General features: G+C 69.0%; 53 protein-coding genes, 1 pseudogene and 1 riboswitch (2 of these 55 only partly in view). Of the genes and pseudogenes, 26 read left to right on the top strand and 28 right to left on the bottom strand.

What is annotated here, in order from left to right:
* A protein-coding gene (locus tag M0G41_RS12205) for an ExeA family protein (RefSeq protein WP_248209617.1) crosses the window boundary here: on the bottom strand, nt 1-851 show its 5' portion. It extends 739 nt beyond the left edge of the window; the window shows 851 of its 1,590 coding nt (coding positions 1-851); the start codon lies at nt 849-851; its stop codon lies beyond the left edge, outside the window.
* Between the two features lie 110 nt (nt 852-961).
* Nucleotides 962-1,591 carry a thymidine kinase gene (locus tag M0G41_RS12200; RefSeq protein WP_248209614.1) on the bottom strand — a complete coding sequence of 210 codons (630 nt, stop codon included), beginning with the start codon at nt 1,589-1,591 and terminating at the stop codon, nt 962-964.
* 130 nt (nt 1,592-1,721) lie between these two features.
* On the opposite strand from M0G41_RS12200, the gene M0G41_RS12195 reads away from it, so the two are divergent.
* From M0G41_RS12195 to plsB, 5 genes and pseudogenes are all read left to right on the top strand, one after another.
* Nucleotides 1,722-3,701, top strand: a complete 1,980-nt coding sequence (locus M0G41_RS12195) for a UvrD-helicase domain-containing protein (RefSeq protein WP_248209663.1) — start codon at nt 1,722-1,724, stop codon at nt 3,699-3,701.
* A gap of 53 nt (nt 3,702-3,754) precedes the next feature.
* Nucleotides 3,755-4,615 carry a 5'-nucleotidase, lipoprotein e(P4) family gene (locus M0G41_RS12190; protein ID WP_248209611.1) on the top strand — a complete coding sequence of 287 codons (861 nt, stop codon included), beginning with the start codon at nt 3,755-3,757 and terminating at the stop codon, nt 4,613-4,615.
* Entirely contained in the window at nt 4,608-5,312 is a 705-nt protein-coding gene (gene pyrF, locus M0G41_RS12185) for an orotidine-5'-phosphate decarboxylase (protein WP_248209608.1), read from the top strand. Before M0G41_RS12190 ends, pyrF begins: the two co-directional genes overlap by 8 nt.
* 242 nt (nt 5,313-5,554) lie before the next feature.
* On the top strand, nt 5,555-6,490 hold the full coding sequence (locus M0G41_RS12180) for a hypothetical protein (RefSeq protein ID WP_248209605.1): 936 nt from the start codon (nt 5,555-5,557) through the stop codon (nt 6,488-6,490).
* 14 nt (nt 6,491-6,504) lie between these two features.
* Nucleotides 6,505-9,048: pseudogene (gene plsB, locus M0G41_RS12175) on the top strand (glycerol-3-phosphate 1-O-acyltransferase PlsB); the annotation flags it as partial.
* Nucleotides 9,049-9,055: 7 nt separating this feature from the next.
* On the opposite strand, the gene M0G41_RS12170 reads toward plsB, so the two are convergent.
* Nucleotides 9,056-9,262, bottom strand: a complete 207-nt coding sequence (locus M0G41_RS12170; protein ID WP_248209602.1) for a YdcH family protein — start codon at nt 9,260-9,262, stop codon at nt 9,056-9,058.
* A 99-nt stretch (nt 9,263-9,361) separates the two neighbouring features.
* Between M0G41_RS12170 and ttcA the strand changes: the two genes are divergently transcribed.
* The 4 genes from ttcA to M0G41_RS12150 all read left to right on the top strand — a co-directional run bounded on the left by ttcA (nt 9,362) and on the right by M0G41_RS12150 (nt 12,522).
* Nucleotides 9,362-10,228: a tRNA 2-thiocytidine(32) synthetase TtcA gene (gene ttcA, locus M0G41_RS12165; protein ID WP_248209600.1), complete on the top strand. Its 867-nt coding sequence runs from the start codon at nt 9,362-9,364 to the stop codon at nt 10,226-10,228.
* Between the two features lie 66 nt (nt 10,229-10,294).
* The gene (locus M0G41_RS12160) at nt 10,295-11,203 is read left to right on the top strand and encodes a recombination-associated protein RdgC (RefSeq protein ID WP_248209598.1); all 909 of its coding nucleotides are present in this window, start codon (nt 10,295-10,297) and stop codon (nt 11,201-11,203) included.
* Between the two features lie 78 nt (nt 11,204-11,281).
* Nucleotides 11,282-11,767 (top strand): nuclear transport factor 2 family protein, encoded by a 486-nt coding sequence (locus tag M0G41_RS12155; protein ID WP_248209595.1) that lies wholly within the window; start codon nt 11,282-11,284, stop codon nt 11,765-11,767.
* Nucleotides 11,764-12,522, top strand: coding sequence for a M48 family metallopeptidase (locus M0G41_RS12150; protein ID WP_248209593.1), 759 nt, complete (start codon nt 11,764-11,766; stop codon nt 12,520-12,522). The genes M0G41_RS12155 and M0G41_RS12150 overlap by 4 nt, the downstream gene beginning before the upstream one ends.
* Before the next feature lie 370 nt (nt 12,523-12,892).
* Here the strand turns inward: M0G41_RS12150 and M0G41_RS12145 are convergent, their stop codons facing one another.
* Complete coding sequence (locus tag M0G41_RS12145) at nt 12,893-13,741, bottom strand: alpha/beta fold hydrolase (RefSeq protein ID WP_248209590.1); 849 nt, start codon at nt 13,739-13,741, stop codon at nt 12,893-12,895.
* Nucleotides 13,738-14,832: a ferrochelatase gene (hemH, locus tag M0G41_RS12140; protein ID WP_248209587.1), complete on the bottom strand. Its 1,095-nt coding sequence runs from the start codon at nt 14,830-14,832 to the stop codon at nt 13,738-13,740. Before hemH ends, M0G41_RS12145 begins: the two co-directional genes overlap by 4 nt.
* A 134-nt stretch (nt 14,833-14,966) precedes the next feature.
* Here hemH and M0G41_RS12135 point away from each other — a divergent pair, with 134 nt between their 5' ends.
* From M0G41_RS12135 to tatC, 5 genes are all read left to right on the top strand, one after another.
* A complete protein-coding gene (locus tag M0G41_RS12135) occupies nt 14,967-15,881 on the top strand; it encodes a DUF4394 domain-containing protein (RefSeq protein ID WP_248209584.1) in 915 nt (304 codons plus the stop codon).
* 79 nt (nt 15,882-15,960) lie between these two features.
* Nucleotides 15,961-16,629, top strand: a complete 669-nt coding sequence (locus M0G41_RS12130) for a lipid-binding SYLF domain-containing protein (protein WP_248209581.1) — start codon at nt 15,961-15,963, stop codon at nt 16,627-16,629.
* A 68-nt stretch (nt 16,630-16,697) separates the two neighbouring features.
* Nucleotides 16,698-16,916, top strand: a complete 219-nt coding sequence (tatA, locus tag M0G41_RS12125; protein WP_248209573.1) for a Sec-independent protein translocase subunit TatA — start codon at nt 16,698-16,700, stop codon at nt 16,914-16,916.
* A 15-nt stretch (nt 16,917-16,931) separates the two neighbouring features.
* Complete coding sequence (tatB, locus tag M0G41_RS12120; protein WP_248209570.1) at nt 16,932-17,351, top strand: Sec-independent protein translocase protein TatB; 420 nt, start codon at nt 16,932-16,934, stop codon at nt 17,349-17,351.
* Nucleotides 17,348-18,094 carry a twin-arginine translocase subunit TatC gene (gene tatC, locus M0G41_RS12115; protein ID WP_248209568.1) on the top strand — a complete coding sequence of 249 codons (747 nt, stop codon included), beginning with the start codon at nt 17,348-17,350 and terminating at the stop codon, nt 18,092-18,094. Before tatB ends, tatC begins: the two co-directional genes overlap by 4 nt.
* Here the strand turns inward: tatC and M0G41_RS12110 are convergent.
* The 4 genes from M0G41_RS12110 to ahcY form a co-directional block, all read right to left on the bottom strand.
* Nucleotides 18,064-18,816, bottom strand: coding sequence for a hypothetical protein (locus M0G41_RS12110; protein WP_248209566.1), 753 nt, complete (start codon nt 18,814-18,816; stop codon nt 18,064-18,066). The genes tatC and M0G41_RS12110 overlap by 31 nt on opposite strands.
* A 70-nt stretch (nt 18,817-18,886) precedes the next feature.
* Nucleotides 18,887-19,534 (bottom strand): response regulator, encoded by a 648-nt coding sequence (locus M0G41_RS12105; RefSeq protein WP_248209563.1) that lies wholly within the window; start codon nt 19,532-19,534, stop codon nt 18,887-18,889.
* Nucleotides 19,535-19,648: 114 nt separating this feature from the next.
* Complete coding sequence (locus tag M0G41_RS12100) at nt 19,649-20,761, bottom strand: sensor histidine kinase (protein ID WP_248209559.1); 1,113 nt, start codon at nt 20,759-20,761, stop codon at nt 19,649-19,651.
* 90 nt (nt 20,762-20,851) lie between these two features.
* Complete coding sequence (ahcY, locus tag M0G41_RS12095; protein ID WP_248209557.1) at nt 20,852-22,282, bottom strand: adenosylhomocysteinase; 1,431 nt, start codon at nt 22,280-22,282, stop codon at nt 20,852-20,854.
* 57 nt (nt 22,283-22,339) lie between these two features.
* Nucleotides 22,340-22,420: riboswitch (S-adenosyl-L-homocysteine riboswitch) on the bottom strand.
* Nucleotides 22,421-22,554: 134 nt separating this feature from the next.
* Between ahcY and M0G41_RS12090 the strand changes: the two genes are divergently transcribed.
* The 3 genes from M0G41_RS12090 (at nt 22,555) to M0G41_RS12080 (ending at nt 24,393) form a co-directional block, all read left to right on the top strand.
* The gene (locus tag M0G41_RS12090) at nt 22,555-22,836 is read left to right on the top strand and encodes a MoaD/ThiS family protein (RefSeq protein ID WP_248209554.1); all 282 of its coding nucleotides are present in this window, start codon (nt 22,555-22,557) and stop codon (nt 22,834-22,836) included.
* A gap of 2 nt (nt 22,837-22,838) precedes the next feature.
* Nucleotides 22,839-23,942, top strand: coding sequence for a WD40/YVTN/BNR-like repeat-containing protein (locus M0G41_RS12085; protein WP_248209552.1), 1,104 nt, complete (start codon nt 22,839-22,841; stop codon nt 23,940-23,942).
* A 241-nt stretch (nt 23,943-24,183) separates the two neighbouring features.
* Nucleotides 24,184-24,393 carry a cold-shock protein gene (locus M0G41_RS12080; RefSeq protein WP_248209550.1) on the top strand — a complete coding sequence of 70 codons (210 nt, stop codon included), beginning with the start codon at nt 24,184-24,186 and terminating at the stop codon, nt 24,391-24,393.
* An 87-nt stretch (nt 24,394-24,480) separates the two neighbouring features.
* Here the strand turns inward: M0G41_RS12080 and M0G41_RS12075 are convergent, their stop codons facing one another.
* The 5 genes from M0G41_RS12075 to M0G41_RS12055 form a co-directional block, all read right to left on the bottom strand.
* Nucleotides 24,481-25,140: a response regulator gene (locus M0G41_RS12075; protein WP_248209547.1), complete on the bottom strand. Its 660-nt coding sequence runs from the start codon at nt 25,138-25,140 to the stop codon at nt 24,481-24,483.
* Between the two features lie 4 nt (nt 25,141-25,144).
* Complete coding sequence (locus M0G41_RS12070) at nt 25,145-25,897, bottom strand: sensor histidine kinase (RefSeq protein WP_248209544.1); 753 nt, start codon at nt 25,895-25,897, stop codon at nt 25,145-25,147.
* Nucleotides 25,894-29,112, bottom strand: coding sequence for a serine/threonine-protein kinase (locus M0G41_RS12065; protein ID WP_248209542.1), 3,219 nt, complete (start codon nt 29,110-29,112; stop codon nt 25,894-25,896). The genes M0G41_RS12070 and M0G41_RS12065 overlap by 4 nt, the downstream gene beginning before the upstream one ends.
* A complete protein-coding gene (locus M0G41_RS12060; protein WP_248209539.1) occupies nt 29,109-29,999 on the bottom strand; it encodes a GAF domain-containing protein in 891 nt (296 codons plus the stop codon). The genes M0G41_RS12065 and M0G41_RS12060 overlap by 4 nt, the downstream gene beginning before the upstream one ends.
* A 66-nt stretch (nt 30,000-30,065) precedes the next feature.
* A complete protein-coding gene (locus M0G41_RS12055) occupies nt 30,066-30,881 on the bottom strand; it encodes a DUF6689 family protein (RefSeq protein ID WP_248209537.1) in 816 nt (271 codons plus the stop codon).
* Nucleotides 30,882-31,083: 202 nt separating this feature from the next.
* Here M0G41_RS12055 and M0G41_RS12050 point away from each other — a divergent pair, with 202 nt between their 5' ends.
* The 4 genes from M0G41_RS12050 (at nt 31,084) to M0G41_RS12035 (ending at nt 36,987) form a co-directional block, all read left to right on the top strand.
* Nucleotides 31,084-33,573, top strand: coding sequence for a S8 family peptidase (locus tag M0G41_RS12050; protein WP_248209535.1), 2,490 nt, complete (start codon nt 31,084-31,086; stop codon nt 33,571-33,573).
* A gap of 134 nt (nt 33,574-33,707) precedes the next feature.
* Nucleotides 33,708-34,085: a zf-TFIIB domain-containing protein gene (locus M0G41_RS12045; RefSeq protein ID WP_248209534.1), complete on the top strand. Its 378-nt coding sequence runs from the start codon at nt 33,708-33,710 to the stop codon at nt 34,083-34,085.
* A 62-nt stretch (nt 34,086-34,147) separates the two neighbouring features.
* On the top strand, nt 34,148-35,686 hold the full coding sequence (locus tag M0G41_RS12040; RefSeq protein WP_248209532.1) for a nitrilase-related carbon-nitrogen hydrolase: 1,539 nt from the start codon (nt 34,148-34,150) through the stop codon (nt 35,684-35,686).
* 101 nt (nt 35,687-35,787) lie between these two features.
* On the top strand, nt 35,788-36,987 hold the full coding sequence (locus tag M0G41_RS12035; RefSeq protein ID WP_248209529.1) for a hypothetical protein: 1,200 nt from the start codon (nt 35,788-35,790) through the stop codon (nt 36,985-36,987).
* A gap of 40 nt (nt 36,988-37,027) precedes the next feature.
* Here M0G41_RS12035 and M0G41_RS12030 read toward each other — a convergent pair whose 3' ends face one another.
* On the bottom strand, nt 37,028-37,843 hold the full coding sequence (locus tag M0G41_RS12030; protein WP_248209526.1) for a fructosamine kinase family protein: 816 nt from the start codon (nt 37,841-37,843) through the stop codon (nt 37,028-37,030).
* Nucleotides 37,844-37,883: 40 nt separating this feature from the next.
* On the opposite strand from M0G41_RS12030, the gene M0G41_RS12025 reads away from it, so the two are divergent.
* Nucleotides 37,884-38,687 carry a DUF2189 domain-containing protein gene (locus M0G41_RS12025; protein WP_248209524.1) on the top strand — a complete coding sequence of 268 codons (804 nt, stop codon included), beginning with the start codon at nt 37,884-37,886 and terminating at the stop codon, nt 38,685-38,687.
* 229 nt (nt 38,688-38,916) lie between these two features.
* Here M0G41_RS12025 and metK read toward each other — a convergent pair whose 3' ends face one another.
* The 7 genes from metK to M0G41_RS18850 form a co-directional block, all read right to left on the bottom strand.
* Nucleotides 38,917-40,131 (bottom strand): methionine adenosyltransferase, encoded by a 1,215-nt coding sequence (gene metK / locus M0G41_RS12020; RefSeq protein WP_248209523.1) that lies wholly within the window; start codon nt 40,129-40,131, stop codon nt 38,917-38,919.
* Nucleotides 40,132-40,354: 223 nt separating this feature from the next.
* A complete protein-coding gene (locus tag M0G41_RS12015) occupies nt 40,355-41,341 on the bottom strand; it encodes an isoaspartyl peptidase/L-asparaginase family protein (protein ID WP_248209513.1) in 987 nt (328 codons plus the stop codon).
* A complete protein-coding gene (locus tag M0G41_RS12010; RefSeq protein ID WP_248209511.1) occupies nt 41,341-42,672 on the bottom strand; it encodes a sensor histidine kinase in 1,332 nt (443 codons plus the stop codon). Before M0G41_RS12010 ends, M0G41_RS12015 begins: the two co-directional genes overlap by 1 nt.
* Nucleotides 42,669-43,394 (bottom strand): response regulator transcription factor, encoded by a 726-nt coding sequence (locus M0G41_RS12005; protein ID WP_248209509.1) that lies wholly within the window; start codon nt 43,392-43,394, stop codon nt 42,669-42,671. The genes M0G41_RS12010 and M0G41_RS12005 overlap by 4 nt, the downstream gene beginning before the upstream one ends.
* 499 nt (nt 43,395-43,893) lie before the next feature.
* A complete protein-coding gene (locus M0G41_RS12000; protein ID WP_248209506.1) occupies nt 43,894-44,511 on the bottom strand; it encodes an SRPBCC family protein in 618 nt (205 codons plus the stop codon).
* A 9-nt stretch (nt 44,512-44,520) separates the two neighbouring features.
* Complete coding sequence (locus tag M0G41_RS11995; protein WP_248209504.1) at nt 44,521-44,937, bottom strand: DUF1761 domain-containing protein; 417 nt, start codon at nt 44,935-44,937, stop codon at nt 44,521-44,523.
* Between the two features lie 69 nt (nt 44,938-45,006).
* Nucleotides 45,007-45,867, bottom strand: coding sequence for a helix-turn-helix domain-containing protein (locus tag M0G41_RS18850; RefSeq protein WP_248209503.1), 861 nt, complete (start codon nt 45,865-45,867; stop codon nt 45,007-45,009).
* Between the two features lie 96 nt (nt 45,868-45,963).
* Here M0G41_RS18850 and M0G41_RS11985 point away from each other — a divergent pair, with 96 nt between their 5' ends.
* Nucleotides 45,964-46,740: an AMP nucleosidase gene (locus M0G41_RS11985; protein WP_248209500.1), complete on the top strand. Its 777-nt coding sequence runs from the start codon at nt 45,964-45,966 to the stop codon at nt 46,738-46,740.
* Between the two features lie 36 nt (nt 46,741-46,776).
* Here the strand turns inward: M0G41_RS11985 and M0G41_RS11980 are convergent, their stop codons facing one another.
* From M0G41_RS11980 to M0G41_RS11960, 5 genes are all read right to left on the bottom strand, one after another.
* Entirely contained in the window at nt 46,777-47,076 is a 300-nt protein-coding gene (locus M0G41_RS11980) for a hypothetical protein (protein WP_248209499.1), read from the bottom strand.
* A gap of 166 nt (nt 47,077-47,242) precedes the next feature.
* A complete protein-coding gene (grxD, locus tag M0G41_RS11975) occupies nt 47,243-48,172 on the bottom strand; it encodes a Grx4 family monothiol glutaredoxin (RefSeq protein WP_248209495.1) in 930 nt (309 codons plus the stop codon).
* A 27-nt stretch (nt 48,173-48,199) separates the two neighbouring features.
* A complete protein-coding gene (locus tag M0G41_RS11970) occupies nt 48,200-48,841 on the bottom strand; it encodes an SGNH/GDSL hydrolase family protein (RefSeq protein WP_248209661.1) in 642 nt (213 codons plus the stop codon).
* 19 nt (nt 48,842-48,860) lie between these two features.
* A complete protein-coding gene (locus M0G41_RS11965) occupies nt 48,861-50,105 on the bottom strand; it encodes an aminotransferase class I/II-fold pyridoxal phosphate-dependent enzyme (RefSeq protein ID WP_248209492.1) in 1,245 nt (414 codons plus the stop codon).
* A 136-nt stretch (nt 50,106-50,241) separates the two neighbouring features.
* The gene (locus tag M0G41_RS11960) at nt 50,242-50,634 is read right to left on the bottom strand and encodes a DUF4345 family protein (protein WP_248209490.1); all 393 of its coding nucleotides are present in this window, start codon (nt 50,632-50,634) and stop codon (nt 50,242-50,244) included.
* 106 nt (nt 50,635-50,740) lie between these two features.
* Between M0G41_RS11960 and rsgA the strand changes: the two genes are divergently transcribed.
* The gene (gene rsgA / locus M0G41_RS11955; protein ID WP_248209487.1) at nt 50,741-51,829 is read left to right on the top strand and encodes a ribosome small subunit-dependent GTPase A; all 1,089 of its coding nucleotides are present in this window, start codon (nt 50,741-50,743) and stop codon (nt 51,827-51,829) included.
* Nucleotides 51,830-51,931: 102 nt separating this feature from the next.
* Complete coding sequence (locus M0G41_RS11950) at nt 51,932-53,185, top strand: peptidase MATCAP family protein (protein ID WP_248209485.1); 1,254 nt, start codon at nt 51,932-51,934, stop codon at nt 53,183-53,185.
* Between the two features lie 194 nt (nt 53,186-53,379).
* Here M0G41_RS11950 and M0G41_RS11945 read toward each other — a convergent pair whose 3' ends face one another.
* A complete protein-coding gene (locus M0G41_RS11945; protein WP_248209482.1) occupies nt 53,380-54,402 on the bottom strand; it encodes a GGDEF domain-containing protein in 1,023 nt (340 codons plus the stop codon).
* A 91-nt stretch (nt 54,403-54,493) separates the two neighbouring features.
* Between M0G41_RS11945 and M0G41_RS11940 the strand changes: the two genes are divergently transcribed.
* Nucleotides 54,494-54,645: the 5' end (the start) of a protein adenylyltransferase SelO gene (locus M0G41_RS11940; protein ID WP_248209480.1), read on the top strand. The gene runs 1,315 nt beyond the window's last position; only the first 152 of its 1,467 coding nucleotides appear in the window; it begins with the start codon at nt 54,494-54,496; its stop codon lies beyond the right edge, outside the window.

Below are 54,645 nucleotides of genomic sequence, written 5' to 3'. Positions count from 1 at the left end.
ATCGCGGGAGCGCCGATCCGTCCCCAACGGCGGCGGACGCGCTCCAGCGACTCCTGCGCGGCGCGGTCGACATCGCGCTCGCCGATCTGCTGGCGGTTGTGCACGTAGCCCGCCATCAGCGCGCGATCGGCGATCACGTTGAGCAGGCGCGGCACGCCCTCGGCATGCTCGTGCAGCCGGCGCAGGGCCAAGCGGGTGAAGGGCATGCGCTGGCAGCCGGCCACCGACAGCCGATGTCGCACGTAGGCCTCGGTCTCTTCGGCGCTGAGCGGGGTCAGGTGGTAGCGCGCGGTGATCCGCTGGGTCAGCTGGCGCAGGTCGGGGCGTGCCAGCAGGTCACGCAGTTCAGGCTGGCCGAGAAGGATGATCTGCAGCAGCTTCTGGGTCGGCGTCTCGAGGTTGGTCAGCAGGCGGACCTGCTCCAGGGCCTCGGCCGAGAGGTTCTGCGCCTCGTCGATGATCAGCACGACCCGCAGGCCCTGCGCATAGGCATCGAGCAGGTAGACGTTGAGTCCGTCGACCAGGGCCTTGAGGCTGCCGCGGCGACCGGTCAGATCGATCTTCAGCTCTTCGCAGATGGTTTCCAGCAGCTCGATCGGCGAGAGCCGCGGGTTGAGCACCAGCGCCACTCGCGTGTCCGGTGGCAGCTGCTCAAGGAGAAGCCGGCACAGGGTGGTCTTGCCGGTCCCGACTTCGCCGGTGAGCTGCACGAAGCCACCGCTTCCGCCCTGGCCGATGCCATACAGCAGGTGCGCGAGCGCGTCCCGGTGGCGCTCGCTGAGAAACACGAAGCGCGGATCGGGCGTGATCGAGAACGGTGCTTCCTTGAGTCCGTAGAAATCGAGGTACATGGGCCAAAGACAGTCGCGCCCGCGGGTAGCGGGCGTGCGGGGACAGGGTAACGGCGCGCCTGCGCGCCGAGCGTTACGAAACGGTTAAGCAGTCGGGGCTCGCAGCCTCCCTACACCTCATCCAGCGGCAGCCTCGGCTGCTGCAGTTCGATGCGCCCCTCGCCGGCGGTGATCTTCTTGAACTCGGCCCGGCTGACCGAGACATAGCGCTCGTTGCCGCCGATCTCGACCTGCGGACCGTCGGTGATGGCGCGGCCCTGATCGTCCACCCGCACGACCATCGTCGCCTTACGGCCGGTGTGGCAGATGGTCTTGATTTCGGACAGGCTGTCGGCCCAGGCCAGCAGGTACTGGCTGCCCTCGAACAGTTCGCCGCGGAAGTCGGTGCGCAGCCCGTAGGCCAGCACCGGCACGTTCAGCGCGTCGACGATCTCGGTCAGCTGCCAGACCTGGCGCTTGGTCAGGAACTGGGCTTCGTCGACCAGCACGCAGTGAAGAGGGCCCTGCTGTTCGATGTCCGCGCGGCACAGCGCCAGCAGGTCGCTGTCCTGGCCGAAAACCCTTCCCTCCGAGCGCAGGCCGATGCGCGAGGCCACCACGCCTTCGCCGAAGCGGTTGTCCAGCCGCGGCGTCAGCAGCAGGGTACGCATGCCGCGTTCGCGGTAGTTGTGCGCGCTCTGCAGCAGGGTGGTGGTCTTCCCGGCATTCATCGCCGAGTAGTAGAAGTACAGCTTGGCCAAGCAGCAGGGCTCCTGTGGGGGCCGCGGAGGATACCACCCGAGGCCCCGGACCCGATGGCGGTCGCCGCGGGCGGGCAAGCCGGTCGGCTCGGGCTACACTGCGCCGCCGCTCCAGCTTCCTGCCGTGTCCATGTCACAGCTCAACCCGCCCCAGGCCCAGGCCGTCCACTACACCGTCGGCCCCCTGCTGGTGCTGGCGGGGGCAGGCAGCGGCAAGACCAAGGTGATCACCGAGAAGATCGCCCACCTGATCGCCGACCGCGGGCTCGCCCCGGCCAAGATCGCCGCGATCACCTTTACCAACAAGGCGGCCAAGGAGATGCGCGAGCGCATCGGCAAGCGACTGCGTGCCGATCGCACCGAAGGCCTGAACATCTGCACCTTCCACTCGCTGGGCCTGCGCTTCCTGCAGATCGAGCACGCTGCGGCCGGCCTGCGCCGGGGCTTCTCGATCTTTGACTCCGACGACAGCGCCGGCCTGCTCAAGGAGCTGCTGCCCAAGGGCGCCAAGCCCGATGCGGTGGACGCGCTGCGCGGCCTGATCTCCCGGGCGAAGAACGACGGGCTCTCGCCCGAGCAGGCCGCCGAGCGCGCCGCCAGCCCGCGCGAGCACGAGGCCGCCGAGGCCTACGCCGAGTACCAGCGGCGGCTGGCGGCGTTCAACGCGGTCGACTTCGACGACCTGATCCGCCTGCCGGTGGCCCTGCTCGAGGCCGATGCCGAGCGCGCCGCCGCCTGGCGCGAGCGGCTGCGCTACCTGCTGGTTGACGAGTACCAGGACACCAACCTCACCCAGTACCGCCTGCTGACCCTGCTCGCCGGACCGCGCGGCGCCTTCACCTGCGTCGGCGACGATGACCAGTCGATCTATGCCTGGCGCGGCGCCAATCCCGAGAACCTCGATCAGCTCGGCAAGGATTACCCGAACCTCAAGGTGATCCCGCTGGAGCAGAACTACCGCTGCACCCGGCGCATCCTCCGCGCGGCCAACACCCTGATCGCCAACAACCCGCATCTCCACGTCAAGAAACTCTGGAGCGAGCACGCCGAGGGCGAGCCGATCCGGGTCTGGGAGTGCCGCGATGCCGAGCACGAGGCCGAGCGCGTAGCCGCCGAAATCAGCTTCCTGCAGCAGACCCGCAAGTTCGCCTGGAGCGACTTCGCCGTGCTGTTCCGCGGCAACTTCCAGTCGCGCGCGATCGAGAAGGCGCTGCAGCTGCTGAAGATTCCGTACCACCTCTCCGGCGGCACCGCCTACCTCGACCGTGGCGAGGTCAAGGACCTGCTGGCCTGGCTGCGTGTGCTGGCCAATCCCGACGATGACGCTGCCTTCCTGCGCGCCATCGGCGCGCCCAAGCGGGATGTGGGGACGGCGACCCTGGCCAGGCTCGCCGAGCTGGCCCGACATGCCGGCCTGCCGATGTCCCGGGCGGCCGGGCGCATCGATCTGCTCAAACAGCTGCCAGCCCGCGCGGCCAGCGGCCTCTCGGAGTTCGCCACCCTGGTCGAACAGCTGCGCGATCATGCCCGCGGCAGCGAGCCCGCCGAGGTCTGCCGGCAGACCCTCGAGCGCAGCGGCCTGCTTGCCGCACTGCGCGCCCAGTGCAAGGACGAGTCGGGCTTCCAGCGCCGCCGGGCCAATCTCGACGAGTTGTCGAGCTGGCTGGAGGGCGCGAAGGGCAGCGGTCTCGATGGCCTCGCCAACCAGCTGACCCTGCTCGGCCACGCTGATCGCGGCGAGGCCGGAGAAGCGGTGCGGCTGATGAGCCTGCATGCCTCCAAGGGGCTCGAGTTTCGCTGCGTGTTCGTGGTCGGCTGCGAGGAGGGCGTGCTGCCGCACGAGGCGAGCATGGAGGAGGGCCGGCTCGACGAGGAGCGTCGGCTGATGTACGTCGCCATCACCCGGGCCCGCGAACAGCTGGTGCTGAGCCACTCGCGGCAGGCGCGCAAGTGGGGCGAGGTGCATCGGCTCGAGCCCAGCCGGTTCCTGTCCGAACTGCCGGCCGAGGACCTGCTGCGCGACGGCGAGGATCCCGCCCTGCACGCCGAGGTCAAGCAGGAGCGCACCCGCGCGCGGATGGGCGCGATCGCCGCCCTGCTCGGCGACTGAACGGACATCCCGGGCGTGTAGACTCGCGCCCGAGCCGAAACCTGGATCCGACCATGCGCCATCTGCCCGTCTCGCTGGCCCTTGCCGCCCTGATGCTTGCCGGCTGCGCCGCCCCGGTGCGCGAGCCGGCCCCGCCGCCGCCGGCCCCCGTCGCGGCGGCCCACGACAACCTCAACGCGACGCTGTGGATGCAGACCGCGGCCGAGTACCACGCGGCGGTGCTCGGCGCCTTCAATCTGGCGATCGCCCAAACTGACCGTGCCCTGCTCGATCCGGGCTGGGACGCGTTGCCGCCGGTCGAACGCGCCGGCGCCGCTGTCGACGGGCTGAAGCCGGCGGTGATCGTCGATGCCGACGAGACCATGATCGACAACTCGCCGTTCCAGGCCCGCGGCATCCGAGACGGCGAGCCCTACTCGCTGGCCCGCTGGGAGGGCTGGGTCAACGAGCGCCGCGCCCGGGCGCTGCCCGGTGCGCTCGCCTTTGCCAACCATGCCGCCTCGCGCGGCGTGACGGTGTTCTTCGTCACCAACCGCGGTCACGCCAACGAGCGCGCGGCCACCGTCGACAACCTGCGCGCACTGGGCTTCCCGATCGCCGCAGACGGCAGCAACGTGCTGCTCAAGGGCGATCCGCGGGCGCCCGAAGGCGAGAAGGCGACGCGCCGCCAGTGGGTGGGCCGCGAGCACCGCGTCCTGCTGATGCTCGGCGACAACCTCGGCGACTTCCTCGACGGCATCGCCACCGATGTGGCGACGCGACACGGTCTGGTCGAGTCGTACCGCAGCTGGTGGGGGCAGCGCTGGATCATGCTGCCCAACCCGTCCTACGGCTCATGGGAGAGCGCCGTGCGCCGCGGCTGCGCCGATGCCGCGGCAGCCGACTGCCCGCGCGCAAGCCTGCGCCATGACTGAGATCCCGTCACGCGACCGGCTGATCTTCGCTCTCGACGTGCCCAGCGCCGCCGAGGCGCGGCGCTGGATCGACCTGCTCGGGGACGCGATCACCTACTACAAGCTTGGCATGGAACTGCTGACCTCGGGCGACTACTTCCGGGTGCTCGAAGATCTGGCCGGCCGCGGCAAGCAGATCTTCGTCGACCTCAAGTTCCACGATGTGCCGGCGACGGTCGGCCACGCGGTCGCCGGCATCGCCCGCTATCCGGTAGGGCTGTGCACGATCCACGCCCAGCAGTCGGGGATGATCGAGGCGGCTGCCGCGGCCAAGGGCTCGGTGAAACTGCTGGGCGTGACGGTGCTGACCTCGATGGACGCCTCGGACCTGGCCGAGCTCGGCATCACCCGCGGGCCCGAGGCGCAGGTGCTGGACCGGGCCCGTGCGGCCCTGCGTCACGGCTGCGATGGCGTGGTGGCCTCCGGCCAGGAAGCCGGCGCGCTGCGCAGCGCTCTCGGCCCGGAGGCCCTGATCGTCTGTCCCGGCATCCGTCCCGGCGGGCCGGTGGGCGATGACCAGAAGCGCACTGTCGACGTCGCCACCGCCTTTGCCCGGGGCGCCAGCCACATCGTGGTCGGGCGACCGATCCGCCAGGCGGCCGACCCGCGGGCGGCGGCCGAGGCCATGCAGGCGGAGATTGCAGCTTGTTTTAAATAAATCAGTAACTTGCCTTGTCTATGTGATGCGTTGCATTTGAAATACGCCGCAAGTAAGCTTTTCGCCGAACCAACGGCGACAGCCGACAACAACGCCCTGACAAGCAAGTTCCTTCTGACCTCGGTCAGACCTCGCGGGAAGCCGGCGCAGTTCGGCTTCCCGTTTTCTTTCCCCAAGGCTCCCGCGGGCGACCAGGCCGGTCTGCTAAAGTGCGGGGCCTTCACGCACCCCCGGAGAGCGACATGCGTACCCAGGCTTCCTTTGCCGCCCTCGCCCTGCTTCTGGTCGGACTGGCCGGATGCGGATCCAAGGACCCGGCCGATACCGCTGAGGCTGCCAAGGAGATGGGGCCGGCGGAGACTGTCGCCCAGCAGGCCAAGGAGCTGCGGGAGGGTGACTTCGTCTCGCTGATCCAGCTGGCCGTGCCGCCGGCGCAGTACGAGAAGATGAAGGCCGAGTGGCCGAAGCGGGTCAAGGAGGATCCGGCCACCGAGGAAGACAAGCAGCAGTTTGCCGAGACCATGGCGAAGGTGACCGCCGCTGACGCCGAGGCCACCCTGTACGCCGAGCTCGAGCCGCAGCTGGCCAAGGCCGAGGCGGAGATGGGTGCGCAGTTGCCGCTGATGGTCGGCATGGGCCGCGGTTTCGCGGTGCAGGCGATCAACGAATCGGCCAAGCTGAGCGCCGCCCAGAAGCAGCAGGCCACGGATTTCATCGACGCCTTCGCCAAGTGGCTGGAGGGTGCGCAGTTCTTCGACCGCGACAAGGCCCGCCAGGCCCTGTCGAGCATGGTCGGCACCGCCCGCAAGCTCGGCGTCAAGACTCTCGATGAGGTCGAGGCGATGGATTTCGAGACCGCCATGCAGAAGGCCGGGATGGTCTTCCTTGGCGTCAAGGACGTGCTCAAGGTCTACGGTCTGGACCTTGACCAGTCGCTGGCCTCGGTGAAGAGTGAGGTGAAGTCGCAGAGCGGCGATCAGGCGGTGGTCCAGGTCAACTACGAGCTGCTCGGCCAGCCGCTGAGCTTCGAGACCACGATGACCCAGCGTGACGGTCGCTGGTACGGCGCCGAGGCGCTGCAGGAAATCGAGAAGTCGCTGGACGAGCCGGCGGCGCCCGCCGTGGAGGAGGCGCCGGCCGAGGCCTCCGACACCGCACCGGCAGCGTCCGGCGGCTGAGCCGGTTCGGCCGGGTCCCTCCCGGCCGGTCCGCATTTCCTATGATGTCCCTGGCACGCGCCGCGCAGGCCCGCGTTCCCATGGCCTTCCGCTGGCTCGGCAAGCTGGCCGAGCCGTGGCTGCAGATCCGCCTCGAGCCGGCCTCGCCGGAGACGCTGGGCATCGACCCTGCGCGCCCGGTCTGTTACGTGGTCGACCGCTATGGCCTGTCCAGTTCGCTGATCCTCGAGCAGGCCTGCCGCGAGGCCGGCCTGCCATCGCCCTTGGTGGGCATGGTCGGTGGTGACCTGCTGGAGAAGGACCGCGCGATGGTCGGCCTGTCGCGCCGCCAGGGCTTCCTGTTCCGCCGCCCACGCTCGCGCACCCACAGCGAGGGACTGGCGCGGCTGGTGACCGCGGTGCGCGGCAGCGAGACCCTCGACGTGCAGGTTGTCCCGGTGTCGATTTTCGTAGGCCGCGCGCCGGATCGCAGCGAGGGCTGGTTCCGTGTGCTGTTCGCCGAGAACTGGACCCTGGTCGGCCGCTTCCGCCGCTTCCTGGCCGTGGTGCTCAACGGCCGCAACACCCTGGTCCAGTTCTCGCCGCCGATCTCCCTGCGCCAGGCGCTGACCGACGACCTCGATCAGGAGCGCGCGGTCCGCAAGCTCTCGCGTGTGCTCCGCGCCCACCTGCGCCGCATCCGCGCCGCGGTGATCGGCCCCGACCTCTCGCACCGGCGAACCCTGGTCGACGGCGTGCTCGACTCCGAGCCGGTGCGCCAGGCGATTGCCGATCACGCCCGCCGCGAGGGCGCCCAGTACGGCACCGCCTACAACCGCGCGCGCAGCTATGCGATGGAGGTCGCCGCCGACTACTCGCATACGGTGGTCCGCTCGCTGAGCTTCCTGCTGACCTGGTTCTGGAACAAGCTCTACGACGGCGTGACCGTGCACCACCTGGATACGCTCAAGCAGGTCGCACCGGGCAACGAAGTCATCTACGTACCCTGCCACCGCAGCCATATCGACTACCTGCTGCTGAGCTACCTGCTCTACCGCAACGGCATCGTGCCGCCGCACATCGCCGCCGGGGTCAACCTCAACCTGCCGGTTGTGGGCTCGATCCTGCGCCGCGGCGGCGCCTTCTTCCTGCGCCGCAGCTTCAAGTCCAATCCGCTGTACTCGGCGGTCTTCAGCGAGTACGTGGCGACCCTGATCGGCCGCGGCGTGTCGATCGAGTACTTCATCGAGGGCGGACGCTCGCGCACCGGCCGCCTGCTCGCGCCCAAGGCGGGCATGCTGGCGATGACCCTGCGCGCCTTCCTCCGCCAGAGCCGCCGTCCGGTCGTCTTCCAGCCGGTCTACATCGGCTACGAGAAGCTGATGGAGGGCAAGAGCTACCTGGCCGAGCTGTCGGGCGGCGCCAAGGAGAAGGAATCTCTCGTCGGCCTGGTTCGCGCCGCCTTCGGCGTGCTGCGTCATCACTATGGCAAGGTGGTGGTCAATTTCGGCGAGCCGATCGCCTTGCAGGACGTGCTCGACCGGGTCGCGCCGGACTGGCAGACCGCGCTGGCCAATCCCTCCGAGAAGCCCGCCTGGCTGAACGCGGCGGTCGACGAGCTGTCGTGGAAGATCCAGACCCACATCAACCGCGCCGCCGACGTCAATCCGATCAATCTGATCGCGTTGGCCATGCTCTCGACGCCCAAGCACGCGATGTCGGAAGCCGACCTGGTGGCGCAGATCGAGCTCTACCGCGCGATCCTCGTGCACATCCCGTTCTCCGACCGGGTCACCGTGACCGCGATGAGTGCGCAGGAAGTGGTCGCCCACGGCGAACAGGTCGGCGTGCTGGAGCGCATCGGCCACCCACTCGGCGACGTGCTGCGGCTGACCGAAGAGCAGGGCGTGCTGCTCAGCTACTACCGCAACAACGTGGTCCACCTGTTTGCTGCGGCCTCCTGGGTGGCCTGCTGCTTCCAGAACAACCGCCGAATGAGCCGCACTGGCGTGATCCGCCTCGGCAAGCTGCTGTTCCCCTTCATCCAGAATGAGCTGTTCCTGCCCTGGACCGAGGAGCAGTTCGGCGAGCGGATCCAGAAGGTCATCGACCTGTTCGTCCAGCGCGGGCTGTTCAGCTTTGACGAGGACACCGGTTTCCTCCAGCGCAGCCCCGGGCAGACCGACGAGGTGTTCCAGCTGAGGGTGATCGCGCACGGTCTGCAGCAGGCGTTCGAGCGCTACTACATCGCGATCTCGGTGCTGGTGAAGAACGGCCCGCGCACGGTGTCTGCCGGCGAACTGGAGACGCTCTGCCACCTGACGGCGCAGCGCCTGTCCCTGCTGTATTCGCAGGCCGCGCCGGAGTTCTTCGACCGCGCCCTGTTCCGCGGCTTCATCGGCAAGCTGCGCGAACTGGGCATCGTCTGGACCGCCGAGTCGGGCAAGCTGGACTACGACGAGCGCCTGGACAGCTGGGCCAAGGACGCCAAGATCATCCTCTCGCGCGAGCTGCGCCACTCGATCATGAAGATCACCCCGGAGACGGCCAAGTCGGCGGCCGCGCAGGTCGAGGCCTGAGTGACGCTCAGGCGTCGAGGTCGGGGATCAGCTTGCTCTGCAGGCGCGCGATGCAGTCCTTCAGCATCAGTTTGCGCTTCTTCAGCCGCTTGAGCTGAAGCTCGTCGTTGACCGGCAGGTCGGCAAGGCGCGCGATGGCGGCGTCAAGGTCGCGGTGCTCGACCTTGAGCTCGGCGAGGCGGCGGGCAATGGCGGACGAATCGAGGGTTTCCATGCGCAGTTCCGGCAGGACCGGCCAAGGATAACCGGCGACCGGTGCCGGCGCGAAGGGCGGGGTACAATCGCCGCCCCGCCGATTCGCCCCCGATCCGCCATGTCCGCGCCGCGCCGCAAGCAGGAGTACGAAACCAACAAGCTGCAGAAGCGGTTGCGCCATCAGGTGGGCCAGGCGATCGCCGATTTCGGCATGATCGAGGAGGGCGACCGGGTCATGGTCTGCCTGTCCGGGGGCAAGGACAGCTACACCCTGCTGGATGTTCTGCTGCAGCTGCAGAAGAAGGCGCCGGTGCGCTTCTCGCTGACCGCGGTGAACCTCGACCAGAAGCAGCCCGGCTTCCCCGAGCACGTCCTGCCCGACTACCTGCGCTCGATCGGGGCCGACTTCGAGATCATCGAGCAGGACACCTATTCGGTGGTCAAGCGCGTCGTGCCCGAGGGCAAGACGATGTGCTCGCTGTGCTCGCGCCTGCGGCGCGGCGCGCTGTACGCGCACGCCGCGGAGCAGGGCTATACCAAGATCGCCCTGGGCCACCATCGGGACGACCTGGTGGCAACCTTCTTCCTCAACCTGTTCTTCCACGCCAAGCTGGCCGGCATGCCGCCCAAGCTGCTCTCGGACGACGGCCGCCACGTGGTGATCCGTCCTCTGGCCTACGTACGCGAGGACGACATCTCACGCTATGCGGAGGCGCGAGGCTTCCCGATCATTCCCTGCACCCTGTGCGGCTCGCAGGAGAACCTGCAGCGCAAGCAGGTCAAGCGCATGCTGGATGCATGGGAAAGGGAATCACCGGGACGGATCGAGACCCTGGCCCGCGCCATGGGCGACGTCCGGCCTTCGCAGCTGGCCGACCCGAGGCTGTTCGACTTCCTCTCGCTGGGCCGCTCCGACGCCTCGCCCCTGCCCGACGCGCATGCCTGGCTCGGCGGTGAGATCGCCGAAGTTGCAGTCAGCGCTTGATCCTCGCCGCGCGTCCGTCGCGGCCTTCCTCCCCGCGCCGTCCACCGCGCCTGCCACGGAGTACCGATGTTCTTTCGCAACCTGACCCTGTTCCGTTTCCCCGCCTCGCTGCGCAACGAGTTCGAGTCGATCGATGACTCGCTGGATAACAACCGGCTGAAGCCGGTGGGCCCGCTCGAGCTGTCCTCTCGCGGCTTCGTCTCGCCGTTCGGGCGCGACGAAGAGGCGCTCAGCCACCGCATCAACGACGGTCTGTGGCTGACCCTTGGCGGCGAGGACAAGATCCTGCCCTCGGCGGTGGTCAACGAGTTCGTCGCCCGCAAGGCGGCGGAGATCGAGGAGGCCGAGGGTCGCAAGCTGGGCGGCCGGGCACGCAAGCGGCTGAAGGAGGAGATCCTCCACGAGCTCCTGCCGCGCGCCTTCGTTCGCCCGGTGCGCACCGGGTGCCATATCGACCTTGAGCACGGCCTGGTGGCGGTCGACACGTCCAGCCGGAAGACGGCGGAAGGCCTGCTCACCGAGCTGCGCGAGGCCATGGGCAGTTTCCCCGCGGTGCCGGTCAATGCCGAGATCGCCCCGCGCAGCGTCCTCACCGGTTGGCTCGCCGGCGAGGCGCTGCCCGACGGCCTGGTGCTCGGCGACGAGTGCGAGTTGCGCGATCCGGTTGATCGCGGCGCGGTGGTCAAGGCGCAGCGTCAGGAACTCGGTGCCGAAGAGATCACCAACCATCTCGAAGCCGGCAAGCAGTGCTCGCGGCTGTCCCTGGTGCTCGACGACCACCTGAGCTTCGTGCTCGGCGACGACCTGGTGGTGCGCAAGCTGAAGTTCCTGGACGGCGCGGTCGAGACGCTGGAGAACACCGAGCGCGACTCCCAGCGAGCCGAGCTGGATGCCCGCTACGCACTGATGGTCGGCGAGCTGCGCCGGCTCTTCGCCGTCCTCGAGGGGGCGCTCAAGCTCAGCCGCGTCGACTGATCGGCGGCCGCCCCCGGCGCCTGCATCGCGCCGGGGGGACAGCGCTGCTAAAGTCCGGGCGTTGCCGGGGGATCCGTCATGCCACATCCGAACGCCATCCTGCTCGAGCGCTTCTACACCGCCTTCCGCGACCTCGACGCGCCGGCCATGGCCGCCTGCTACACCGAGGACGCCAGCTTCGAGGATCCGGTATTCAGCCTGCACGGGGCCGGTGAGATCGCCGCCATGTGGACGATGCTCTGCGAGGCGGTGAAGGACAAGGGCCGCGATGCGTGGCGGCTGGAGTTCTCGGCCATCGAGGCCGACGACTTTCACGGCAGCGCGCACTGGGAGCCGCACTACCGCTTCAGCGCCACCGGGCGCATGGTGCACAACGTGATCGATGCCTGCTTCGTGTTCGACGGCGGGCGCATCCAGCACCACCATGACAGCTTCTCGTTCTGGCGCTGGTCGCGCCAGGCGCTCGGCGCGCCGGGCTGGCTGCTCGGCTGGACACCGCTGCTGCGCGGCAAGGTGCGCCAGCAGGCGGCGCGCAACCTGCAGCGTTTCCGGGCCAGCGGATGAGGGAGCGCGCCGGGCCCGGCGCCGATTGGCGACCGCTGCCCCTGGCCGATGGCCAATCGCTCGCGGTGCGCTGGGTGCGTGATGCGCGCGCCCGGCGGCTGAAGCTCTCGATCAACGAGCGCGGTATCCGGCTGACATTGCCGCCGCGAGCGAGCGAGCGCAGCGCCTGGGCCTTCCTCGAGGCGCACGCCGAATGGCTGCAACGCCAGCGGCGCGATCTGGGCGTTGATCCACCGCCGCTCCGCCTCGCGCCCGATGCGCTGGACCGACTGCCGTTGTGGGGCGTCGAGCTGCCGCTGGTCTGGGAGGAGGGGCGCTGCTGCCGGCTTCGCCAGGACGGCGAACAGCTGGTTTTCTCCTATACCTCGCGTTCCACCGGCGAGCGACTGGCCGCGATGCTGCGCGATTTCCTCGAGGCGGAGGGCAGGGCGCGCATCGGCGCGCTGCTGCCTGCGCTGCTGCCGGGCATTCCCCGGCCACCGACCCGCTTCCGTCTGCGCCCGATGTCCAGCCTGTGGGGCTCGCTGGCGCCCGGCGGCGAGGTGTCGCTGGACCTGTCCCTGGTGCTGGCGGAGCCTGCATGTTTCGACTACGTGCTGGTTCACGAGATCTGCCACCTGATCGTTCCGAACCATTCGCCCGCGTTCTGGCACGAGGTGAGCCAGCGATACCCGGGCTGGCGACGCGTCCGCACCCGACTGCGCCAGGACGGGCTCGCGCTCAAGGCGCGGTTGAACCAGCTGCTCGCCGGCTGACCGGGCGTCGCGGGGAAGGGCAGATCAGGGGGCGAAGTGCGCATTCGCCTCGGTCCCTCGTACGCCCGCGTCTTCTGTGGGAGTGCCCTTGGGCGCGACCGCGGAGACGCGCTCTGGCCTCGGTCTGCGGTGAATCCGATACGCCGTGGTCGCGCCCAAGGGCGCTCCCACAGTCGGGCTTCGTTGGGCGTCGGCGAAGCCCCATAGGGTGTGCCTTGGCGCACCGATACGGGCGTTCGGACGGTACGCACGGTGCGGCCAGCCGCACCCTATGAATGTCTTCTCTGCGCCCGGATGGGCCGTTCACCGGCCGCACGGTTCCGCGTGGACGGGACCTCCGGGTCGACGGAGCAGCCCGGAAACAGCAGGTTCAGTCGTTGGGCCGCGGGGCCATGAATTCCAGGATCGCCTGCGCGACCGGTCGCGGGCTGTCCATGTGCAGGTGATGATGACCAGGCAGCACGCGTAGCCGGGCATCGCGGAGCAGGGCGAGACGGGCTTCGCGAACGGCGGGCTGGAAGTATGGCGGTGCTTCCTCGGCCGCGATCAGCAGGGTGGGGGCCTCGACTGCTGCGACCCACTGCTGGATCACCGTCTCGGGCAGGCGCCACGGGGTCAGAACGGTCAGGCGCGGGTCGCTGGCCCAGATCCAGCCGTCGCCGGCGGCGCGCAGGCCGCGGGAGACCAGGGCGCGGGCGCTCGGTTCGGCCATGCGGTTGGCTCCGAGCCGCGCAGCAACCGCCTGTCCCGGATCGCTGAATTGCCTCAGCTGCTTGCCGGTGATGCCGCGTCGCTCGTCGAGTCCCTGGCGGAGGGCGCGCACTGCGCCGTCCGGATCCCCGGCCAAGGGGCCAAGTGCCTCGATCAGGGCCAGCCGCGGCACGCTCTCGGGCCGCGCCGCGGCCCATGCAGTGGCGACCGCTCCGCCCAGCGAATGTCCGATCAGCAGGTCGATCCGGCGTCCGTCGAGCGCTACAGCGACATCGTCAAGGTAGTCGATGAAGTGGTACCAGCCGCCCTCGGGCAGATGCCCGGATTCACCGTGCCCGGCGAAGTCCAGGGCCAGAATCTCCCATTCCGGCAGTTCGGCGGCCAGCGCGGCAAAGCTCATCGCGTTGTCCAACCAGCCGTGCAGGGCCAGGGCGCGGTGCGGCGCGCCGGCGTTGAAGCACAGCCCGGCCAGCTCGACGCGGCCGCTGCCGCGCCACGCGCGGGTCACCGCTGTGGTCCCCGATAGGCCTCGAACCTTGCCTTGCGTGCCGCAGGGTCGGTGGGCGCGGGAGCGCTCTCGCCGACCCAGCCAGCCAGGTGGCGCAGCGCGAGCCGGGCCAGCACCCCGGCATGCGATGGTTCGGAATTGAGCGCCGGGATGTAGCGCAGCTCACCGCCGCCGGCTGCCTTGAAGGCCTCGGCGTTCTGCATGGCGATCTCCTCGAGCGTCTCCAGGCAGTCCACCGCGAAGCCCGGGCAGACCACATCGACCCGGCCGATCCCCTCGCGGCCGAGCTGCTCCACGGTGTGGTCGGTGTAGGGCTGCAGCCAGGGCTCTCGACCGACCCGCGACTGAAAGCTCAGTTGCCACTCGTCGGCGGTCAGCTCCAGCTCTGCGGCAATCAGTCGTGCCGAGGCGTGGCACTGGCAGTGGTAGGGGTCGCCGCCGCGCAGATAGCGACTCGGGATGCCGTGGAAGGACATGAGCAGCCGGTCGCCGCGCCCGTGGGTTTTCCAGTGCTCGCGGATGCGCCCGGCCACGGCCGCCGCCCAGCCCGGCTCGTTGAAGTAGTCATTGATCCAGCGCAGCTCGGGCGGCCAGCGCCAGCGTGCCAGGCAGCGGCTCACCTCGTCGAAGACGGTGGCCGTAGTGGTCGCCGAATACTGCGGGTAGAGGGGAATGACCAGCAGCCGGCGCAGGCCGCTGCGAATCCAGTCGTCGAGGACCGAGCGGATCGATGGCTGACCGTAGCGCATGGCCAGACGCACCTCGATGCCGGGCTGTGCGGCATCAAGCTGCTGCTGCAGTGCGGCGGTGAGGTCTTCGCTGTGCCAGCGTAGGGGTGAGCCGCGCTCGGACCAGACCTGCGCATAGGCATGTGCCGAGCGGCGCGAACGGAAGGGCAGGATCACGCCGTACAGGATCGGCAGCCAGATCGCCCGCGGCACCTCGATGACCCGTGGGTCGGAGAGGAACTCGGCCAGATAGCTGCGTAGCGCGGCGGGCTCCGGCGCGTCCGGAGTGCCGAGGTTGACGAGCAGGACGCCGGTGCGCTCTCCCTCGCTATGGCGGTAGCCTTCCAATCCCTGGTATCGCATCGTCTTTTCCTGCCGGTCCTGGCGAAATTCCCTAGGGCGTCGGTGCTTTGCAGCACCTTCCCCCGGCTGCTATTCTCCGCTACAGCGCCGAAAAGGCGCAGTGACGATAACCATACTATTCGAAGGACGACACGATGCGTCCCCTGTGCATGCCCCGGCTGCTGCTGGCAGCCGCTGCCTGTCTACCGCTGGCTGCCATGGCCGACCCCGTTGCCTACGGGGTGGGTTTCCGTGACCTGTACCGGGTTGACCTGGCGACGGGGACGCATACTCGTGTGGGGCCGGTCGGCTTCAACGATATCGAAGGGTTGGCATTCGTCGGGCTCAACGAGCTGTACGGCGCAGTGGACTTCACCCGCGACAGCGGCGGCACGGCCACCGATTTCCTGATCAGGATCAACGTGTCCACCGGACAGGGCACCCTGGTGGGTCCGCTCAGCGGGCTGGCCGGCGCCGGCCCCGACGGCCAGCTTGACTACGGCCTGGCCGCCACCTGCGACGGCCGTCTCTGGCTGTCCAGCGAGACCACCCAGGAGCTCTGGGAAGTCAGTCGCCTGAACGGCGGCGTGCGCCGTGTGGGCAGCACCGGTGCCTCGTTGTCCGGTCTTGCTGGCCGCGAAAGCACCCTCTACGGGGTGTCGGTGGGTGATGGAGCCTCCCTGTTCCGGATCAATCCCGAGACCGGCGAGACGGTCCGCGTCGGGGCGCTGGGTGTCGGCGGCCCGATCGAGAACGTCGGACTCGACTTCGACGCCAATGGCGTGCTCTGGGCCACGCTCGACCCGCGCGATTCCGCGCGGCCGACGCGGGTCGTCCGGATCAACCTCGATACCGGCGCTGCGACGCTGGTGTCGAACATCAATCTGGACGTCGGCATCAAGGGCCTCGCGATCGCCACGCCGCCGGCCTGCACCACCGGCGGTGGCGGGGGTGGGGCGAGCTTCACCAACGCGCCCACCGAGGTCCCGGGGCCGGGTCCGTTGCTGCTCGGCCTGCTGGCCGCCCTGACTGGTCTGCTCGGCGTCCGCGGCCTCGCCCGGCGCGACTGACAGCCTGCCTTAGCCGGTGTTCACCGCGGCTGCGCGACACTTCGCGCCAGTCTCCACGCGCATTGCTCCAAGGAATCCCATGAAGCCGATTTCCGTCCTGCTGCTGTGCCTCGTTTCGCTGCCGCTGTTCGCGGGCGAGAGGGAGGATGACCGCGCTCGTGACGCGGTGACCGTCATCGACGAGATCATGCGCGCGCCGGACCAGGCGATTCCCGGGCGTCTGCTGCGCGATGCGCACGCCATTGCCGTGATCCCCAACGTGGTCAAGGCCGGCTTCGTGGTCGGCGGGCGAGCCGGCAAGGGGCTGATCTCGATCAAGACCTCGGATGGCACCTGGAGCAATCCCAGCTACCTCAAGCTGACCGGCGCCAGCGTCGGCTTCCAGGCCGGCGTGCAGGCCACCGACGTGGTCCTGGTGTTCTCCTCGCAGCGCGGCGTCGACTCGATCGTCAATGGCAAGTTCACCCTGGGCGCGGACGCCTCGGTGGCGGCGGGTCCGGTCGGCCGCACCGCCAACGCTTCGACCGACGGTCAGCTCAAGGCGGAGATCTATTCCTACTCGCGCGCCCGGGGCCTGTTCGCTGGCGTCGCCCTCGACGGGGCGGTGATCGCCATCGATCACCGCGCCAACCAGGCCGTCTATGGTCGCAACACCACCCCCCGGGCGATCTTCGAAGGGCGGATCGACGGTGCCCCGGCGCCGATCATCGACTTCCGCGACCGGCTCGAGGAACACTCGGCACGCTGACTTCCGCCACGTGCCGGTCATGCGCCGGAGCGTATGATGGTCGACTCTAAAGCAGGAACCTGTTCTCCATGGGTACTTTCAGCATCTGGCACTGGATCGTCGTCCTTCTCGTGATCGTGCTGCTGTTCGGGACCAAGAAGCTGCGCAACGCGGGCGGTGATCTCGGCGCCGCGATCCGCAGTTTCAAGAAGGGTCTGAACGAAGGCCAGGACGAGCAGCAGGGCAAACTCGAGTCCTCCTCCACCGAAGCCAAGTCAGCCGACCAGCAGAAGTCCGCCAGCAAGTAAGCAGGGCGCCGCCCCGTGTTCGACATCGGATTCTTCGAGCTGCTCCTGATCGGGACCGTGGCCCTGCTGGTGCTGGGACCCGAGCGGCTGCCCAAGGCTGCCCGCACCGTGGGGCTCTGGATGCGCAAGGCGCGTGCCTCCTGGTATTCGATGCGTGCCGAGCTGGAGCGCGAGTTCGCGGACGAGGAGCTCAAGCGTTCATTGGCAGCGACCCGGGCCGAATTGGCCGATGCGCGCAAGGCGCTGAGCGATGGAGGTCGCGAGCTGGCGGCGGCCGGGGCCGCGGCCAGTGAGGAGCTGCGTCAATCCGGGGAGGCCTTGCGCCGGCTGGATGCGCCGGCAGAAGAGTCAGTCCAGGCGAGCGCTGAACCGGCCGGCACCGAAGCCGTCGCCGCCGACTCCATATCGAACAAGCCCGGATCGCCCGCCGCATGAGTGCCGAAGATCAGCGCGAGGACAGCTTCATCAGCCATCTGGTGGAATTGCGTTCGCGCCTGCTGCGCGCCGTGGTGGCGGTGATGCTGGTGTTCCTTGCCTTGCTGCCCTTCGCCCAATGGCTGTATCGGCAGATCGCCGAGCCGCTGCTTGCCGTGCTGCCGGAAGGCGGGCAGCTGATCGCGATCGACGTGGCGAGCCCGTTCTTCGCACCACTGAAGCTGACCTTCGTCGTCGCCGTGATGGTGTCGATGCCGATCGTGCTTTACCAGCTGTGGGCATTCGTGGCTCCCGGCCTGTACCAGCACGAGCAGCGCCTGGCCCGGCCACTGCTCTATTCCGCGTCGCTGCTGTTCTACTCGGGCTGCGCCTTCGCCTGGTTCTTCGTCCTGCCGACCGTCTTCGGCTTCCTGTCGGCGATGACGCCGGAGGGCGTGGCGATGATGACCGACATCAACCGCTACCTCGACTTCGTCCTGGTCATCTTTCTCGCCTTCGGCTTCTGTTTCGAGGTGCCGGTGGCGGTGGTCATCCTGCGCACGCTGGGCTGGGTCGATGATGCGCAGCTGCGCGAAGCGCGGCCGTACGTGATCGTCGGCGCGTTCGTCATCGCCGCCGTGCTGACCCCGCCCGACGTCGTCTCCCAATTGCTGCTGGCCATCCCGATGTGCCTGCTCTACGAGTGCGGGCTGATCGCCGCGCGCTGGCTGGGTCAGCGCCCCCGCGAGACCGCCTCGTCCTGATCTCCGGGCTCCGCGCCCGGCACCGGGCGGGACTCAAGGCTGAGCACGTTGAGCGGCATGCCGCCCTGGCGGAGTGCTGTGCGATGGATGCGCGCGGGCTGCTCGCTACCCTCGCTGCTGCGCAGCAGGACCGATAGGTGGCGTTCGCCGGTGGCGCCGACATCGAAGTCGCCGCGGTGACGGCAGATCCATTCCGGCAGTGCCGGCAGGGGAATCTCGGTCTGACCGATGCCGATCGTGCAGTCGGCGCAGCGTCGCCACAGCCGGTTGGCCAGCAGCACGTCTCCGCTTTCGTCATAGGCGCAGGCTGGCCAGGGCAGGGCGTCGATGAAGCTGCGCTGCAGGCCGGCCAGTTCCATCAGCGCGTCGATCTCCCGGGCATCGCGGCTGACGTCCAGCAGCATGCCTTCGAGGCGAACGAGATCACTGCTGCCGTCGGCGATCCAGCGCACGATCCGGGGAATGGAGCTGTCCTGGGTCGCCACCTGGACGTCGATCGGCTCGCCATCCAGGCCGCGCAGCAAGGCGTCGATCAAGCGTGTGCGGTCCGCGGCGGCAAGGCGCGGCAGAAGGCACTGCTTCCACTGTTCGGCTCGGTACTCGGACAGCTCGAACCAGCCTCTCGCAGCCTCGGACAGGGTCAGTCCAAGCCGGCTGTCGTAGCACCAGCGGGTAGGACCGGGTCTTGCTGCCGGTGGGATGACGGTCTTCTCTGCCGACATGCGAAGCGGCGTGGATGCTCAGCGCGAAGGCGGGACGGGAGGGCGCTGCTGCGCCGCGCCGGGGGCAGGCTCAGTCGTCGTCATGGATCAGCCCATTGCGCAGCGCGTAGCGCACCAGGCCGGCGATGTCGCGGATCCCGAGCCGCTCCATGATCTGTGCGCGGTGCGACTCGACAGTCTTCGGCGAGAGGCCCAGCTCGAAGGCGATTTCCTTGGTGGCCCGTCCGCGTGCGATCAGCCGCAGCACCTCGCGCTGGCGTGGAGACAGTGAGGGCGGTGCTTCGTCCAGCCGGTGGCTGACGTTGGCCAGCGTCTCCGAGACCTTGGGGCTGAGGTAGCGTTCTCCCCGCTGCAGGGCGGCGAGCGCGCGGCCCAGTTCCGAGGCGGCGGCATCCTTGAGCAGATAGCCGTCGGCACCGGAGCGCATCGCGCGAAGTACGTAGTCGTCGGCACTGTGCATGGAGAGGATCAGCACCTTGGGGGGCGAGTCGCCGCGCTTGATCCGGTCGAGGGCATCGATGCCGCCCAGATGAGGCATCTGGATGTCGACAATGGCCAGATCCGGGTGGTGGGCCTCGACGGCCTCCAACAGCGCTTCGCCGTCTCCTGCCTCGCCAACCACTTCGTAGCCCGGCACCTGTTCGACCAGGGCGCGAAGGCCTGAACGGACAAGCACATGGTCGTCTGCCAGCACCACGCGTACAGGAGCGTTCTCCACGATGTCCCTCCCTCGATCCAGAGACAAGCTTAACCCGAAAGTAACGCGACGGTCGCGCGCTGGGCTCGGATTAAACCCGCGAGCCGCCGACCGGTCGGACGGCGACCACAGGGATCAGGCCCGTTCGGTCTGGCTAGCGGCGTGCAGAGGCGACCAGGGCAGGAAGGCGCGCACCCGGGTGCCGATGCCGGCGCGCGAATGCACCACCAGCTGGCCGCCCAGCGCCTCGGCCCGTTCGCGCATGCCGCGCAGGCCCAGCCGTTCGCTGTCGACGCGTTCGGCGTCGAAGCCGGCCCCGTCGTCGACCACGGTCAGGACCAGCCCAATGCTGTCCGCGCGCAGTTCGACGCGCAGCGCCGCCGCGCGGGCGTGGCGCAGCACGTTGGTCAGGCATTCCTGGATGATCCGGTAGGCGGCCACCGACACGCGGTTGGCCGGCATATCGCGGCTGCCCTCGATCTCGATGTCGTAGTGGATGCCGGTGTCGGCGAACAGCCGCTGCAGCAGGGAGCGCAGCGCGCTGGCCAGGCCGAAGTCGTCGAGCTGCGGGGGCCTCAGCTGCAGCGACAGCGACCGGGTCTGCTGCAGCACGTCATCGAGGATGCTCGACAGTGCCATCGCCTGGGGATCATCGTCCGGAATCGCGTGGCGCTGCAGGAGCAGGCTCAGGCGCAGCGCTGCCGCGCTCAGCGACTGGCCGATCTGGTCGTGCAACTCACGGGAAAGCCTTGCCCGTTCGCGCTCCTGTGCTTCCACGGCGCGAAGCGAAGACTCGGCGAGGGCGCGGCGTGCGGCGGCGACCACCGGGGCGCTCTGCTCTGCAACCGCAGCCCGCAGCGTCATGAGCGCGGGTCCCGAGGCCCCCGGGATTGCCACAAGTTCACCGTCGCGGCTGATCCAGGTCTCGTCCAGCCGACGCAGGCGCAGCCGGTCAAGGGCGGTCCAGCCATCGCCCTTGCTGCCGTTGTCGAGTGCCTGGCGTACACGCTGCGCCGAGGCGCCGTCGAACAGCGCATCGAGCTGAAGCTCCGGGTGCGGATCATCCGCCGGCAGGCCAGCCTGAGAGCGGGCCGCCGGATTCGCATAACGAACGGTTTCGCCGTCGAGCAGCAGGGTGGGGTCGGGGAGGCGTTCGAGCAGGGCCAGGAAACGCGGGTCGGCGTCCAGCGCGCAGGCTTCCGGGGGCGGGAAGGGCAGGCTTCGGTCGGGGCGGGCGCGCGGATTCATCGCCCGGCATCGTCGCCGACCGGCTGCCGGCTTGGCAAACGAAACGGGCGCCCGAAGGCGCCCGTTGGAGCTTCCGTCGCCGCTGGGCGATCAGTAGCGGTAGTGGTCGGGCTTGTAGGGGCCATCGACCGGCACGCCGAGGTAGTTCGCCTGGGCATCGGTGAGGCGGGTCAGCTTGACGCCGATCTTCTCCAGATGCAGGCGGGCGACCTCCTCGTCGAGCTTCTTCGGCAGCACGTAGACCTTCTTGTCGTAGAACTCGCGGTTGGCCCACAGGTCCATCTGCGCCAGCGTCTGGTTGGCGAAGCTGTTCGACATCACGAAGCTCGGGTGGCCGGTGGCGCAGCCGAGGTTGACCAGCCGGCCTTCGGCCAGCAGGAAGATCTCGCGGCCGTTGCCGAAGGTGAACTTGTCGACCTGAGGCTTGATGTTGGTGCGGGTCACGTCCTTGGCCTTGAGCAGCTTCTCGACCTGGATCTCGTTGTCGAAGTGGCCGATGTTGCAGACGATCGCCTGGTCCTTCATCTGCTGCATGTGCTCGAAGGTGATCACGTCCTTGTTGCCGGTGGTGGTGACGTAGATGTCACCGCGGCCAAGCGTGCTCTCGACGGTGTTGACCTCGAAGCCCTCCATCGCCGCCTGCAGGGCGTTGATCGGGTCGATCTCGGTGACCACGACGCGGCAGCCGTAGGCGCGCAGCGAGTGCGCCGAACCCTTGCCGACGTCGCCGTAGCCGCAGACCACGGCGACCTTGCCGGCCAGCATGACGTCCATCGCGCGCTTCAGGCCGTCGGCCAGCGACTCGCGACAGCCGTAGAGGTTGTCGAACTTCGACTTGGTGACCGAATCATTGACGTTGATCGCCGGGACCAGCAGCTTGCCCGCCTGGGCCAGCTGGTAGAGGCGGTGCACGCCGGTGGTGGTCTCCTCGGAGACGCCACGCCACTCCTTGACCACCTTGCCCCAGAAGCCCGGGCGCTCCTTGGCCACGCGCTTGAGCAGGTTCTTGATGATCTGCTCTTCCTCGGACTCGCTGGGCGTATTGACCCAGTCCGAGCCGTGCTCCAGCTCGTAGCCCTTGTGGATCAGCAGGGTGACGTCGCCGCCGTCGTCGACGACCAGCTCCGGGCCCTTCTCACCGGGGAAGGTCAGCGCGTCGAGCGTGCAGTCCCAGTACTCCTCCAGGGTCTCGCCCTTCCAGGCGAAGACCGGCGTGCCCGACTTCGCGATCGCGGCGGCAGCGTGGTCCTGGGTGCTGAAGATGTTGCACGAGGCCCAACGCACGTCTGCGCCAAGATCCTTCAGGGTCTCGATCAGAACCGCGGTCTGGATGGTCATGTGCAGCGAGCCGGTCACCCGCACGCCCTTGAGCGGCAGTTCCGGGGCGTACTTCTTGCGGATCGACATCAGGCCGGGCATCTCGTGCTCGGCGATGGAAATTTCCTTGCGGCCGAAATCGGCCAGCGAGATATCGGCGACCTTGAAATCCTTGTTCGGAAGGTCCTTCACGACAGCATTCATTTGCAAGCTCCAGGTTGATCGGCGGCGGGCCTGGCCGCGCACCGTGCGAGTGATCGCAATCAACGGGCGCCGTTTTCACGGAAAACCTTCGCCGAGCCTGGTCCCGGAGCGACCGGGTTTGCAGCGCCCCTCGGCGGGGTGGGTCTGGGCCGGCGCACGGCCAGCCCCCGCATTCTACCCGCTTGTCGTGAACGCAGCATCGCCGGCCCGGTGCCCACGCCCCGGCTGCGCTAAGCTGTGTTGAGTGCAGCAGCCGATGTGGGACGTCCGGCATGCCCTCGATCACTCTTGCATCCTCGATCACACAGCGGGTTGGCCGCGGGCCCGGCGAGTGGCGCATCGACTGTGTCGCCCCGACCGTCGAGGCCTGCCTGGAAGCGGCCTTCGCAGACAGCCCCGCGCTGCGCGGCTACCTGCTCGATGAGCATGGTCGGGTCCGGCCGCATGTCGCGGTTTTCGTCGACGGCCGCGCTCTGCGCGACAAGTCCGACCTCGGCATCCCGCTCGAGGCCGACGCCGAGATCCATGTTTTCCAGGCCTTGTCCGGAGGCTGAGCATGAGTGACCGCATCCTGGTGTCCACCCGCAAGGGCCTGTTCGAGCTTGAGCGCCGCCCCGCAGGCTGGGCCATCGCACGGCATGACTTTCCCGGCAACAACGTCAGTGTGTCGCTGAGCGATCCGCGTGACGGCCGACGCTATGCCGCCCTTTCGCTGGGCCATTTCGGCTGCAAGCTGCAGGTGTCCGAGGATGCCGGGGCCCACTGGCGCGAGCTGTCCGTGCCCGCCTACGGTCCTGATGACCGGGTCGTCACCGGCGACGGCAAGCCGCCGCTGCCGGCCACCCTGCAGCTGGTCTGGTCGCTCGTTGCCGGTGCAGCCTCCCAGCCGGGACGGCTGTGGGCCGGCACCCTTCCCGGCGGGCTGTTCCGCTCCGACGACGGTGGCGAAAGCTGGAAGCTGATGCGCGGCCTGTGGGACCGCAGCGAGCGGAATGAGTGGTTCGGCGGCGGCTACGACGCACCCGGCATCCATTCGATCTGTCTCGATCCGCGTGAGCCGCGCTGCCTGCGGGTCGCCATTTCCTGCGGCGGTGTCTGGCGCAGCGACGATGACGGTGCAAGCTGGATCCTCCAGGCGCAGGGCCTGCGCGCCGCCTTCATGCCCCCCGAGCGTGCCTACGACGGCAACATCCAGGACCCGCATCGCATGGTCCAGTGCGCAGCGGCGCCGGACCGGCTGTGGATCCAGCACCACAATGGGGTGTTCCGCTCCGATGATGGCGCCGCGAGCTGGGTCGAGATCGAGACGGCCTCGCCGTCCAGCTTCGGCTTTGCCGTGGCCGTGCACCCTCAGGATCCGGACACCTGCTGGCTGGTGCCGGCGGTCAAGGACGAGCGCCGATATCCGGTCGATGCCCGCTTCTGCGTGGCCAGGACCCGCGACGGCGGCCAGAGCTTCGAGGTGCTGCGCAAGGGGCTGCCCGAGGGGCCGGCCTACGACCTGGTCTACCGCCACGCGCTGGCGGTGGATGACAGCGGGTGCAGGCTGGCGATGGGCTCGACCACCGGCGGGCTGTGGACCAGCGAGGACGGCGGCGACAGCTGGACGGCCCTGGACGCCCGCCTGCCGCCGGTCCATGCGGTCGAGTTCATCCGCTGAGCGCCGCCGGCCCGGCGGGTCGACGGCCGCTGAACGAAAGGGGTAGCGGGGCTCGCTTTGCGACGGAAATCGGTGTACTGTGCGGGCGCTGCGTTTGCTGGGACACAGTGAAACGTGTCCTGATGCTGTTGATCCCGTGATCTGCGACATCGATCCGACTCGCTTTCCGAGCAACCTCAGTACCTGTCTGTCGGCATCCGCCGGCGGCACTTCACTTGTTGCTTGAAAGGAGCACTACATCATGTCGAATCGTCAGAGCGGTACCGTCAAGTGGTTCAACGACGCCAAGGGTTTCGGGTTCATCACCCCGGAGTCCGGTCCGGACCTGTTCGTCCACTTCCGCGCAATCCAGGGCTCGGGCTTCAAGTCCCTGCAGGAAGGCCAGAAGGTGACCTTCGTCGCCGTCCAGGGCCAGAAGGGCATGCAGGCTGATCAGGTCGAAGTGGCCTGATCCAGCTTCCGCGGGCCGCTTAGGCGGCCACCGCGACTTCGACGCCGGCCTCGTGCCGGCGTCGTCGTTTCCGGGGGTGCTCCGCGGCTAGTCGGCCGTGCGGTCGATCAGCCCCTTGCGCGCTGCGTAGCGCACGATCTCGGCGCTGTTGCGTGCGCCGAGCTTGGCCATCACCTTGCCCCGGTGGTTCTCGGCGGTTTTCACGCTGATCTCCAGCCGTCGGGCGATCTCCTTGGTGGTGCAACCTTCGACCACCAGATGGAAGACCTCGCGCTCGCGATTGGTGAGCGTGCCGTAGGGGTCCTCGCCGGCGTGCTCCGGCCGGTGCACCTGCTCGGCGAGGATGCGCGCCGCCTCAGGTCCGAAATGGGCCCGACCGTTGGCCACCTGGCGCACGGCTTCGAGCAGCTCGATGGCCGGCCGGTCCTTGACCATGTAGCCGGCCGCGCCAGCGCGAACCATCTGCAGTAGGTATTCCTCCTCCTCGTGCATGGTCAGCACCAGACACCGGGTAGCCGGCGCTTCCTGGCGCAACCGGCGCACGACCTCGATCCCGTTCAGGCCGGGCATCGAGATGTCGATGATGGCCACCCGTGGCTGGTGGGCCACCACCTCGCGCACCGCCTCGGGGCCATTGCCGGCCTGGCCCAGAACGCGGCATTCGCCGCTGGCAGTCAGCACCGTGACCAGGCTCTCGCGGACCAGTCGGTGATCGTCGGCAACGACAAGGGTGATCGGACCCATCATGGCCCTATTGTGCGCCTCCCGGCGCCTGCGGTGGCAATGGCAGGCGCGCCAGCAGGCGCAGGCCCTGAGGCTGGGCCGCGCGCACCAGCAGCTGTCCGTCGTGGAGGCGCAGGCGTTCGCGCAGGCCGCTGAGACCACCTCCTCCCCCGAACAGATCGCGGCTGCCCGGCCCGTTACCGTCGTCCTGAACTTCCAGTTCCACCATGGGGCCGGTAACATGCACGCGCAGGGCCACGCAGGACGCGCCCGAGTGGCGCACCGCATTGGTCAGGCCCTCCTGGGCGACACGGAACAGCACGGTCTCGATCTCGCTGTCGGCACGCCATTCGCCATCGGCCTCGAGCGTGCAGGTGATGCCCGCCGATGCCTGCATGCTGCGGCAGAGCCAGCGCAGGGCAGCGACCAGGCCCAGATCATCGAGGATCTGTGGGCGCAGCAGGCGCGAGAGCTGGCGGGTGTCCTCGAGCGTCCCTCGACAGACCTCCAGAGCCTGCCTGGCGAGCTGGCGCTGCGGCTCGGCGCTGTCCGGCAGGCCGTCGGCGAGCATGCCCAGCAGGTGGGAAAGCGCTGTCAGGTTCTGGCCGAGCCCGTCGTGCAGCTCGCGGGCCAGCCGGCGGCGCTCGTCCTCCTGCACCTGATAGACCGAGCGGGCCAGGCGGTTGAAGGTCTGCTGGTTGGCCTCGAGACGCTGCAGCAGGCGCTGGTAGTCGCGGCGCAGCGCATCGAGCGCGGCCACATCGTCGGCGGAGCTGCTCATCGTTCGGCGGCCTGCGGAGGATCGGCCCAGGTTGCCGGCAGCTGCGACTGCAGCGCGGCACGCGCCTCCAGCGCGGCGCGTTCAGCCTGTTCGGCGGCCGGGCCGTCGCCGAACTCCAGCAGCCGCTGCGCCGCCAGCCGATGAAGGGGAAGGCTGGCGAGGTGGCCGGGGAGTCGTTGCAGCTCCTCGCGTGCCTCGGCGTAGGCAATGTCCACGAGCTCTCGGTCGCCGGCCCGGCGCAGCTTCTGTTGCTGCCACAGCCAATGCAAGGGGCGATGGTCGAACTGGGCGAGCGCTTGGGCGAGCGCGGGATCGAACGGATTTCTCAGCGCCTCGATCATGCGTGAGAGCAGGGCCACCCCCGAAGCCCGGGCGTGCGGCATCGCGCGTTCGAGGGCCCGGGTCGCGTCCTCGGGCCGGCCCTCGGCCAGCGCCAGTTCGGCGCCCAGCAGCAGGGCGATGGCCTGCTGCTCCGACGAGGCCGAGTCGAGATCGGCGGACAGCGCTTCCAGCTGCGAGCGGGCCGCGTCATGGCGCCCGGCGACCAGCTGGGCGCGGACCTCAAGCAAGGACAGGTCGACCAGCCCACGTGCGTCCTCGCGCTCGGCGAAGCCCTTTCGGGCCTCTTCGATGCGGGACAGGGCGCGGGCGATGTCGCCTTGCAGCAGGGCCAGTTCTGCGAGGTTCCGCAGGCTGACCGCGCGCTCCTCGGTCAGCTGCTGGTCGGTGGCCTCGCGCAGCGAGTCCTCGAGCAGTTCGCTGGCGCGCTGCCAGCGGCCGCGCACGGTTTCCAGCAGCCCGAGGTTCTGCCGCGCGCGGATCTGCCCGGCCCGGTCGCCGAGGGTGGCAAAGCCGTCGAGCGCCTGCTGCCAGTAGACCCGGGCACTGTCGTAGTCGCCAAGCTGGTATTGGGCGAAGCCGAGGTTGTTCAGGCTCTCGGCGATGCCGAGGCGGTCACCGAGCGCTTCGCGCCCGCGAAGCGCCGCGCGATAGGCCGCCAGCGCCGCAGGATAGTCGCCGCGCTCCTCGGCCAGCAGGCCCAGTTCGTTGTCGATGGCGGCAAGCCCGGCGCGATCCTCGAGCAGGGCAAACAGCGTCCGTGCCTGCTCGAGCAGGGTGGCAGCCTCATCGCCGCGCCCCTGGATCATCGCCAGCTGGGCCACGTTGCGGAGGCTGCTGGCGATCCCGCGTCGGTGACCGATCGACTGGCGCAGCTCCAGCGCGCGGCGATACTGCTGCTCGGCATCGCCCATCTGGCCGAGCCGGGCATAGGCCACGCCCAGCGCGTTCACCGCCTCGGCTTCGGCGAAGCGGTCGCGGTCACGCTTGGCAAGCAGGACGGCGCGCACCAGGTAATCATCGACCGCGGGCCGCATGTCGCCACGCAGGATGGCCAGCTTGCCGCGCAGGAACCAGCCCCGCGCGTCGCCCTCATCGACGGCCAGGCCGGCGAGTACTTCGGCCTCTGCGGCGTCCAGTTCGCCGATAGCGGACAGCGCCTCGGCCAGTTGCCAGCGCGCCCGGGCATCGTCGGGTCGATCCGACAGCCAGGTCCTCAAGGCGCTGATCGCCACCTCGGTCTCGCCCCGCTGCCGCGCAGCCAGCGCGCGGAGCCAGGCGTCCCCGGGTGCGCCCAGCGCCGCCAGCCCGCGGGTGGCAACGCCGGCATCGCCCATGGCAAGGCCCAGTTCGAGCAGCGTGGCGGCGGCGCTGTCGTTCTCCGGGCCCTCGCGCAGCGCCTGGTCGAGCGCCTCGGTGGCGTTTTCCACTCGGCCGCGCAGACGCGCCTCGATGGCCTCGCCCAGCGCATTCATCGAGGACATCGCGGGGAGCGGCGGCGCAGCGCCATCCAGCAACAGGGCGGTCAGCCCGCTCCAGGCCGACGGTGCATCGGCCGCGCGAAAGCTCTGCGGCGCAGCCTGCGCGCGCCCGCCAGCGCCGAGCCACTGCGCCTGCGCCAGCACACCGCCCTCGACCGGGTGCAGGCTGATCGCCAGCCAGCGTTCCGCAGGCAGTTCGGTGGCCCATTCGGTCCGCCAGGGTGGGCCTTCCCTTGGCGTCGGCAAGCGCTCGAAAACGTGATCGCTGCGCTGGCTGTCGACCACAGCCAGGCCCTTGCCCGCCGCCAGCTGCAGGCGCAGGCGGTGGGCCAGCGCACGGGCGGCAGCGGCATCGAGCAGCCCCGCGTTGGCGAGTGGCAGGACCACGCTGCGCCGGGCCTCGGCGAGCGGCGCATCGGGCAGGGCAGCGAGTCCCAGCCAGCCAGCGGCTGCAACCAGCGCGGCCGCCAACCCCCCGCCTACCAGGCGCCGCCGCCATTGCGCCCAGTCCGGCCCGACGCGGCGATTGCGAAGCGCCGCAACCACCGACTCCGCGTCCTGCAGGCGCTGCCCGGGCTGAGCGCGCAGCAGGCGCTGGATCAGCCGCTCCAGCCAGGCCGGCGCGTCGGGACGCAGTCGGCGAAGCGGTATGTTGTGACCGGCGATCCGCTGGGTGAAGAGCTCATTGGCGGTCTGTCCGGCGAAGGGCAGCTGCCCGGTGAGCATCTCGAAGAGCACCACGCCGAGGGCGAACAGGTCGCTGCGGGCGTCCACCGGATATCCGCGGGACTGCTCGGGGGAGAGGTAATCCGGCGTGCCGATGACCTGGCCGGCGCGGGTCAGTCCGCTGCTGCGCAGCGAACGGGCGATGCCGAAGTCCGCGATGCGCGCGTGGCCGTCCTGATCGAGCAGCAGGTTCGACGGCTTGAGATCACGATGCACGACGCCCTGGCGATGCGCCACGGCCAGCCCCTCGGCGACCTCGATGGCGATGCGGACCGACTCCTCGACCGGCATCGGGCCCTCCCGGGCCAGCCGGCGGTCGAGGGCCTCGCCCTCGACCAGTTCCATGCTGATCAGCCAGTCCTCGCCCTCGCGGGCGATGTCGTGGATGCGCAGGACGGCGGGATGCGAGACCTGCCGGGCGAGCAGCACCTCCTGACGGAAGCGCTCGAAGGCTTCGGGACGCGCGGAGATCTCCGCGCGCAGCAGCTTCACCGCCACCGGCACGTCGAGGGCCTCGTCATGGGCGCGGTAGACCACGCCCATGCCGCCGATGCCGAGCACGCCATCGAGACGGTAGCGGCCGCCAAGACGCGTGCCCGGCGGCAGGATCCGCGCGCTCTGGTCGGCCGTGACGGTGGGCGCGTCCTCGCCGCCGGCGGGGCCGTTCATGCGGCTTCCGCGTCGCCGGACTCCCAGCGCGGCAGCTGCTTGAGCAGGCTCATCGCGTCGCGGGCGGCGAGCCACACCGCAGCGCGTTCGGCGAAGGCCGCGGCCAGCCCGACATCGAACTCGGTCAGTGGATGGCCGAGCTCGCGGCGGTCGACGTACAGCGCGGCCACCACGCCCGAGGGGCCCTGCAGGGGCAGGGCCAGCAGGCTGCGGATGCCGGCCTCCAGCACGGATGCCTGGCGCCGGGTGCGCGGATCGCCGCGGGCATCGTTGATCACCACCGGCTCGCCGCGCTCACAGGCGAGCCGGATCGCCGTATGGCTGCCGGAGAATTCCTGCAGGCCCGGGCCAGGGTTCCCGGCGGGGGCATCGTGTTGCGCCGCGACGCGCCATCCGTCTCCATCGCGCAGCAGCAGGAAACCACGCTCGCACTCGGCCAGCTGGATCACCGCCTGAAGCGTCGCGTCGAGCAGGTCCGGGGAGACGCCCTCGACGCCGCCGGCCTTGTCGAAGCGCGCGGCCAGCTCTTCGCCGATCGCCGTGGAGTGCTGCTGGCGCTGCCGCTGGCTGGCACGGGCGGCATCGAGGCCGGACTGACCGCAGGGCTGGAACTCGCAGGTGACGTCACCAAGCTGCAGCCAGTGGTGCGAAGTGAGCGGCGCGCTGTCCACGGGGCGGCCGTCGAGCTGGGTGCCGTTCTTGTTCGAGCGATTGGCTACGCGCCATGTCGGCTGCGACTCGATGAGCAGATGTTCGCGGGAAACCGAGGGGTGACGCAGCACCAGGGTGCAATGCGCCGCGCGCCCGACGAGACAGGAGTCGCCGTCGGCGACCCATGACTCCACGGCGGGACCTTCGGGCAGGTGCGCGACGATGCGGGCGGGCATGGCCCGATCATACACCCGTGCGATTCGCCCTCCCTGCGAGGTGGCGCACCTCCCGGCGGGGACGTTTCAGTCGCCGTAGTCGCGTCGATAGCCGATGCTGTAGACGAGGCTTGAGGCGCCGGCCAGCAGCTCGCCGGCAAGATTGCCGCTGCGCTGCGACGGGGTCCACTCGTTGCCCAGGCCAAGTCCGGCCTCGGAAGATACCTGGGCCCGGAACGCGTCCAGCGCCGCGATGGCCGCTGCGTGCTGGCCGGAGTCCGCGGCGCTACGCGCATCAGCCAGCTGTTGCAGCAGATCGCCGCGCAGCGCGGATGGCGCGGCGGCGGCTCGTGCCTGGAGGGCGTCGAACTTGGAGCCGATCACGCTGGAGGTGCTGCGCAGGTCGACCAGGACGAGGAACTGCGAAAAGCCGCCGGTGGTACCGCGGGTCCGCACGCTGCCGGGCGCCACCTCGTCGGTGATGTCGACGAACTGCCCGCCAAGCGGAGCCTTGAACAGGCGGAAATGGCTGCCCGCGGTGTACGGCAGGGCATGCGTATGCAGCTCGACGCGCACGGTGTCACGCAGGGCGAAGCCGGTCCCTGATGGCGGCTCGACGGTGACCATCAGCGGCAGGGCTGCAGGAATGCTGGCCAACGAGGCGTCGGGCAGTCGGGCGAGCAGGGCCGGATCGGTCACCGACACCAGCTGGGCGGAGATGCCGAGGTTGCCGGCCTGGAGTTGGTCGACATCGCTGAAGTTGAGGATCAGTTCAGCTTCGACGCCGGCGATCGCTATCTCGGCCGTAGCGCTCTTCCCCGCCACAGTGACCAGCACCGCGGCCTGCGCAGTAGCGGCGAGGCTGAAACAAAGCAGGGCGAACAGGGTCTGCAGCGATTTCATCGGGGAACTCTCCCGGCGGACGAACTGGAGGGGTCCGCAACGTCGACCGACTCTACTCCCGCAGCCGGTGGGTAGGAATGGGGGGTTTCACCCACGCGCCGCATGGGATGCGCCGGATTCAGCAGGCCCGGGCAGACACGCACAGTCATCCGGACCCCGGGCCCGAGCGGGCCTGCCCTGAACCGATACTGAGCGAAAACCGATGTCCGAATCCCCGCGCCACTCCCCTGTTCGCCGCCGTCTGGTGCTGAGCCTGGCCGCCCTGCTCACCAGCCAAGTAGCGCTTGCCGACGCGGACATCGGGCTCGACCTCAGCCAGCGCCTGCGCTCGGCCCTGCCCACGGAAGAACTGGAGGTGGTGATCAGCTACGGCCACTCCGGGCCGCTCAGCGCCGAACAGGTCGCCGATCTCGCCGCCCTCGGCATCGAGCGCGGCGTCACCATGCGCAGCCTGCCGATCGCCGGTGCGCTGGCCACCCCGGCGGAGATCGCCGCGATCGCCCAGCGCGATGACGTGGTCTCGATCCACCTCAATGCGCCGCTGCGCTACTTCAACAACGAGGCCCGTCAGCTGACCGGGGCCGCCCGTGTCGCCGAGCGCCCGCAGGAATTCAACCGCGCCGTTCCCTACAGCGGCCAGGGCGTCACCGTGGTAGTGAACGATTCGGGCATCGACGCCACCAACCCCGACCTGCGCTTTGGCAGTCACGTGGTCGAGAACGTCCAGGCCGCGGCGAATCTCGCCGCCTACTCCGGCCTGCTTCCGATCAGCTACGTCGAGGGCCAGCCCAACACCGACACCGGTTCCGGGCACGGCACGCATTGCGCCGGCACCATCGGCGGCACCGGCGCCGGTTCGAATGGCCTGCACCGTGGGGTGGCCCCGGGCGCCGACCTGGTCGGTTACGGATCCGGCGGTGTGCTGCTGATCCTCGACGCCGTTGGCGGCATCGACTACGCGGTGCACAACCAGTTCCGCTTTGACCACCCGATCCGCGTGGTCAGCAATTCGTGGGGCAGCTCGGGCAGGTTCGATCCGACCAACCCGGTCAACATCGCCACCTACGAGGCCTACAAGCGCGGCATCATCAACGTCTTTGCCGCCGGCAACGACGGTCCTGGCGAGGACACCCACAACCCCTACGCGCAGGCGCCGTGGGTGATCTCGGTCGGCGCCAGCGAGAAGGACGCCGTGCTCACCGACTTCTCCTCGCGCGGCAAGCGCGGCGAGAGCGGCAGCTTCTCGATGCCCGATGGCAGCCAGTGGACCTACTACAACGAACCGACCATCGTCGCTCCGGGCGTCGACATCATCTCGACCCGCGCGCTCAGCGGTACGCTTCCGCTGCTCAGTGCCGAGACCGACGCGGCGCTGATCGCGCCGAACCACCTTCCTTATTACACCGTGTCCAGCGGAACCTCGATGGCCACCCCGCACGTCTCGGGCGTGATCGCCCTGATGCTGGAGGCCAATCCCGACCTGACCCCGTCCCAGGTTCGCGACCTGCTTGAGCGCACCGCCACCAACATGGGAGGGCGGCTGGAGTGGGAGGCCGGCGCGGGCCATCTCAACGCCTACGCCGCGGTGGCCGCGGCCGCCGGCCTGCGCAGCGACTACGGCGCCACGGTCAATGCACGCCGCAGCTTCAACGCCAATGCCCAGCTGGCCGGTGGCTCGAGCTTCCCCTTCGAGCTGACCTTCCTGCCGGTGGGCGAGAGCGAGGTGATGCGTTTCGAGGTCGGCCCGCAGACCGCCTGGGTGGCGGCCCGCGCCGAGGTCGACGCGAACACCGTCGCCCTCGTGCTGACCGATCCCGAGGGCAATCGCTACGGCTCCAGCATCACCCTGCCGCTGCTCGGCAGCACCGCCGTGACCGGAGGCCCGGGCGTGCCCGGCACCTGGACGCTGAGCGTGCGCGGCATCGGTTCGGTCTCGGGCGTTGCCCTGGATCCGCTGCGGCTCACCAACGGCTATGCGCTGCCTGGCCCGGTTGAAGGCGAGGTCAGCTTCCTCGACAGCGCCGGCTTCACCGGCATGGATGACGTCGGCAGCCACCCGGCCCGCGGCGCCATCGAATACGCGGTCAGCTATCGCCTGGTGGACGGGCATTCGGACCGCAAGTTCCGTCCCGACAGCGTGCTCAAGCGCAGCGACCTGGCCCGCTATCTGGTGATGGGCGCCAACGTCCGCCAGGCGCTGCCGTTGAACGGCCAGCCGAGCTTCAGCGACCTCTCGACCAGCCACGCGGCCTATCCCTTTGCCGAGGCGGCGGTGGCCAGCGCCGCGCCGCTGCGCGACCTCAGCCAGACCCAGGACGGCGTCATCCGCCTGCTCGGGGGACAGTTCAAGCCGGGCAGCGACGTGCTTCGCTATGACCTGGCCTACGCCCTGGTGCAGAGCCTCGGCCTGCAGCAGGCTGCCCGCGACTTCAGTGGCCCGATCAGCGTGCAGTATGGCGACCAGCGCATCACCCTGAGCGACGACGCGCTGATCCCGGCCGATCTGCGCGGGTACGTACAGCTGGCGCTGGACGCCGGCGTGGTCGATGCCCGCTTCTCGCTGGTGCAGGGGCCGTTCGACCTGCAGCCCACCGTGCGCGCGGCCTTCGAGGGCAGCGGCAAGGTGACCCGTGCCGCCTACGCGGTCGCCGCCGGGCGCTTCCACCAGCAGTTCCTGTCTGCAACCGACTAACCCCTGGGTGGGTTGCGGCGGCGACGGGCCCTTCGGGGCCCGTCTTCGTTTGGGCTCCGGGCCGCTGCCGTGCAGCCTGCAATCTGGCAAAGTGTCGGCTTCCGCAAACCGGCGAAGCGTCAGGAGCGTCGTCCATGAACTGTCCCAAATGCCAGGCCGAAATGCAGGTCGTGCGCGTCGAAGGTGGCGAAGTGGATCGGTGCGGCGGCTGCGGCGGACTGTGGTTCGACATGCTCGAGGACCAGGACCTGCTCTCCCTCGCCGCCGAGATCGACACCGGAGACCCCGAAGTCGGTCGCCGCCACAACGCGATCGACCGCATAAGCTGCCCGAAGTGCTCGGATGGCCAGCCGATGATCCGCATGGTGGACCCGGCGCAGCCGCACATCTGGTTCGAAAGCTGCACGGTCTGCTACGGCAAGTTCTTCGACGCCGGCGAGTACCGCGACCTCGCCGAGTTCACCGTCGCCGACTGGTTCAAGCGGCTGCGCGCCCGACCACGACCTGAGTGACCCCGAAAGGCGCGAGGCGGGGGCGGCCGGATTTGGGGCTGCCGCTGAGAACCGTGCCGTCAGTGCCGATCCGTCTCGCGGCCGGTGTCGGCACAGCGGGGCTCATCCTGCATGCCATCGAGGCCTCCCGCCTGCCGGCCACCCTGGGGCTGCTGGCGTTTGCGCCCTGGCTGGTGTCCCTGCGTGGGCTGGGGCCGAGGTGGGCGGTGCTGAGCGGCGCGCTGATGGGACTTGCCTATACGCTGCCGGGGCGGTGGCAGGCCTTCCACTCGGCAGTGCTCGCCCAAGGTGGTGGAGAGGCCGCGAGCGTCGCGATCACCCTGCTTTTCTTTGCCTGCTTCTCGCTGCCCTTCGCGCTGTTCGCGTTGATGGATCGCTGGGTGCTCGCGGACAACGGAGGCATCCGGGCCTGGCGACCCTGGGTCCGCGCCTCGACGCTGGCCGCGGGGTTGTGCTTTCTGCCCCTGCCGTTTCCCTTCACGCCGCTCGCGCAGCTGGTTGCCGCGCCTTGGCTGCTCCAACCTGCAGCCTTCGGGGGCGAATACCTGGCCCTGGCCCTCGTTCTGCTTCCGGCCGCGGCAGTGGCGGAAGGGGCGGCGGCGCGCTCCGAATGGCGCGCGTGGGGGGCAAAGGTGGCCGCGCCGGTGAGCGTGCTCATCGCGCTGGTCTACCTGCTCGGGGAGGCGCGGATCGAGCAGTTCGACGGCGACGAGCAGGCCGGTCGGGGTGAGGTGGCGAGGATCGCCCCGCTCGGGCTTGATCTTCCCCTGTTCGCCAGTCCTGGCCTCGTGTGGCGTGACCGGCCGGGCGGCAGCGCCTCGGCGGTGGAGCTCAGTCGCGGAGTCGCTGCGCGGTCGTCGGCCTGCGAGCTGCTGGTATGGCCCGAGCTGCCGCTCTCCGTCGAGGCAGCGAGGGAGGGGTGCGCGAGAGCAAGTACCCTCGCAACCGCCCTCGACATCCCGGTGTTGATGCAGTGCTATCGGAATACCCCCGACGGTCCGCCCTATGTCAGCGCGGAGTGGTTCGAGCCGGGAAGCGAAGCGGCGGTGAGCTGGCACGCCAAGTCCGCCCTGGTCCCGTTCTATGAACGACCGATCTGGGGCGAACCGATCTTCTCCGCAGGCGCCCCCGGCGGCGTCTTCCCGGATGCCAAGGGGAGGATTTTCCTGCCCGCGCTCTGCTACGCCCTGCATTCCCGCGAACACCTCGGCGCGGGCGTCCGCCAGGGCGCTCGCGCCGTGCTCCACATGGCCAGCTTCTCGCCCTTTGGTCGGCAGCCGATCGACGTCTGGGACAACGCGCTGGCGCGGATCCGGGCGGTGGAGTTCGGTGTGCCCGTGGTCACCGCCAGCAACCGGGGGCGCCCAGGGTGGGTTGATGCGATGGGTAGGCAGCGGGAGGTCGGCGAGCGCTACGCCGGCACGGCGCATTGTCTTGAGATCTGGATTCCCGACCAACGCCCCGGCCTCGGCGGTCGCTGGATGGGCCAGGCCCTGGTCTGGGCCCTTCTCGGGCTCACCGTGTTGGGCCTGGCGCGCGGCTTCCTCGCTAGGCGGGCGAGCGAGGCTCAGCCCAGCCCAGATCCTGCGCAAACTGATTGATCAGTGGCGGGCGGAGGGCTACGCTTTCGACACAGCCGGCGGCGCGGATCCGACGGCTGCATACCCAAGCGCCTTGTCTGACTCATGCGGATACGACGGCCATGCGAAGCCTGCTGTGGATCATGATTCTCTGCGGCGCGTGCGCCGCCCCTGTTCTCCGGGCCAACCCCATTTGCTGCTACAACTGTCATACCACCGGGCCCAGCCCGCAGTCGGTCAGCAAGCTTGAATTCCGCCAGCAGGTTCCCGCCTGGGCCGACATGATGGCGAAGGTGCGCAGGCATCCGGGCGAGCTGGCGACCGGTGGCGGCACTTCGGCCAAGTTCGTCGGAGCAGTCGAGGGCACCTGGGATGATGTCGACGGCTACATCACCATTCCGTATCGGGTGGCAGGTCTTGGAGAGCTGGACATCCTGCTGCGCGGCTTCCCTGCGCTTCCGACAGCGAGCGAAGCCACCTACGCGACGCCACGCTGGGACCGCCGTCTCTACTGGCTGGAGATGGATGGCCAACCGCCGCGTCTCCTGCAGGCACTGGAACTCGACGACGACTACGTGCCGGAAGCGGGTGACGGCTACTTTGATGCGGTGGACAACGGGCCGGGCACCGTTACCGGCGACTGCACCACGGGTGCCGGGTGCACGCTGAATTTCATCCCCTATTTCCGCTACCGGGAAGCCGGGGTGGACTACTCCGACCCCCAGTTCCCGCGCGACGACTTTCTGCCCGGCAACACTGCTGGTTTCATCGAGGTGGGGATGAGCTTCGTGACCGATGCGCAGGGTGACGCCATCGATGCCCGCGTGCTGTTCAGCGATGGTCGGAGGGAGCCATTCTTTGTCGGGGACTCGATCCAGCTGGCGACGCTGGCCTACAAGATGGACGAGCCTGAGTACATTTACGCCCTGGGCTACGCGCCCTTCGTGGTGCTTGACGACTCGGCGGTGATCGTTCGTCGTGCCTACATTCCAGGAGAGGACTTCAGCGATGCCGCCCTGCCGCCCGACCTCGACGCGGGTGACCGACCGGTCCGTCTGGTGCTGGATGCTTCTACCGCCCAGGGTGACGGCTACTCGGCTGGGGGCGCCCGGGCACAGGATGCCTTCGCCTACGGCGGGCCCTTCGATCTCGGGTTCACCTGGCGCCGGGCGCCGACCCATGTGATCGGCGATTCCTTTGAGCGCCCCCGAGCCGTGCCCCAGGCGGCCGCCAAGCTCGGCAGAACCTCGTGGATCCGGGCGCAGCGGCCACACGCAGCGGAGCGCGGGCAGAGCAGCAGCGAACTGGCCGCTCTACCCTGACGCAAGACCCGGCCGTTGCGCTGAGTCACCGCCCCAGGTTTCAGGTGTGGCGATCGAGCACGCCGAGTACCGCGCTCCGGTAGCCTGCGCCGAAGAGGTTGAGGTGGTTGAGCAGGTGGTAAAGATTCAGCAGGTCGGCGTGGTCCTTCCAGTCTGATCGGCCTCCGGCCCCGACATAGGCTTCGAGGAAGGCGGGCGGCGGGGTGCCGAACAGACCGAGCATGGCGAGGTCCGCGCCCGCCCAGCCGAAATGCACGGCCGCCGCGTCGATCAGCGCCAGCTCGCCGTTCGCGCAGGGGTGCAGGTTGCCCAGCCAGAGGTCTCCGTGGAGCAGGACCGGCGGGGACTCGGGCAGCAACCGATCAAGGCGCGAAGCCAGCCGGTCGATCCGCATCGCCGCGGACGGTGGCAGCAGGCCCGCATCACGGGCCCGGCGTGCCTGGGGCAGCAGCCGACGTTCGGCGAAGAAGCGATGTCCGTCCTGCTCCCATGCGTTGTCCTGCGCGCTGTCGCCGATGTAGCCCGGCGCCGGGAAGCCGAAGCCAGGCCCCCGGCCGGCATGCTGGCGCGCCAAGGCCGCGCCCGCCTGCGCCCAGTCGCGGGCGGAGGGCTGGCCGCTTCCGAGGTCCTCCAGCGCGATGGCGGTTCGGGTCACACCCAGGACCGTGGGCGTGCGCAGCGCACCGGCTTCGGCAAGGATAGCTAGCCCGCGCGCCTCGGCGGCGAAGAAGTCGCCCGGCACCGTGCGCCGACGCTTGACCACCACGGTACGGCCGTCGCCGGCGCCAAGTCTTGCCAGGCCGTCGCCTCCGCGATCCCAGCCGGCGGGCAGTTCGGTGCCGCGACCCGATTCCATGCCGATACGATAGCGCCGGGCGGGCGAGGGGAGGGAAGGCGTGACCGATGACCCGAGGGATGAGGACGAGGCGGCGCGACCAGTGGTCGCATCCTTTCGCCCGGTGGGGCCCGGCGCGCCATGGCGCTGGCTGCGGCGCGGCTGGTGGGATTACCGACGCGCGCCTGCGCTGAGCCTGCTGTTCGGCGGCGTGATCATGGTGGTCAGCCTGGTGGTGACCGCGCTGGCCTGGCAGCTGGGGCGCTTCGCCCTGCTCGCCGCGCTGCTGTCAGGTTTCGTGTTCATCGCGCCGCTGCTGGCGGTCGGCCTGTATTCGGTGAGCCGGGCGCTGGAGACCGGGCGGCGCCCGCGCCTGGTCGACTCGTTCGTGCTGGCGCGGCGGGTGGCGGGACAGGCCGGGGTGTTTGCGCTGGCCCAGCTGGTGATCCTCCTGCTCTGGTCGCGCGCAGGAATGATGGTCAATGTGTTCTTTCCGATGCAGCCGGACAACTGGCGCGCCCTGCTCGAGTTCCTGCTGATCGGCTCTGCGGTCGGCTCGCTGTTTGCCGCCCTGACCTTTGCCTCGACGGCGTTCTCGCTGCCGATGATCGCCGACCGAGAGGTGGACATGATCACCGCCTGCCTGTCGAGCATCCAGGCGGTGCTGCGCAACAAACCGGCGATGCTGGTGTGGGCGGGATTGATCGTGATGCTGACCGCGCTCGGGTTCGCCACGGCCTTCATCGGCCTGGTCGTCGTGATGCCCTGGCTCGCCTATGCTGCCTGGCATGGCTATCGTGAGGTGATCGATGCCTCGGCCTGGCCAAGCCTCGACCAGGCGCCTTCAGGGATACGTGTTCGATAGTCGTAGCAGGCGCATATTTGCCGTTCGCCACGCGTTGCCGACTCCCCAACGGGAGCGTCCTGGATGCACCGACAAGGGCATTCGGATGGTACGTCCGGTGCGGCCAGCCGCACCCTATGAATGTCTTGTTGGAGCCCAGGGTGCCCGTTCATGACGCGTCTTCCGGCCGCGCAAAAGCCGAGGGCCGCACGTGGCGGCCCCCGGGTGCAGCGATGGACTGGCAGAGCGCCTACTTCTTCAGGCCGGCGTCGGCGCGCAGCGCCTCGGCCTTGTCGGTCTTCTCCCAGGAGAAGGCGGTCGCCTTGGTCTTCTTGCCCTGCGCGTTCGCGTACTCGAACTCGTAGGGTGCGCGGCCGAAGTGGCCGTAGGCGGCGGTCGGCTGATACATCGGGTGGATCAGGTCGAGCATCTGGATGATGCCGTACGGACGCAGGTCGAAATGCTTCCGGATCAGCTTGGCGATCTTGTCGTCGGCAATCTTGCCGGTGCCGAAGGTGGTCACCGAGATCGAGGTCGGCTCGGCGACGCCGATGGCGTAGCTGACCTGGATCTCGCAGCGGTCAGCGAGACCGGCCGCGACGATGTTCTTGGCCACGTAGCGCGCTGCGTAGGCCGCCGAGCGGTCGACCTTGGACGGATCCTTGCCGGAGAACGCACCGCCGCCGTGACGGGCCCAGCCGCCATAGGTATCGACGATGATCTTGCGCCCGGTCAGGCCGCAGTCGCCCACCGGTCCGCCGATGACGAACTTGCCGGTCGGGTTGATGTGGAACTTGGTGCCCTTGTGCAGCAGTTTGGCCGGCAGCACGGGCTTGATGATCTCCTCGCGCACCGCCTCGATCAGGTCCTTCTGCCTGACCTCGGGGTCGTGCTGGGTGGAGAGCACCACGGCGTCGATGGCGACGGCCTTGTCGTTCTCGTAGCGCAGGGTGACCTGCGACTTGGCATCCGGGCGCAGCCAGGGCAGCGGCGACTTCTTCTGCTTGCGCACCTTGGCCTGGCGCTCGACCAGGCGGTGCGAGTAGTAGATCGCCGCCGGCATGAACTCCTTGGTCTCGTTGGTCGCATAGCCGAACATCAGGCCCTGGTCACCGGCGCCCTGCTCCTCGGGCTTCTTGCGGTCGACGCCCTGGTTGATGTCCGGCGACTGCTTGCCGATCAGGTTCAGCACGCCGCAGGTCTCGCCGTCGAAGCCGACGTTCGAACTGTTGTACCCGATGTCGAGGATCACCTTGCGGGTCAGCGACTCGAGGTCGACCCAGGCGCTGGTGGTGACCTCGCCCGCGACGATCGCCACGCCGGTCTTGACCAGGGTCTCGCAGGCCACGCGGGCGCGGCCGTCCTGGGCCAGGATGGCGTCCAGCACGGCGTCGGAAATCTGGTCGGCGACCTTGTCCGGATGGCCTTCGGAGACCGATTCGGAGGTGAACAGGAAATTGCTCATCGCTGGCTATATCCCTTTATTCGGATGAAAGGATGAAATCGCGGGCGCGGATGATAGCGCATGTGGCCGCGATACGGGATGGTTCGTTCGGGGTTCGTTCAAGCTGGCAAGACTGGCAGAGATCGAAAACGACTGCCACCGCTGTTCGCCGGGAAGGCGTGAGTGGGCCGGTGCGATACCTGTCGCAGGCGCCCGCCCGGCCGCGAAACAGCCGGTAGGGCCATCATGGATCCCGGAAGATCGCCGTGCCCCGGCTGCCGTCGGCATGGACCCAGCCGCGGTACATCCCCTGGGTGTTGAAGGGCAGGGCGATGTTGCCCCGGCTATCGATGGCGATGACGCCGCCGTCGCCGCCCAGCTCGGGCACGCGGGTCATGATCACGTGCGCCGCCGCATCGCCCAGCGCATCGCCGCGATAGTGGACCCGGGCGCAGATGTCGCTGGCGACGTTGAGGCGGATGAAGAACTCGCCCCAGCCGGTGGCCGACACCGCGCAGCCCTCGTCGGCCCAGGTGCCGGCGCCGATGATCGGCGCATCGCCGACCCGGCCCCAGCGCTTGTTGGTCATACCGCCGGTCGAGGTGGCCGCCGCGACCTTGCCGTCGCGGTCCAGCGCCACGGCGCCCACGGTGCCGAAATAGGCGCTGGCGGGCAGCGTCACGGCCGTGCCGGCCGCTTCCTTGGCCTTGGCCTCCTGCAGCTGCTGCCAGCGGAACTCGGTGCGGAAGTAGGACGGCTCCACGGGCTCGAGGCCGACGCTGGCCGCGAAGGCCTCGGCGCCGCTGCCGGTCAGCATGACGTGGCGCGATTGCTTCATCACTGCGGCAGCCAGGCGGATCGGGTTGCGAACCGTGCGCACCCCGGCCACCGCGCCGGCCCGGCGGGTGGCGCCGTCCATCAGGGCAGCATCCAGCTCGTTGATGCCTTCGTGGGTGAATACCGCGCCCTTGCCGGCGTTGAAGTGCGGTGAGTCCTCCAGCACGACCACGGCGGCGATCACCGCCTCCAGCGCTGGCCGGCCTTCGCGCAGCAGGGCGTGACCGGCGTCGAGGGCACGGTCAAGGTCGGCGCGGATCGCCTTCTCGCGCTCGGGGTCGAGCGCTTCGCGGCTCATGGTGCCAGCGCCGCCATGGATGGCGATGGCGATCGGCGGCTCGGCGGCGCTGGCCCCGAATCCCAGGGCCAGGAGCAGGCAGGCGGCAGCGCGCATCATTCCTCCAGCAGTCGTGTCTTGGGGAACTCGATGATCGCACGCGTACCCTGGCCGGGAGTGCTCTCCAGATGCACCGGCCAGCCGAATCGCGTCGAAAGGCGCCGGACGATCGACAGGCCGATGCCATGCCCGTCGCGCTTGCGCTCGCCGCCGCGGAAGAACGGCTCGAAGATGCGCTCCAGTTCCTCCCTGCTCATCCCCGGCCCGGTATCTTCGACCACGATCCGGTCAGGCGACACGATGACCCAGACATGGCCTTCCTCGGTGTAGAGACAGGCATTGCGTACTAGGTTCGCGATGATCACGCCGAGCGCCCGCGACGAGCCGTGCAGGGCGAAAATGGCTTCGTGTCGTACATCCAGTTCCACCGGCTTGTCGGCCAGCAGCGGGCGGATCTTCTCGACCTCTTCCGCGGCCACGTCATTGGCGACGAAGTCCTCCTCCGGAAGCCCCGTGTCGCCCTCGCGGGCAAGAATCAGGAAGGCCTCGATGAGGGCCGCCATATCACGAGTGGCCCCCTTGATCCGGGTGACGGAGCGAGCGGTCGGCTCGTCAAGGTGGCAATCCGCCAGCAGCAGGTCGCAGGCCATCTGGATGACGGTCAGGGGCGTGCGCAGTTCATGACTGGCATCGCGGGTGAAATTGCGTTCGCGCTCGACGAACTGGCCGACCCGCTCGCCGAGTTCGTGCAGGGCATTGGCCAGCACGGCGACCTCGCCCTCGACGTCCAGCGGCAGCGACTCCGGCGAAAGCGCCGCGCTGTTCGGCGACTTCGGGTCCCAGCGACTGACCTCGGAGGCCAGCCAGATGATCGGCGAGACCGCCCGCTTGGAAAGTCGATAGGTGAACCAGGCGATGACGTAGATCACCACCAGCACGATGGCGAGGGGAACGAATCCGAAGTAGAAGGCCAGCTTGGCGACCTGCTCCTGCTTGAACTCCAGGAACAGACGACCCCCGGGGCCGCTCTCGACCAGCACCAGGGCGCCGCCGAGGGCATGCGGCAGATTGTGGTAGCCGATGTCGAGGTCCTGCAGGTGCTCGGGCAGGCGCTCCTTCTCCTCTCCGGGCGGGACGAGGTAGCCGCGCATGTTGTAGGTGTCGGGAACGGATGCGTTGGCATCCAGGGCGAGGCGGTCCCAGAAATGTCCCGCCTCATCGATCAGGGCGCGCTGGATGAGCACGTCCTTGAGAACGGCCGAGGCGCCGTACACCCCGAGCACGGTGGCGAAGCTGATCGCCGCCACCTGCAGGATGAAGGCGACCCAGATCTTCCGCCTGATCCCGCTGACCCCGCCGGGCGGCGGGGCCGGGGCGGCGCCCGTCATGCGGACTTCCGGCTCTGCTCGGTGTCGAGGTCGGCCAGACGGTAGCCGGCGCTATGGATGGTGTGCAGCAGCTGCTTCTCGAACGGCTTGTCGATCGCCTTGCGCAGGTTGTACAGGTGGCTGCGCAGGGTGTCCGAGTCGGGCAGGGAGTCGCCCCAGATCTCGCGCTCGATGTCGCGCCGACTGACCACCCGCGGCGATTCGCGCATCAGGATGGTGAGCAGCTTCAGACCGATCGGCGAGAGCTGCACCTCGCGCCCGGCGCGGGTCACGTGCAGGGTGGCGGTGTCCAGCACCAGGTCGCCGACCTTCAGCACCTCGGTGCTGACCTGGCGGCGCTCGCGGCGGATCAGCGCGCGGATCCGGGCTTCCAGTTCCTGGATGGCGAAGGGCTTGACCAGGTAGTCATCGCCTCCGGCCTCCAGCCCGCGGACCTTGTCGTCCAGGGTGTCTCGGGCGGTGAGCATCAGCACAGGCGTCGCCTTCTTCGCCTCCTGGCGCAGGCGGCGACAGACCTCAAGACCATCCAGGCGCGGCAACATCAGGTCGAGGATGATGACGTCGTAGCTGTTCTCGGTGGCCAGGCGCAGGCCGTCGAGCCCGTCCTGGGCGTAGTCGACGCCGTAGTGGCGACGTTCGAGGTACTCGCCGACCATTTCGGAGATGTTGCGGTTGTCCTCGATGATGAGGATGAGGCCGGCGGAATCTTCAAGGCTGGACATGGCTCGCTCCATGGCGGTTTTCACGTGTGTGAAGATTGAACCTTCACGGGTGAGGCCAGCGTGAATGCGGCCTGCAGGGCGTGCCCGTTCCCGCCGGCAGCGGCGGATGCGTGGTTCGGGCGCAAAGAAGACACTCATAGGGTGCGGCTGGCCGCACCGGGCGTACCGTCCGAACGCCCGTGTCGGTGCGTCCAAGACGCACCCTATGGGGCTTCGCTCACGCCCAACAAAGCCCGACTGTGGGAGCGCCCTTGGGCGCGACCGCGGAAATCCGCTCTGGCCGCGGTCGGTGGTGAATGCGTAGCGCCGCGGTCGCGCCCAAGGGCGCTCCCACAATTTGACTGCGGCAAGGTCTGCTTTGCGGAGCAAACCGGACCTGGCAGCGCCGTTGCGTGTGTAGGAGCCAGCTTGCTGGCGATAGGCGCCCCGGATGGGATGATCGCCAGCAAGCTGGCTCCTACAGGCGGGTCCTGCGGAAGGTCTGCTTTTCGCGCCCTGATTAGCCCTCGACCAGCGCCTTCAGCCGCTCCAACGCGCTGCCCCAGGCTGCGCGCAGGCCATCGGCCTCCTCGCGGGTCTGCAGGCGTTCGTGGGTGACCATCACCGTGGTCTTGGCGCCGGCTGGGGCGAACTTGATTTCCACCGGCGTGTCCTCGCCGGCCCCGGGCTGCTGCCAGAGCATGCGGATCGACTTGCCGGGATTGATCTTGCGAAACGTGGCGCGATTGCCGTCGCCGTTCCGCAGCAGGCCTCCCTCCTCCAGGGACAGTTCGTGCTTCGGCCCCAGCCAGCGATCCAGCTGCTCTGCGGTTTCGAACATCGCGTAGCACTCGGCCGGCGTGGCCTTGACGCTCTTGGTGGAGCAGATGGAGTAGCCCTTGAGGCGACCGTCCCTCTCCATCTGGCCATGCGCGGCCTCGTACAGACCGAGGATGGTCGAAGCCCACCACGGCGGCAGCTTGTGCGTGACCAGCAGCAATTGGCCCAGTTCGCGCCGACCCTTGGCGGGGCCGCCGGCGGCGTCGAGGACGCCGAACCACTCACCCAGCGATTTTCCGGTTTCGCGCTGGGCGCTGGCTTCATCGTAGGCCTGCTCGGCCTTGAGGGTGATCTTCATGGTGATACCTCAGCTGGCCGCCGGCGCCGCCGGCCACAGGGCGAGGACCAGGCCGATCAGGGTGAACTGGAGGGTGTGGTAGCCGCCGTTGATCAGGAACAGCTTCAGGCTCTTGCGCTCGAACAGGTAGTTCACGCCGAAGCTGGCGCTGACCCAGCACAGTCCGGCGGCAAAGCCGGCGCCGAGGCCAAGCGCCAGCGGCGGCCGCGGGCCGAGGAACAGGGCAAAGACAAAGCTGGCGATCAGGCAGAGCACGAAGGCCAGGCCGAAAATCATGCCCATGTTGGCGCTCTGCAGCTGTTCGTCGCTGAGGCCGGCCTCGCGCTGCCAGGCCTTGGCGAACAGCAGTGGGGAGTACCACAGTCCGCCGAGGAGGAAGCTGGCGAGCGCGGCGACCAGTACGGCCCAGAGATTGAGTTCGGGCATGGCGGTGTCCTCTTGCTCAAGTGTGCGGAGAAGCATGCCGCCGCGCCGCGGCGGGGTCTTGGAAAAATGTCAGGCGACGACGACGCTGCCGCCGTCGGGTCTGGCGCGGCGCAGGAACTCGCCCGGTGCATAGCCGGAGAACGCACGGAAATCGCGGATCAGGTGGGATTGGTCGTAGTAGCCGCAGTGCGCCGCCAGCTCGACCCAGGGCACGCGCTCGCGGCCTTGCAGCAGGGCCAGTGCTCCGTGGAAGCGTTGCAGGCGGGACAGGGTCTTGGCTGGCAGGCCAACGTGCTCCTTGAACAGGCCGCCCAATCGCTGGCGGCTGAGCCCGAGTTCTCCGGCCAGACGCGCCACCTCGAGCTGACCCTGGCTGCGCCGGATGCGTCGCAGCGCCTCGCCCAAGTGCGGCGGCAGCGCCGTGCCCGGCTGCGACTGCAGCCAGCGCTCGACCAGGGCGAATCGCGAGGCGTCGTCGGGCAGGTCAAGCAGGCGCTGGCGCAGCGCATGGACGCGGTCTCCAAGCAGGTCGTCGAGGGCCAGTATCCGGCCGCTCAGCTCATGCGCCGGCAGGCCGAACAGGGCATGGGTGGCGCCCGGGTGCAGGGCCACGCCGAGCAGTCGCTGGCCGTGGGGCGCTTCGGTGTCGATCGGGGTCTGCCGCTGGGCCGAGTACCAGATGTCCGTGAACGGGCGGCGCTGTCCTGCCTCGTCGACCAGATACTGCGGCGGACCGAGGTTGATCAGCAGGAAGCTCTGCCCGTTGGGCAGGATGCGGTCGCGCTGGTAGCTCACCGCGCCCTCGCCGAACCACAGCGCCGCAACCAGTGGGGCCAGTGCCGGCGAGGGCTCACACAGCGCCACCCGCCAGCTGCCGAGCGGGCTGTCGTGGCGGTGCTCGCGAATGGTGGAAGGCGCGCGGGTGGCCACCGTGCTCCCCTGCTCGGGCCATCGCCTACTCTACACGCGCCGCCACGCCGGGCGGGGCGATTGCCGGTCAGCGGGCGCTCGCGCCAGAATGCACGGATGAAGACCAAAGACGAGATCGTAAAGAACTGGCTGCCGCGCTATACCGGCGTGGCGCTCGAAGACTTCGGCCAGCACGTGCTGCTGACGAATTTCGGTGGCTATCTGGAAATCTTTGCCCGGCAGATCGGCGCCGAGATCGTCGGCCGCGACAAGCCGATGCCCAGTGCCACGTCCGATGGCATCACCATGATCAACTTCGGCATGGGCAGCGCCAACGCGGCGACGGTGATGGACCTGCTGACGGCCATCGATACCAAGGCCGTCCTGTTCCTCGGCAAGTGCGGCGGACTCAAGCGCAAGAACCAGCTCGGCGATCTGGTCCTGCCGATTGCCGCAATCCGTGGCGAGGGTACGTCGAACGACTACCTGCCGCCCGAGGTCCCGGCGCTTCCGGCCTTCCAGCTGCAGCGTGCGGTATCGACGATGATCCGCGACCTCGAGCACGACTACTGGACCGGCACCGTCTACACCACCAACCGCCGGGTCTGGGAGCACGACGACACCTTCAAGGAATACCTGCGCAAGACGCGCTGCATGGCGATCGACATGGAGACCGCCACCGTGTTCGCCGCCGGCTTCGCCAACAAGCTGCCGGCCGGGGCCCTGCTGCTGGTCTCCGATCAGCCGATGGTGCCGGAGGGCGTCAAGACCGAGGCCAGCGACAAGAAGGTGTCCGAGCAGTACGTGGAATCACACATCCAGATCGGCATCGAGGCGCTCAGGCTCATCCGCCGCCATGGCAAGTCGGTGCGCCATCTGCGCTTCGACGAATAAGGCAGTCGGGGACTGGTGCGGCCCGGGCCGCGGGGGTCACCAGATGAACTGCAGCGAGATGACCTCGGCCTCGCCGTCGCGGATGCGCACCTTGCAGTCGAAGGTCTGCTTGACCTCCTTGGGCAGACCGGGGTCGAAGGTGATGCCGGACTGGATGCGCAGGATGCCGTCGGTCTCGACGGTGGCCTTGGACGCCATGTCGGCCTCGTCGAGGGCGAAGTTCTGGCCCTCCAGCTTGCTTGCGATCTCTGCCTTGCAGGCAGATACGGCAGCACCTTCCTGACCGCCACAGGCGGCCAGCAAGGTGGTGGCCGCGATCACCATCAGGATCCGCATGCCCTGTCCTCCCTGTCGGTGTCCCGCCGCACAGCGGCCGTCTTGAGCGACCTTCGTGCCGGCGGGGCAATGTTGCAAATCACACAAGAATCATGTAGCTACGCCCACAAGCTAACGCAACCCCCAAGCTTTGTCATGTGCGGCCGATCCCCCGGGAAGGCGGGACTCAGTAGCGCGGAACGCTGCTGTCGACGTCCTGGGCGTAGCGGTCGATACCGCCTTCGACATTGAGCACCCGGGTGAAGCCCAGCTGGCGGAAGTGTTCGGCGGCGCCCCGAGAGGACATGCCGTGATGGCAGAGGAAGGCCAGAGGTCGGTCCTTGGGCAGGGCGGCGAGGCGGTCGTGGCTGTCCTCGTCGAGCACCTCGTGGGGGAAGGGCAGGCTGGCCGCGGCGCGCTCGCCTGGGTTGCGCACGTCGATCACGGTCAGTTCGCCGGCCCGGGCCTGGCGGTCCATGTCGGCGACGCCAATGCTGCCGACCGGCGGCGGTGCGTTCGGGTTGTGGATCGACAGGCCCGAGCCGCGCGGCCCGTCGACCCAGTCGATCTCGATGCCCTGGGCGCGGGGCGCGCTGGCGAGGTCCAGGTAGACCTTGATCGGCCCGGCCAGGGCGACGATCTCGTGGCCCTCGATCGGCTTCAGCTGGAACTGCGCGTTGAAGCGGGGGTCGACCGACAGATGCAGCCCGATGCCTTCCTCGGTGTCGTCCATCGCGTTCTGAATGGCCTCGATGGCGCGCTCGCTGATGCCTAGTTTCGGCGGCGTGCGGTCCGGCGCAGGCAGCCCGAAGAGCTGGTGCAGTTGGCCGTCGTTGAGCATCGACTCGATGATGTCCGACCCGCCCACCAGCTCGCCCTTGACGTAGAGCTGCGGGATCGTCGGCCAGCTGCCGTAGACCTTGATGCCTTCGCGGATCTCCGGGTCGGCGAGCACGTCGACGGTGTGGTAGCCGGAGACCATGCCATCGAGGATGCCGGCGGCCTTGGCCGAGAAGCCGCAGCGCGGCGCCTGCGGCGACCCCTTCATGAACAGCACGACATCGTGGCTGGAAAGCAGCGATTCGATGCGCTGGTGCAGCGCAGGATCAAGGCTCATGGGTGACTCCTGGTTGAAACGATGGGTTCAGCGCGAGAGCAGGTCCCGGGCTACCGGGTGGGCGGCCTCGGCCCAGAGCGCGTAGAGCGCGGCGGAGGGATGCAGGCCGTCGCTGGCCACCATCTCCGCTTCGGCACCCCGCGCCCGACTGATCGGCGCGGTGTCGACGAAGGCGACGCCGTGCTCGCGGCTGATCTCCGCTGCGGCTGCATTGTACGCGTCGAGTTCGGCGGCGATCTTCGCCCGGTCGCGATCCGCGGCGAACGGGGTCACCCCCCAGTCAGGTATCGCCAGCACCATGACCCGCTCGGGGCGGCTGCGGGCCAGTTCGATCGCGCGTCGGAGCAGGCCGCGGAACTCCTCGCGGTAGGTCTCGATGCTGCGCCCGCGGTACTGGTTGTTGACGCCGATCAGCAGGGTCACGAAGTCCCACTCGCCGAGCGGCTCGGCGGCATCCATGGCGGCGCTCAGCTCGTCGGTGGTCCAGCCGGTGCGGGCGATGATCCTCGGTTCGGAGACCGCGATGCCGTCACGACCGAGCCGGGCGACCAGCTGCACCGGCCACCGACCGCCTTCCTCGACCGCCTCGCCGATGGTGTAGGAATCGCCGAGCGCCAGGTAGCGCAGCGGCTCGCGGGCCTGGGCCTGGCCGCCGATCGTACCCAGCATGGCCATCAGGACCAGCAGCCTAGGCCACATGGCGGCTGCTGTCGGCCGGCGCCCAGCGCGACAGGGCCCGCTCGATGCGGGCGAAGACCTCGCGCACCTGTTCGGCCTCGGGCAGCAGGGTGACGCGGAAGTGGTGGCGATAGGGCACATTGAAACTCGATCCCGGCACGATAAGCACGCCTTCGGATTCCAGCAGGTCGAGTGCGAAGCGATGGTCATCGAAGCCCGGGACCTTGTCCACGTCGACGCCGGGGAAGGCGTACAGCGCGCCGGCCGGCGCGACCAGCGAGAGGAAGGCTGATCGCTCGCAGGCCTCGATGACCGCACGCCGGGATTCATACAGCCGTCCGCCGGGGGCGGTCAGCGTGCCGATGGTGTCCGGCCCGTTCAGCGCTGCCGGGATCGCCCACTGGCCGGGCACGTTGGCGCACAGGCGCAGGGCGCCGAGCAGGTCGAGCGCGTGCTGGTACTCCGCGGCGCGGGCCGGATCCCCGGAGAGCACGCCCCAGCCGACCCGGTAGCCGCAGGCGCGGTGCACCTTGGACAGGCCGCCGAAGCTCAGGCAGGGATGATCGCCAGCCAGCGGGGCGATCGGCTCGAAGGCGGCGCCGTCGTAGACGATGCCGTCGTAGATCTCGTCGGCCAGCAGCAGCAGGCGGTGGTGCCGGGCGATCTCGACCAGCTGACCCAGCAGCTCGCGCGAGTAGCTCGCGCCGGAGGGGTTGTTCGGATTGATCAGGACCAGGGCGCGGGTGTGCGGCGTGATCGAAGCCTCGATCTGCGCCGGGTCCGCCTGGAAGCCGTTCTCCGGCAGGCAGTCGTAGTAGACCGGCGTGCCGCCGTTGAGGATCGTGGCCGCGCTCCATAGCGGATAGTCGGGGCTCGGCAGCAGCACCTCGTCGCCGGGATTGAGCAGGGCGCGCAGGGACAGGTCGATCAGCTCGCTGACCCCGTTGCCGATGAATACCCGCTGCGGGCTCACCCCCTGCGCTCCGCGACGAATGTGCTGCGAGGCCACGGCAAGGCGGGACTCCTCCAGCCCCTGCTGGTGGCAGTACGGGTCGGACGCCTCGAGGTGCTCGGTGATCGCAGCCTGCAGATGCGCCGGCGCACGGAAGCCGAAGGCGCCCGGATTGCCGATGTTGAGCTTGATCAGCCTCCGACCCTGGGCCTCGAGGTCGCGGGCCCGTCGGGCCAGCTCGCCGCGGATCTCGTAGCGGACGTCCAGCAGGCGCTGGCTGGTCGGGATGGTGCGGTGCGACATGGCGGCGGGGGTAGACGGTGCGTGAAGGCGGAGACTACCGCAGATTTGCCCCCTGCGCCGGGCAATTTGTGGCGAAAAACGGGCATGCCCGGCCTCTGCTCATGAGCGCTGCTCATGCTGCCATGCAGCGCAGGGCTCAGCGCATGGCCTGGTTCGAACGCAGGGCGAGGGCGGCGCCGGCCCCGAGGCCGATCTCCACCGCGACGGCGAACCACAGGAACGGCGTGCTCACCCCCTCCACCCACATGCCCGCGGCGCGGGTGAGACCGATCGCGCCATAGGAGGCCAGGCACAGCCAGAGGCCGGCGCGTCTGTACTCCTCGCGCAGCGCCGCGGCCAGCAGCAAGCTGCCGAGGCCCAGCTCCAGGCCGCCGTAGAACGCGCGCAGCTCCACGGCCGCCAGCGCGCCCTCGATCTCGATGCCGGCCTCGGCCAGGGTGCGCAGCGGTGCGACCAGGAAGGCGAGCCCGAAGCCTACGAAGCCGAGCCCGGCCACCCATAGAAGCGTTCTTTCCAGTCTGGCGCGCATGGCGGGCCTCCGCTTGAGCAGAGAAGAGGGTAGGGCACGGCGGTCGCCGTCCGGTGAACGCGGCAAGGCTGGCGCGCGGCGGTGGCCGGCCCCACACTCTGCCGCCATGGAAGCCCGCCCCGTATCGTCCCATCCCCTCCGTCGCTATGGCTGGCGCGATGACCTGCCTGCCGCAGAGTGGCTCGACCGGCAGCGGCCGGAGGGTCGGCTGGCACGGGTGGTCGAGCAGCACCGGTCGGGCTACCGGGTCACCGAGGGCGGGGATGACTTTGCGGTCGGGTCGCCCTCGGCCTGGACGCGGCGCAACATCGATCCCGAGGCGCGCGCCGCGGTCGGTGACTGGGTCCTGCTCGATCCCGTGCATGACCAGATCCTGCAGCTGCTGCCGCGCAGCGCCTTGCTCTCGCGCGGCGCTGCCGGTGAGCACTATCAGCGCCAGCTGATCGCTGCCAACGTCGACACCGTTCTGGTGGTCTGCGGCCTCGACGGTGACTTCAGCCCGCGTCGGCTGGAGCGCTACGTCATGCTGGTGCGGGCCAGCGGCAGCGAGCCGGTGGTGGTGCTCACCAAACGCGATCTCTGCGCCGACCTCGAGTCCCGGCTGGCTGAGCTCTCCGCAATCGAGGGGCAGGGCATCGCCATCGTCGCCCTGAACGCCCGCGAGCTGGCTTCGCGGGAATCGCTTGAGAAGTGGACCCTGCCAGGCCGCACGCTGGTGCTGGTCGGCAGCTCGGGTGCCGGCAAGTCGACCCTGACCAATGCCCTGCTCGGTATCGAGCGGCAGAAGACCGGCGCGGTGCGCGAGACCGACTCTCGCGGCCGCCACACCACCACGCACCGGGCGCTGATCCCGCTGCCCGGCGGCGCCTGCCTGGTCGATACCCCCGGCATGCGCGAGCTGAAGCTGACCGGCGACGAGGACCTCGCCGAGGGTGGTTTCGAGGACATCGAAAAGCTCGCAGGCGAATGCCGCTTCCGCGACTGCCGCCACGACCGCGAACCCGGCTGCGCGGTGCGCGCGGCGCTGGAGTCGGGGGCGCTGGATGCCGGGCGCCTTGCCCAGTACTTCAAGCTGCACGGCGAGCTGGCCGAGGCCGGCCAGGCCCAGGCCGCGCAGCGCGCTAAACGGCAGGGCGATCGCGTGCAGACCCGCGCCCTGCACAAGCGGCTCGACGACAAGTACGGGCAGCACTGAGTCTCCCGCCCCTGGCGGGGTGGCCGAAGGGACCATTCGCTGCAAGGTCGGATTGGCGCATCATCGGTCAAGGCGCGCCCCGACCGGGCGCGGAGGCTGGCGATGGACGCCCATGTCGAACACCATGCCGCGCTCGACGCCCGGCTCTGCGAGGCGGTCAGACCGATCAAGCTGATGACCGACGTCAGCTGGCCGGCCCGGGTCCGCGACCGCTTCCTTGAACGCTGGCACGCGGGCCAGCCCGAGCTGCCCCACGTCGAGTATCCGCGACGTGATTTCAGCGCCGTCCACGAAGAGCTCGGCGCGATCCATGACGCCGCCGATCCCGGGCACCCCCTGGGCGAATACCTGCGCCGCACCGTGATCAGCTATCAGGTCACCGCCGACCTGCTGCAGTCGATGGGCAAGCCGGACATGTTCTGGCACTCGATGCGCCTGTTCGGCCGCCCGGGTGACCGCCTGCCCGGCAGTGACCTGTCGAACCTCGACGCCGCGCGGCATTTCGTCGGTCTTGCCGAGGAGGTCGACGCCGGCGATTTCATCAACGAGGCCGACTACGTGCTCTCGGCCTCGATCATGCAGCAGGAACTGCAGCACACGCTGGACAACTTCTTCGTCCACCACAAGGTGCAGGTGCTGATCGACCCGGACTTGACGCCGAAGGCAGCGGCCGGCGCCACGCGTATCCGCCTGCGCGCCTCGACCGGTTTCACCGAGTACGACCGCCAGCAGCTGCTCGAGCACGAGGCCTTCGTCCACTCGCTGACCGCCCTCAACGGCCGTGAGCAGCCCTACCTCAAGAGCCTCGGCCGCGCGCCGCCGCGGATCACCGCCACCCAGGAGGGTCTGGCGACCTTTGCCGAACTGATCACCGGCGCCATCGACATCCAGCGGCTCAAGCGCATCTCGCTGCGCATCATCGCCATCGACCGGGCCCTGGACGGGGCCGACTTCATTGAGGTCTTCAAGCTGTTCCGCGCCGCCGGCCAGAACGAGATCGAGAGTTTCACATCGGCGATGCGGGTGTTCCGCGGCAGCCCGGTTACGGGAGGCACCGCATTCACCAAGGACACCGTCTACCTGCATGGCCTGCTCAGCATCCACACTTTCTTTCGCTGGGCGCTGAAGAACCGCCGGCTCAACCTCACGCACCTGCTTTTCGCCGGCAAGATGGCCCTGCATGACGTGTTCACCCTCGAGCCGATGTTCGAGCAGGGCGTCATCGCCGAGCCGCTCTACCTGCCGCACTGGCTCAAGCGAACCAATGGCCTGGCCGGCATGCTCGCTTTTTCCCTGTTCGCCAACCGCATCCGCGTCGACCGGGTCGAGGCCGAGGATCTGGTGCTGGGCCTGTAGCCGTCGCGAGATCGGACGGACGATTCGGGCGCGAAGTTCGCATTCGCCCCGGTCCCGCTGTAGGAGCCAGCTTGCTGGCGATAGGCGCCCCGGATGGGACGATCGCCAGCAAGCTGGCTCCTACATTCGGGCGTTGTGGAAGGTCTTCTTTGCGCCCGGACCGGCCATTCCTCAGCAGCCAACGGAAGCCTGGCTCAGAACAGATCCACGCTGCCCGTCTCGATCTGCGCCTCGGCCACCTTGCCCTCATCCAGCAGGTCCTCGTACACCGCGACGCGGTCGCGACCGTTCTGCTTGGCGAAGTAGAGCGCCTTGTCGGCACGGTCCAACAGCACCGGGATGGGCGTGCCGCGAACCACCCGGGTCAGACCGAGGCTCGCCGTGACCTGGCGTATCTGCGGGAATCGCTGGGCGGCGATGGCGCTGCGCAGGCGCTCGAAGAGATTCAGCGCGGCGCCGCGCTCGAGGCGTCTTGCGATGATGACGAACTCCTCGCCGCCGAAGCGGAACAGCATGTCGGTCTTGCGGAACTGGCATTTCATCAGCTGGGCCACAAGCAGCAGCACCTCGTCACCATAGAGGTGTCCATGGCTGTCATTGATACGCTTGAAGTGGTCGATGTCGACCATGGCCATCCAGTGCTCGCCGGTATGCCCGCCGCCGCGGCGCTCTTCGGCCACCGGACCCGGCTCGGCCAGTGCTTGCGGACTTGCGGCGAACAGCTTGTAGACGCTCTCGTCGAAGGTCTTCCGGTTCATCAGTCCGGTCAGCTGGTCGCGCTGCGAGTATTCGAGCAGACCGCAGTAGTTCTCGAAGAAGCGAAGGAAGCCCTGGATCATGCGCAGCGAGGCGACGTCCTCGGCGGCGATGCCGCGCACCACGAGGAAGGTCGGCAGGCCGCGCATCTCGGAGACGGCGAACACTCCCAGTCCCGGCCCGTGGTGGAAGGACGCCCCGCCACCGCGACCGATGTCACGAGCGAGCGCCAGCACCTCGGGGTCGATGGCCGGCCGCTCAAGGATGCTCGGAGCGCCCTCGCGCCCGCAGCGCATCTCGTAAACCGGACGTCCCTGGGCATCCAGGCGGAACAGCGACAGCGCTTCGGGCGCCAGGAACTCGCGCAGGGTGTGCAGCAGGGACAGCTCCAGCAGCTCGACGTCGCGGATCGCGGTGAGCTTGACCACTTCGTCCAGCCAGCGGGCACCTTGCAGGCTCATCGGCAGCATCGGAAGGCGGAGAACGATTCCAGTGTGCCACGCGGCCCGGGGCTCGCGCAGGCCACGCGCCGGCGCGCGTATCCTTGGGGCGATGAGCTCCGAGGAAAACTGGCTGCTGCCTCCCGAATACGCCGCCCTGGGCGGTCGCTTCTGCGCCGGCCAGGCCGGTGCGCCGGCGCCCGCACCGCGGATGCTCTACTGGAACGCCGCGCTGGCCGAGCAGAGCGGCTGGCCCGCCGCCGC

Origin of the sequence: Pseudomarimonas salicorniae (assembly GCF_023156535.1) — a bacterium.
Classification (GTDB): domain Bacteria; phylum Pseudomonadota; class Gammaproteobacteria; order Xanthomonadales; family Xanthomonadaceae; genus Pseudomarimonas; species Pseudomarimonas salicorniae.
Note: the sequence above shows the minus strand (reverse complement) of the source record. Positions and strands in the feature narration are given on the sequence as shown.

What these genes read in the sequence shown, in the direction of transcription:
- M0G41_RS12195 (WP_248209663.1), top strand. Translation starts at nt 1,722, where the DNA reads ATGTCACAGCTCAACCCGCCCCAGGCCCAGGCCGTCCACTACACCGTC.
- M0G41_RS12190 (WP_248209611.1), top strand. Translation starts at nt 3,755, where the DNA reads ATGCGCCATCTGCCCGTCTCGCTGGCCCTTGCCGCCCTGATGCTTGCC.
- pyrF (WP_248209608.1), top strand. Translation starts at nt 4,608, where the DNA reads ATGACTGAGATCCCGTCACGCGACCGGCTGATCTTCGCTCTCGACGTG.
- M0G41_RS12180 (WP_248209605.1), top strand. Translation starts at nt 5,555, where the DNA reads ATGCGTACCCAGGCTTCCTTTGCCGCCCTCGCCCTGCTTCTGGTCGGA.
- M0G41_RS12170 (WP_248209602.1), bottom strand. Translation starts at nt 9,262, where the DNA reads ATGGAAACCCTCGATTCGTCCGCCATTGCCCGCCGCCTCGCCGAGCTC.
- ttcA (WP_248209600.1), top strand. Translation starts at nt 9,362, where the DNA reads ATGTCCGCGCCGCGCCGCAAGCAGGAGTACGAAACCAACAAGCTGCAG.
- M0G41_RS12160 (WP_248209598.1), top strand. Translation starts at nt 10,295, where the DNA reads ATGTTCTTTCGCAACCTGACCCTGTTCCGTTTCCCCGCCTCGCTGCGC.
- M0G41_RS12155 (WP_248209595.1), top strand. Translation starts at nt 11,282, where the DNA reads ATGCCACATCCGAACGCCATCCTGCTCGAGCGCTTCTACACCGCCTTC.
- M0G41_RS12150 (WP_248209593.1), top strand. Translation starts at nt 11,764, where the DNA reads ATGAGGGAGCGCGCCGGGCCCGGCGCCGATTGGCGACCGCTGCCCCTG.
- hemH (WP_248209587.1), bottom strand. Translation starts at nt 14,832, where the DNA reads ATGCGATACCAGGGATTGGAAGGCTACCGCCATAGCGAGGGAGAGCGC.
- M0G41_RS12135 (WP_248209584.1), top strand. Translation starts at nt 14,967, where the DNA reads ATGCGTCCCCTGTGCATGCCCCGGCTGCTGCTGGCAGCCGCTGCCTGT.
- M0G41_RS12130 (WP_248209581.1), top strand. Translation starts at nt 15,961, where the DNA reads ATGAAGCCGATTTCCGTCCTGCTGCTGTGCCTCGTTTCGCTGCCGCTG.
- tatA (WP_248209573.1), top strand. Translation starts at nt 16,698, where the DNA reads ATGGGTACTTTCAGCATCTGGCACTGGATCGTCGTCCTTCTCGTGATC.
- tatC (WP_248209568.1), top strand. Translation starts at nt 17,348, where the DNA reads ATGAGTGCCGAAGATCAGCGCGAGGACAGCTTCATCAGCCATCTGGTG.
- M0G41_RS12110 (WP_248209566.1), bottom strand. Translation starts at nt 18,816, where the DNA reads ATGTCGGCAGAGAAGACCGTCATCCCACCGGCAGCAAGACCCGGTCCT.
- M0G41_RS12100 (WP_248209559.1), bottom strand. Translation starts at nt 20,761, where the DNA reads ATGAATCCGCGCGCCCGCCCCGACCGAAGCCTGCCCTTCCCGCCCCCG.
- ahcY (WP_248209557.1), bottom strand. Translation starts at nt 22,282, where the DNA reads ATGAATGCTGTCGTGAAGGACCTTCCGAACAAGGATTTCAAGGTCGCC.
- M0G41_RS12090 (WP_248209554.1), top strand. Translation starts at nt 22,555, where the DNA reads ATGCCCTCGATCACTCTTGCATCCTCGATCACACAGCGGGTTGGCCGC.
- M0G41_RS12085 (WP_248209552.1), top strand. Translation starts at nt 22,839, where the DNA reads ATGAGTGACCGCATCCTGGTGTCCACCCGCAAGGGCCTGTTCGAGCTT.
- M0G41_RS12080 (WP_248209550.1), top strand. Translation starts at nt 24,184, where the DNA reads ATGTCGAATCGTCAGAGCGGTACCGTCAAGTGGTTCAACGACGCCAAG.
- M0G41_RS12075 (WP_248209547.1), bottom strand. Translation starts at nt 25,140, where the DNA reads ATGATGGGTCCGATCACCCTTGTCGTTGCCGACGATCACCGACTGGTC.
- M0G41_RS12070 (WP_248209544.1), bottom strand. Translation starts at nt 25,897, where the DNA reads ATGAGCAGCTCCGCCGACGATGTGGCCGCGCTCGATGCGCTGCGCCGC.
- M0G41_RS12065 (WP_248209542.1), bottom strand. Translation starts at nt 29,112, where the DNA reads ATGAACGGCCCCGCCGGCGGCGAGGACGCGCCCACCGTCACGGCCGAC.
- M0G41_RS12060 (WP_248209539.1), bottom strand. Translation starts at nt 29,999, where the DNA reads ATGCCCGCCCGCATCGTCGCGCACCTGCCCGAAGGTCCCGCCGTGGAG.
- M0G41_RS12055 (WP_248209537.1), bottom strand. Translation starts at nt 30,881, where the DNA reads ATGAAATCGCTGCAGACCCTGTTCGCCCTGCTTTGTTTCAGCCTCGCC.
- M0G41_RS12050 (WP_248209535.1), top strand. Translation starts at nt 31,084, where the DNA reads ATGTCCGAATCCCCGCGCCACTCCCCTGTTCGCCGCCGTCTGGTGCTG.
- M0G41_RS12045 (WP_248209534.1), top strand. Translation starts at nt 33,708, where the DNA reads ATGAACTGTCCCAAATGCCAGGCCGAAATGCAGGTCGTGCGCGTCGAA.
- M0G41_RS12035 (WP_248209529.1), top strand. Translation starts at nt 35,788, where the DNA reads ATGCGAAGCCTGCTGTGGATCATGATTCTCTGCGGCGCGTGCGCCGCC.
- M0G41_RS12030 (WP_248209526.1), bottom strand. Translation starts at nt 37,843, where the DNA reads ATGGAATCGGGTCGCGGCACCGAACTGCCCGCCGGCTGGGATCGCGGA.
- metK (WP_248209523.1), bottom strand. Translation starts at nt 40,131, where the DNA reads ATGAGCAATTTCCTGTTCACCTCCGAATCGGTCTCCGAAGGCCATCCG.
- M0G41_RS12015 (WP_248209513.1), bottom strand. Translation starts at nt 41,341, where the DNA reads ATGCGCGCTGCCGCCTGCCTGCTCCTGGCCCTGGGATTCGGGGCCAGC.
- M0G41_RS12010 (WP_248209511.1), bottom strand. Translation starts at nt 42,672, where the DNA reads ATGACGGGCGCCGCCCCGGCCCCGCCGCCCGGCGGGGTCAGCGGGATC.
- M0G41_RS12005 (WP_248209509.1), bottom strand. Translation starts at nt 43,394, where the DNA reads ATGTCCAGCCTTGAAGATTCCGCCGGCCTCATCCTCATCATCGAGGAC.
- M0G41_RS12000 (WP_248209506.1), bottom strand. Translation starts at nt 44,511, where the DNA reads ATGAAGATCACCCTCAAGGCCGAGCAGGCCTACGATGAAGCCAGCGCC.
- M0G41_RS11995 (WP_248209504.1), bottom strand. Translation starts at nt 44,937, where the DNA reads ATGCCCGAACTCAATCTCTGGGCCGTACTGGTCGCCGCGCTCGCCAGC.
- M0G41_RS11985 (WP_248209500.1), top strand. Translation starts at nt 45,964, where the DNA reads ATGAAGACCAAAGACGAGATCGTAAAGAACTGGCTGCCGCGCTATACC.
- M0G41_RS11980 (WP_248209499.1), bottom strand. Translation starts at nt 47,076, where the DNA reads ATGCGGATCCTGATGGTGATCGCGGCCACCACCTTGCTGGCCGCCTGT.
- grxD (WP_248209495.1), bottom strand. Translation starts at nt 48,172, where the DNA reads ATGAGCCTTGATCCTGCGCTGCACCAGCGCATCGAATCGCTGCTTTCC.
- M0G41_RS11970 (WP_248209661.1), bottom strand. Translation starts at nt 48,841, where the DNA reads ATGCTGGGTACGATCGGCGGCCAGGCCCAGGCCCGCGAGCCGCTGCGC.
- M0G41_RS11965 (WP_248209492.1), bottom strand. Translation starts at nt 50,105, where the DNA reads ATGTCGCACCGCACCATCCCGACCAGCCAGCGCCTGCTGGACGTCCGC.
- M0G41_RS11960 (WP_248209490.1), bottom strand. Translation starts at nt 50,634, where the DNA reads ATGCGCGCCAGACTGGAAAGAACGCTTCTATGGGTGGCCGGGCTCGGC.
- rsgA (WP_248209487.1), top strand. Translation starts at nt 50,741, where the DNA reads ATGGAAGCCCGCCCCGTATCGTCCCATCCCCTCCGTCGCTATGGCTGG.
- M0G41_RS11950 (WP_248209485.1), top strand. Translation starts at nt 51,932, where the DNA reads ATGGACGCCCATGTCGAACACCATGCCGCGCTCGACGCCCGGCTCTGC.
- M0G41_RS11945 (WP_248209482.1), bottom strand. Translation starts at nt 54,402, where the DNA reads ATGAGCCTGCAAGGTGCCCGCTGGCTGGACGAAGTGGTCAAGCTCACC.